Source organism: Bosea sp. (in: a-proteobacteria) (assembly GCA_023910605.1).
In the GTDB taxonomy this organism is placed as follows: domain Bacteria; phylum Pseudomonadota; class Alphaproteobacteria; order Rhizobiales; family Beijerinckiaceae; genus Allobosea.
In genome coordinates this window covers 621,220-676,320 of the sequence record JAAVVV010000001.1, presented here as the reverse complement: position 1 = coordinate 676,320, position 55,101 = coordinate 621,220, and the positions used below count along the sequence as shown (strand labels likewise).

Annotated in this window: 58 protein-coding genes (2 of these 58 cut by a window edge); 19 read left to right on the top strand and 39 right to left on the bottom strand. The window is 67.7% G+C overall.

Translation table 11 applies throughout. From position 1 onward, the window contains the following. The 8 genes from HEQ16_03420 to HEQ16_03385 form a co-directional block, all read right to left on the bottom strand. On the bottom strand, nucleotides 1-230 hold the 5' end (the start) of the coding sequence (locus HEQ16_03420; protein ID MCO4053108.1) for a CoA transferase. The gene continues 943 nt to the left of window position 1, outside the view; the window shows 230 of its 1,173 coding nt (coding positions 1-230); its start codon is at nucleotides 228-230; the stop codon falls past the left edge of the window. Between the two features lie 4 nt (nucleotides 231-234). Then, on the bottom strand, nucleotides 235-1,086 hold the full coding sequence (locus HEQ16_03415; GenBank protein ID MCO4053107.1) for a hypothetical protein: 852 nt from the start codon (nucleotides 1,084-1,086) through the stop codon (nucleotides 235-237). Nucleotides 1,087-1,093: 7 nt separating this feature from the next. Further along, a complete protein-coding gene (dapB, locus tag HEQ16_03410) occupies nucleotides 1,094-1,906 on the bottom strand; it encodes a 4-hydroxy-tetrahydrodipicolinate reductase (GenBank protein ID MCO4053106.1) in 813 nt (270 codons plus the stop codon). A 6-nt stretch (nucleotides 1,907-1,912) separates the two neighbouring features. Next, on the bottom strand, nucleotides 1,913-2,308 hold the full coding sequence (locus HEQ16_03405) for a hypothetical protein (GenBank protein ID MCO4053105.1): 396 nt from the start codon (nucleotides 2,306-2,308) through the stop codon (nucleotides 1,913-1,915). Continuing rightward, nucleotides 2,305-2,811 (bottom strand): GNAT family N-acetyltransferase, encoded by a 507-nt coding sequence (locus tag HEQ16_03400; GenBank protein MCO4053104.1) that lies wholly within the window; start codon nucleotides 2,809-2,811, stop codon nucleotides 2,305-2,307. The genes HEQ16_03405 and HEQ16_03400 overlap by 4 nt, the downstream gene beginning before the upstream one ends. Further along, a complete protein-coding gene (locus HEQ16_03395) occupies nucleotides 2,811-4,025 on the bottom strand; it encodes an acyl-CoA dehydrogenase (protein MCO4053103.1) in 1,215 nt (404 codons plus the stop codon). Before HEQ16_03395 ends, HEQ16_03400 begins: the two co-directional genes overlap by 1 nt. 41 nt (nucleotides 4,026-4,066) lie before the next feature. Then, nucleotides 4,067-5,044 carry a nitronate monooxygenase gene (locus HEQ16_03390; protein MCO4053102.1) on the bottom strand — a complete coding sequence of 326 codons (978 nt, stop codon included), beginning with the start codon at nucleotides 5,042-5,044 and terminating at the stop codon, nucleotides 4,067-4,069. A 99-nt stretch (nucleotides 5,045-5,143) separates the two neighbouring features. Further along, entirely contained in the window at nucleotides 5,144-6,739 is a 1,596-nt protein-coding gene (locus HEQ16_03385) for an aldehyde dehydrogenase family protein (protein ID MCO4053101.1), read from the bottom strand. A gap of 100 nt (nucleotides 6,740-6,839) precedes the next feature. Here HEQ16_03385 and HEQ16_03380 point away from each other — a divergent pair, with 100 nt between their 5' ends. Both HEQ16_03380 and HEQ16_03375 read left to right on the top strand, forming a co-directional pair. Beyond that, nucleotides 6,840-8,060 (top strand): FAD-binding oxidoreductase, encoded by a 1,221-nt coding sequence (locus HEQ16_03380; protein MCO4053100.1) that lies wholly within the window; start codon nucleotides 6,840-6,842, stop codon nucleotides 8,058-8,060. A 12-nt stretch (nucleotides 8,061-8,072) separates the two neighbouring features. Next, nucleotides 8,073-8,585 (top strand): damage-inducible protein DinB, encoded by a 513-nt coding sequence (locus HEQ16_03375; GenBank protein ID MCO4053099.1) that lies wholly within the window; start codon nucleotides 8,073-8,075, stop codon nucleotides 8,583-8,585. An 87-nt stretch (nucleotides 8,586-8,672) separates the two neighbouring features. On the opposite strand, the gene HEQ16_03370 is transcribed toward HEQ16_03375, so the two are convergent. Next, nucleotides 8,673-9,002: a hypothetical protein gene (locus tag HEQ16_03370; GenBank protein MCO4053098.1), complete on the bottom strand. Its 330-nt coding sequence runs from the start codon at nucleotides 9,000-9,002 to the stop codon at nucleotides 8,673-8,675. 75 nt (nucleotides 9,003-9,077) lie between these two features. Beyond that, nucleotides 9,078-10,250: a fumarylacetoacetate hydrolase family protein gene (locus HEQ16_03365; protein ID MCO4053097.1), complete on the bottom strand. Its 1,173-nt coding sequence runs from the start codon at nucleotides 10,248-10,250 to the stop codon at nucleotides 9,078-9,080. 292 nt (nucleotides 10,251-10,542) lie between these two features. Between HEQ16_03365 and ugpB the strand changes: the two genes are divergently transcribed. The 5 genes from ugpB to ugpC all read left to right on the top strand — a co-directional run bounded on the left by ugpB (nucleotide 10,543) and on the right by ugpC (nucleotide 15,780). Continuing rightward, entirely contained in the window at nucleotides 10,543-11,859 is a 1,317-nt protein-coding gene (gene ugpB, locus HEQ16_03360) for a sn-glycerol-3-phosphate ABC transporter substrate-binding protein UgpB (protein ID MCO4053096.1), read from the top strand. A gap of 212 nt (nucleotides 11,860-12,071) precedes the next feature. Next, nucleotides 12,072-12,953 (top strand): sn-glycerol-3-phosphate ABC transporter permease UgpA, encoded by an 882-nt coding sequence (gene ugpA, locus HEQ16_03355; protein ID MCO4053095.1) that lies wholly within the window; start codon nucleotides 12,072-12,074, stop codon nucleotides 12,951-12,953. Beyond that, nucleotides 12,953-13,717, top strand: coding sequence for a creatininase family protein (locus HEQ16_03350; GenBank protein MCO4053094.1), 765 nt, complete (start codon nucleotides 12,953-12,955; stop codon nucleotides 13,715-13,717). The genes ugpA and HEQ16_03350 overlap by 1 nt, the downstream gene beginning before the upstream one ends. Next, nucleotides 13,717-14,565: a sn-glycerol-3-phosphate ABC transporter permease UgpE gene (gene ugpE, locus HEQ16_03345; GenBank protein MCO4053093.1), complete on the top strand. Its 849-nt coding sequence runs from the start codon at nucleotides 13,717-13,719 to the stop codon at nucleotides 14,563-14,565. Before HEQ16_03350 ends, ugpE begins: the two co-directional genes overlap by 1 nt. A 147-nt stretch (nucleotides 14,566-14,712) precedes the next feature. Then, nucleotides 14,713-15,780, top strand: coding sequence for a sn-glycerol-3-phosphate ABC transporter ATP-binding protein UgpC (gene ugpC, locus HEQ16_03340; GenBank protein MCO4053092.1), 1,068 nt, complete (start codon nucleotides 14,713-14,715; stop codon nucleotides 15,778-15,780). Nucleotides 15,781-15,787: 7 nt separating this feature from the next. Here ugpC and HEQ16_03335 read toward each other — a convergent pair whose 3' ends face one another. The 12 genes from HEQ16_03335 to HEQ16_03280 all read right to left on the bottom strand — a co-directional run bounded on the left by HEQ16_03335 (nucleotide 15,788) and on the right by HEQ16_03280 (nucleotide 27,206). Then, nucleotides 15,788-17,041, bottom strand: a complete 1,254-nt coding sequence (locus HEQ16_03335; GenBank protein MCO4053091.1) for a molybdopterin molybdotransferase MoeA — start codon at nucleotides 17,039-17,041, stop codon at nucleotides 15,788-15,790. Then, nucleotides 17,022-17,633 carry a molybdopterin-guanine dinucleotide biosynthesis protein B gene (gene mobB / locus HEQ16_03330; protein MCO4053090.1) on the bottom strand — a complete coding sequence of 204 codons (612 nt, stop codon included), beginning with the start codon at nucleotides 17,631-17,633 and terminating at the stop codon, nucleotides 17,022-17,024. The genes HEQ16_03335 and mobB overlap by 20 nt, the downstream gene beginning before the upstream one ends. 54 nt (nucleotides 17,634-17,687) lie before the next feature. After that, nucleotides 17,688-18,698, bottom strand: coding sequence for a formate dehydrogenase subunit gamma (locus HEQ16_03325; GenBank protein ID MCO4053089.1), 1,011 nt, complete (start codon nucleotides 18,696-18,698; stop codon nucleotides 17,688-17,690). Nucleotides 18,699-18,767: 69 nt separating this feature from the next. Beyond that, complete coding sequence (locus tag HEQ16_03320) at nucleotides 18,768-19,364, bottom strand: 4Fe-4S dicluster domain-containing protein (protein MCO4053088.1); 597 nt, start codon at nucleotides 19,362-19,364, stop codon at nucleotides 18,768-18,770. 15 nt (nucleotides 19,365-19,379) lie between these two features. Next, nucleotides 19,380-22,355 (bottom strand): formate dehydrogenase subunit alpha, encoded by a 2,976-nt coding sequence (locus tag HEQ16_03315; GenBank protein MCO4053087.1) that lies wholly within the window; start codon nucleotides 22,353-22,355, stop codon nucleotides 19,380-19,382. A gap of 11 nt (nucleotides 22,356-22,366) precedes the next feature. Next, entirely contained in the window at nucleotides 22,367-22,570 is a 204-nt protein-coding gene (locus tag HEQ16_03310) for a twin-arginine translocation signal domain-containing protein (GenBank protein MCO4053086.1), read from the bottom strand. Between the two features lie 20 nt (nucleotides 22,571-22,590). Next, a complete protein-coding gene (locus HEQ16_03305; GenBank protein MCO4053085.1) occupies nucleotides 22,591-23,376 on the bottom strand; it encodes a molecular chaperone in 786 nt (261 codons plus the stop codon). A 121-nt stretch (nucleotides 23,377-23,497) separates the two neighbouring features. Continuing rightward, nucleotides 23,498-24,355: a DUF3306 domain-containing protein gene (locus tag HEQ16_03300; GenBank protein MCO4053084.1), complete on the bottom strand. Its 858-nt coding sequence runs from the start codon at nucleotides 24,353-24,355 to the stop codon at nucleotides 23,498-23,500. Nucleotides 24,356-24,358: 3 nt separating this feature from the next. After that, nucleotides 24,359-24,907 (bottom strand): DUF3305 domain-containing protein, encoded by a 549-nt coding sequence (locus HEQ16_03295; protein MCO4053083.1) that lies wholly within the window; start codon nucleotides 24,905-24,907, stop codon nucleotides 24,359-24,361. A 9-nt stretch (nucleotides 24,908-24,916) separates the two neighbouring features. Beyond that, nucleotides 24,917-25,921, bottom strand: coding sequence for a hypothetical protein (locus tag HEQ16_03290; GenBank protein ID MCO4053082.1), 1,005 nt, complete (start codon nucleotides 25,919-25,921; stop codon nucleotides 24,917-24,919). Continuing rightward, entirely contained in the window at nucleotides 25,918-26,478 is a 561-nt protein-coding gene (locus tag HEQ16_03285) for a hypothetical protein (GenBank protein ID MCO4053081.1), read from the bottom strand. Before HEQ16_03285 ends, HEQ16_03290 begins: the two co-directional genes overlap by 4 nt. Next, the gene (locus HEQ16_03280; protein ID MCO4053080.1) at nucleotides 26,475-27,206 is read right to left on the bottom strand and encodes a hypothetical protein; all 732 of its coding nucleotides are present in this window, start codon (nucleotides 27,204-27,206) and stop codon (nucleotides 26,475-26,477) included. The genes HEQ16_03285 and HEQ16_03280 overlap by 4 nt, the downstream gene beginning before the upstream one ends. Nucleotides 27,207-27,419: 213 nt before the next feature. Between HEQ16_03280 and HEQ16_03275 the strand changes: the two genes are divergently transcribed. Beyond that, on the top strand, nucleotides 27,420-29,462 hold the full coding sequence (locus HEQ16_03275) for a 4Fe-4S binding protein (GenBank protein ID MCO4053079.1): 2,043 nt from the start codon (nucleotides 27,420-27,422) through the stop codon (nucleotides 29,460-29,462). Nucleotides 29,463-29,465: 3 nt separating this feature from the next. Here HEQ16_03275 and HEQ16_03270 read toward each other — a convergent pair whose 3' ends face one another. Next, nucleotides 29,466-30,749 carry a c-type cytochrome gene (locus tag HEQ16_03270; GenBank protein MCO4053078.1) on the bottom strand — a complete coding sequence of 428 codons (1,284 nt, stop codon included), beginning with the start codon at nucleotides 30,747-30,749 and terminating at the stop codon, nucleotides 29,466-29,468. A 61-nt stretch (nucleotides 30,750-30,810) separates the two neighbouring features. Continuing rightward, nucleotides 30,811-31,203, bottom strand: a complete 393-nt coding sequence (gene apaG, locus HEQ16_03265; protein MCO4053077.1) for a Co2+/Mg2+ efflux protein ApaG — start codon at nucleotides 31,201-31,203, stop codon at nucleotides 30,811-30,813. A 138-nt stretch (nucleotides 31,204-31,341) separates the two neighbouring features. Between apaG and HEQ16_03260 the strand changes: the two genes are divergently transcribed. Beyond that, the gene (locus HEQ16_03260) at nucleotides 31,342-31,950 is read left to right on the top strand and encodes a CDP-alcohol phosphatidyltransferase family protein (protein MCO4053076.1); all 609 of its coding nucleotides are present in this window, start codon (nucleotides 31,342-31,344) and stop codon (nucleotides 31,948-31,950) included. A 108-nt stretch (nucleotides 31,951-32,058) separates the two neighbouring features. Further along, nucleotides 32,059-33,147 carry a 2'-deoxycytidine 5'-triphosphate deaminase gene (locus tag HEQ16_03255; GenBank protein ID MCO4053075.1) on the top strand — a complete coding sequence of 363 codons (1,089 nt, stop codon included), beginning with the start codon at nucleotides 32,059-32,061 and terminating at the stop codon, nucleotides 33,145-33,147. 22 nt (nucleotides 33,148-33,169) lie between these two features. Here HEQ16_03255 and HEQ16_03250 read toward each other — a convergent pair whose 3' ends face one another. Continuing rightward, nucleotides 33,170-34,180, bottom strand: a complete 1,011-nt coding sequence (locus tag HEQ16_03250; GenBank protein ID MCO4053074.1) for a hypothetical protein — start codon at nucleotides 34,178-34,180, stop codon at nucleotides 33,170-33,172. Between the two features lie 33 nt (nucleotides 34,181-34,213). Between HEQ16_03250 and infA the strand changes: the two genes are divergently transcribed. Continuing rightward, a complete protein-coding gene (gene infA, locus HEQ16_03245; protein MCO4053073.1) occupies nucleotides 34,214-34,489 on the top strand; it encodes a translation initiation factor IF-1 in 276 nt (91 codons plus the stop codon). Between the two features lie 60 nt (nucleotides 34,490-34,549). On the opposite strand, the gene HEQ16_03240 is transcribed toward infA, so the two are convergent. The 3 genes from HEQ16_03240 to genX are packed head-to-tail and all read right to left on the bottom strand — an operon-like array spanning nucleotide 34,550 to nucleotide 37,997. Then, complete coding sequence (locus HEQ16_03240; protein MCO4053072.1) at nucleotides 34,550-35,746, bottom strand: TIGR03862 family flavoprotein; 1,197 nt, start codon at nucleotides 35,744-35,746, stop codon at nucleotides 34,550-34,552. A gap of 44 nt (nucleotides 35,747-35,790) precedes the next feature. Continuing rightward, nucleotides 35,791-36,909 carry a lysine-2,3-aminomutase-like protein gene (locus HEQ16_03235; GenBank protein MCO4053071.1) on the bottom strand — a complete coding sequence of 373 codons (1,119 nt, stop codon included), beginning with the start codon at nucleotides 36,907-36,909 and terminating at the stop codon, nucleotides 35,791-35,793. A 14-nt stretch (nucleotides 36,910-36,923) separates the two neighbouring features. Next, nucleotides 36,924-37,997 (bottom strand): EF-P lysine aminoacylase GenX, encoded by a 1,074-nt coding sequence (gene genX, locus HEQ16_03230; GenBank protein ID MCO4053070.1) that lies wholly within the window; start codon nucleotides 37,995-37,997, stop codon nucleotides 36,924-36,926. A gap of 93 nt (nucleotides 37,998-38,090) precedes the next feature. Between genX and efp the strand changes: the two genes are divergently transcribed. Beyond that, nucleotides 38,091-38,660 (top strand): elongation factor P, encoded by a 570-nt coding sequence (gene efp / locus HEQ16_03225; GenBank protein ID MCO4053069.1) that lies wholly within the window; start codon nucleotides 38,091-38,093, stop codon nucleotides 38,658-38,660. An 18-nt stretch (nucleotides 38,661-38,678) separates the two neighbouring features. Here efp and HEQ16_03220 read toward each other — a convergent pair whose 3' ends face one another. The 11 genes from HEQ16_03220 to HEQ16_03170 all read right to left on the bottom strand — a co-directional run bounded on the left by HEQ16_03220 (nucleotide 38,679) and on the right by HEQ16_03170 (nucleotide 50,140). Next, complete coding sequence (locus tag HEQ16_03220; GenBank protein ID MCO4053068.1) at nucleotides 38,679-39,785, bottom strand: NAD(P)/FAD-dependent oxidoreductase; 1,107 nt, start codon at nucleotides 39,783-39,785, stop codon at nucleotides 38,679-38,681. A gap of 8 nt (nucleotides 39,786-39,793) precedes the next feature. Beyond that, on the bottom strand, nucleotides 39,794-40,972 hold the full coding sequence (locus HEQ16_03215) for an amidohydrolase (protein ID MCO4053067.1): 1,179 nt from the start codon (nucleotides 40,970-40,972) through the stop codon (nucleotides 39,794-39,796). Between the two features lie 108 nt (nucleotides 40,973-41,080). Continuing rightward, nucleotides 41,081-42,025 (bottom strand): glyoxylate/hydroxypyruvate reductase A, encoded by a 945-nt coding sequence (locus tag HEQ16_03210; protein MCO4053066.1) that lies wholly within the window; start codon nucleotides 42,023-42,025, stop codon nucleotides 41,081-41,083. Then, nucleotides 42,022-43,341 carry a thymidine phosphorylase gene (deoA, locus tag HEQ16_03205; protein ID MCO4053065.1) on the bottom strand — a complete coding sequence of 440 codons (1,320 nt, stop codon included), beginning with the start codon at nucleotides 43,339-43,341 and terminating at the stop codon, nucleotides 42,022-42,024. Before deoA ends, HEQ16_03210 begins: the two co-directional genes overlap by 4 nt. Further along, nucleotides 43,341-44,117, bottom strand: a complete 777-nt coding sequence (gene deoC, locus HEQ16_03200) for a deoxyribose-phosphate aldolase (protein MCO4053064.1) — start codon at nucleotides 44,115-44,117, stop codon at nucleotides 43,341-43,343. Before deoC ends, deoA begins: the two co-directional genes overlap by 1 nt. Further along, nucleotides 44,110-44,940, bottom strand: coding sequence for a purine-nucleoside phosphorylase (locus HEQ16_03195; GenBank protein MCO4053063.1), 831 nt, complete (start codon nucleotides 44,938-44,940; stop codon nucleotides 44,110-44,112). The genes deoC and HEQ16_03195 overlap by 8 nt, the downstream gene beginning before the upstream one ends. Nucleotides 44,941-44,949: 9 nt before the next feature. Continuing rightward, on the bottom strand, nucleotides 44,950-45,354 hold the full coding sequence (locus HEQ16_03190) for a cytidine deaminase (protein ID MCO4053062.1): 405 nt from the start codon (nucleotides 45,352-45,354) through the stop codon (nucleotides 44,950-44,952). Then, entirely contained in the window at nucleotides 45,351-46,319 is a 969-nt protein-coding gene (locus HEQ16_03185) for an ABC transporter permease (protein ID MCO4053061.1), read from the bottom strand. Before HEQ16_03185 ends, HEQ16_03190 begins: the two co-directional genes overlap by 4 nt. Beyond that, on the bottom strand, nucleotides 46,316-47,422 hold the full coding sequence (locus HEQ16_03180; protein MCO4053060.1) for an ABC transporter permease: 1,107 nt from the start codon (nucleotides 47,420-47,422) through the stop codon (nucleotides 46,316-46,318). Before HEQ16_03180 ends, HEQ16_03185 begins: the two co-directional genes overlap by 4 nt. Nucleotides 47,423-47,432: 10 nt before the next feature. Then, on the bottom strand, nucleotides 47,433-48,977 hold the full coding sequence (locus HEQ16_03175; protein MCO4053059.1) for an ABC transporter ATP-binding protein: 1,545 nt from the start codon (nucleotides 48,975-48,977) through the stop codon (nucleotides 47,433-47,435). A 158-nt stretch (nucleotides 48,978-49,135) separates the two neighbouring features. Then, on the bottom strand, nucleotides 49,136-50,140 hold the full coding sequence (locus HEQ16_03170; protein ID MCO4053058.1) for a BMP family ABC transporter substrate-binding protein: 1,005 nt from the start codon (nucleotides 50,138-50,140) through the stop codon (nucleotides 49,136-49,138). Nucleotides 50,141-50,389: 249 nt separating this feature from the next. Here HEQ16_03170 and moeB point away from each other — a divergent pair, with 249 nt between their 5' ends. From moeB to HEQ16_03135, 7 genes are all read left to right on the top strand, one after another. Next, complete coding sequence (gene moeB, locus HEQ16_03165) at nucleotides 50,390-51,127, top strand: molybdopterin-synthase adenylyltransferase MoeB (GenBank protein ID MCO4053057.1); 738 nt, start codon at nucleotides 50,390-50,392, stop codon at nucleotides 51,125-51,127. A gap of 121 nt (nucleotides 51,128-51,248) precedes the next feature. After that, nucleotides 51,249-51,467 (top strand): hypothetical protein, encoded by a 219-nt coding sequence (locus tag HEQ16_03160; GenBank protein ID MCO4053056.1) that lies wholly within the window; start codon nucleotides 51,249-51,251, stop codon nucleotides 51,465-51,467. A gap of 245 nt (nucleotides 51,468-51,712) precedes the next feature. Next, entirely contained in the window at nucleotides 51,713-52,573 is an 861-nt protein-coding gene (locus HEQ16_03155) for a hypothetical protein (protein ID MCO4053055.1), read from the top strand. Nucleotides 52,574-52,848: 275 nt separating this feature from the next. Beyond that, entirely contained in the window at nucleotides 52,849-53,121 is a 273-nt protein-coding gene (locus HEQ16_03150) for a type II toxin-antitoxin system ParD family antitoxin (protein MCO4053054.1), read from the top strand. Then, nucleotides 53,111-53,425, top strand: a complete 315-nt coding sequence (locus HEQ16_03145; protein ID MCO4053053.1) for a type II toxin-antitoxin system RelE/ParE family toxin — start codon at nucleotides 53,111-53,113, stop codon at nucleotides 53,423-53,425. The genes HEQ16_03150 and HEQ16_03145 overlap by 11 nt, the downstream gene beginning before the upstream one ends. Nucleotides 53,426-53,464: 39 nt before the next feature. After that, nucleotides 53,465-54,421 carry a DUF262 domain-containing protein gene (locus HEQ16_03140; GenBank protein ID MCO4053052.1) on the top strand — a complete coding sequence of 319 codons (957 nt, stop codon included), beginning with the start codon at nucleotides 53,465-53,467 and terminating at the stop codon, nucleotides 54,419-54,421. 12 nt (nucleotides 54,422-54,433) lie between these two features. Then, nucleotides 54,434-55,101: the 5' portion of an IS5 family transposase gene (locus HEQ16_03135; protein ID MCO4053051.1), read on the top strand. The gene runs 157 nt beyond the window's last position; 668 of the gene's 825 nt are visible here — the first part of the coding sequence; it begins with the start codon at nucleotides 54,434-54,436; the stop codon falls past the right edge of the window.

Genomic DNA, 55,101 nt, shown 5'->3' with positions numbered 1-55,101 from the left:
AAATCGGCAGCGATGGAGCGCTTGCCCCGGTTGCAGGAGTGGAAATAGGCGGCCGAGAGGTGCCCCTCGACGCCCTCCACGAAGGGGGGGCCCCAACTGCGCGTGTCGTCGCCCTCGGGCGCCTCGACCTTGACCACGTCCGCGCCGAGATCGGCCATCAACTGCCCGATCCAGGGCCCGGCAAGAATGCGCGCCAGCTCCAGAACCCTGACCCCTTCAAGCGGCCTCATCGCCTCAATCCTCTTGTGTCTCGTCGCCGGAATCCGGCTCCACTCCGAGCGCCGTGCCCAGCGCCATCAATCCAAGAATCTGCGCGATGTAAATCTCCAGCGAACGCCGGCCGCAGAACCGCAGCATGTCCGCGAGCGCGGCAGGTGGCTGCCAGCCGAGGTCGACGCGCCGGAAGCGCAGCAGCAGCGCGCTCGCCGCAATGATCGAGCCGGCTGCGACGAAGGCGTCGACGGTCGCGAATTCGTAGTCGTGGATCTCGTTGGCGACGAAGAACAGCGTCGCGATGGCGCCGATCAGGCGCCGGCCGAGCCAGGCCGGGTCGCGGGCTTTGTCGGGGCCGCTCTCCAGCGCAAGGCGATGGGCGCGGCCGACAAGCGCGAGGAGCCAGCCCGACGAGCCGTAATCGATCACCATGTCCGCGACATGGGACAGGCCGAGCAGCAGCGCGACCAGCAGCGCCGTGCGCCAATGCCGGGCCTTGACGCCCGCGCCCATGACATGACGCTCCACGAGAGGCATCGCCCAGCGGATGACGGCGAAGCTCAGCAGGATGTTGAACGTGACATCGTCAATGTCGCGGCCCATGCGCAGCCAGTCGAGCGCGGTCAGCAGCACGCCGGCGGCCAGCCAGAACCATGGCACGCGCTCCGTCCTCGCAAAGCCGATCAGGAAAAAGAAGATCGGCAGGGCGCCGCGCCCGAGCGCATGCATCCAGTCCTGCTCCGGCGCGACGTAATGGGCCCAGTGGTCGAACAGCATGAGCAGCAGGGCGAGCGCCTTCAGCGCATCGGTGCTGGTAACGGCACGCGGCGAGAGCGCGGGCCGCTTGTCGGCGGGCCTTTCGGTCAGCGCCACGAAACGATCATGTCAGCACATGGTCGAGGCCACGGCGCACGCCGATGAAGCCCGAAACCTTGCGCGCGGCCAGGAGCGTGCCCGCCACATAAGGAGCCGCCGAGGAGCCGGCATCGTGGCGGATCACCAGCCGCTCGTCAGGCGCGCCGAAGATCGCCTCGCAGGAGAGCACGAAGGACGGCATCCTGACCGAATGCACCTGCACGGGAATGGGCCTGCCCAGCGCCGCGCCCCGCGTCCCGCGGGCGCCGCCGAGCTGGTCCACGGGCCTGGAGGTGCCGGCCAAGCGCACCTGCGCCATCAGTTCGGCCAGCTCGCGCCCCGTGCCGGAGGGCGTGTCCGGCTTCTTGGCCGAGGCATAGTCGATGATCTCGACATCGGGCACGTGCTTCGCCGCCTCGAGCGCGAAGCGTCGCAGCAGCGTGGCGGTGATGGAGAAGTTGCCGGCTGCGAGCACGCCCTTGCCCGCCTGGCGCGCGGCGACGTCGATCTTGTCGTAATCCTCGGCCGTCAGGCCGGAGGTGCCGACCACGACGTGGCGCCCCTTGGCGAGCGCCGCCAGCGCATGATGCTTCACCGCATCGGGCTTGGTGTAGTCGATGACGACGTCGGAGGGCGTGGCCAGCGCCTCGCCGATGCTGGCGTGGATGGGAACGCCGATGGGGCCGAGCCCGGCCACCTCGCCGGCATCGCGCCCGGCGGCGTTGCGGGAGACGGCGCCCACGAGCCTGAGGTCCCCCGCGGCCTGGATCGCGGCGACAAGCGCCTTGCCGACCCAGCCGGAGACGCCGGCGATCACGATGCGGACGGGTTCGGTCATGTCAGGTCACTTGCGCAGGAGCTGGAGCAGGGGAAACAGGGCGAAAGCGATTTGCGGAGACAATTCTAGCACACCCTTCGCCGTCGCATAGGCCGCGAAATGCGCTGCCAGCGTGCGGCCGAAGCCCAACACCGCGACAAGCGCCTCACCGGTCAGGAGGAGCAGAAGCGCCAGCGCGCCCATCGCAAGCCGGCTGCCAAGCCTTGCCGGAGCGCCGAGGCGGCGGATGATCCACCAGCACAGCAGCCAGGCCGCCATGAGGATGAGGGGCCCCTCGACCAGAACCACCGCATCGCGGCCGAACAGCGGCGCAAGCCAGAGCTCGCGCGCCGTGCCGAGGATGAAGCCGAGCGCGAAGATGAGGAGGCCGTAGAGCAGGCCGGCGGGAACGGCGCTGCTCACAGCGCCAGCGCCATGTAGCGGATGCGCTTGCCGGCGGCGACGTCGCGCTGTCCGATTTCGGCGAAGCCAATGCTCTCGTGAAGCCTGTCGGATGCAAGGTTGGGCGGATCAAGGTTGATTTCGCAGCCGATGAGCCTGCGCTCTTCCAAAATGGCCCTTGCAAGAAGGGCGCGATAGAGCGCGCGCGCCAGCCCTCGCCCGCGCGCCGCCTCCGCAACGATGATGCGGTCCACATAAAGAAACCGATCATGACGCGCGCGAAACCAGGCGAGGTTCTCGTTGGGATGATCCGAGCGCTCGTCGAAGGCGATCAGGAATGCGTCCGGGCTCGTGCCGATACAGATGGCAACGCTCGATGTCGCCAGAAGGCATTCGTAGCTGTCAGGATCGAGACGCGAGGTCTCGATCTCGTGGGCGTTGTTGAGCGCGATGACAGCTGCCGCGGGGACATCACGAAGTTCAGTCAGCCCGTACAGCGGGTCCTCGCCAGCCAGTCCAAGCATCAGAAGAAGGCCTGAAGCCCCGTGATCGCGCGACCGAGGATCAGCGCGTGGACGTCATGCGTGCCCTCGTAAGTGTTCACGGTCTCGAGGTTCGCCGCGTGGCGCATCACCTGATACTCGATCTGGATGCCGTTGCCGCCGTGCATGTCGCGGGCCTGGCGGGCGATGTCGAGCGCCTTGCCGCAATTGTTGCGCTTGACGATCGAGATGACCTCGGGCGGCAGCTTGCCCTCGTCGAAGAGGCGGCCGACGCGCAAGGAGCCCTGCAGGCCCAGCGCGATCTCGGTCTGCATGTCGGCCAGCTTCTTCTGGAAGAGCTGGGTCTGCGCCAGCGGCTTGCCGAACTGGTGACGATCAAGCCCATAGGACCGCGCCTGCGCCATGCAGGCCTCGGCCGCGCCCATCACGCCCCAGGAAATGCCGTAGCGAGCGCGGTTTAGGCAGCCGAACGGCCCTTTCAGCCCCGCGACATTGGGCAGGAGCTGGGATTCGGGCACGAACACATTGTCCATCACGATCTCGCCCGTGGTGGAGGCGCGAAGCGAGAGCTTGCCGCCGATCTTGGGCGCCGACAGGCCCTTCATGCCCTTCTCGAGGATGAAGCCCTTGATCTCGCCGCCATGGGCGTCGGACTTGGCCCAGACCACGAAGACATCGGCGAAAGGCGAGTTGGAGATCCACATCTTGGAGCCGTGCAGCACGAAGCCGCCATCGACCTTGGTGGCCCTGGTCTTCATGCCGCCGGGATCGGAGCCGGCATCAGGCTCGGTCAGGCCGAAACAGCCGATGAACTCGCCGGATGCGAGCCGGGGCAGGTACTTCCTGCGCTGGGTCTCGTCGCCATAGGCATAGATCGGGTACATCACCAGCGAGGACTGCACGCTCATCATCGAGCGGTAGCCGGAGTCCACGCGCTCGACCTCGCGGGCCACCAGCCCGTAGGCGACATAGGATGCGCCGACGCCGCCATATTCCTCGGGCACGGTGACGCCCAGCAGGCCGACCTCGCCCATCAGGCGGAACAGCTCGGGATCGGCCTTTTCCTCCATATAGGCCTCGGCCACGCGGGGGGCCAGCACGTCCTGCGAGAAGGCGCGCGCCGTGTCGCGGATCAAGCGCTCTTCCTCGGTGAGCTGGCTCTCGAGGTCGAACGGGTCTTCCCAGTTGTAGACGGCCCTGGCGGCCTTGGCCTTCATCTCCGGAACAGCGCTCATGGGGCGGCCTTTCTCGCGAATGATCCTGTGTGACGATCCTTCTAGACCCTCGCGCGCAGCGTTCCAAGCCGCGCGATGATCGCTTCGGCCTCGGAGACGGTGCGTTCGATGATCGCAGCGGCGGGCGCGATGTCATGGATGAGGCCGGTCGCCTCTCCCACCCAGACCCCGACCTCGTCGGGATCTCCGGCCGCTACGCCGGCCTGATAGGCGGCGCGCAAACCCTCGGCGGCAGCGCGGTGCGCATCGGGACGCGGCTCCCATTCCTGCACGAACCGATTGTTCAGCACGCGCGCCGTGAACGCGCGCGGCCAGTCATGGCCGCGCGCGATGTCGGTGGCGCGCTGGCGGATGGTGCCGTCGCCATTGGCCGCAAGCGCCGCGCCCTGATGATGCGGGTGGGTCAGAGCCTCGCTCGCGGCCCAGAAGCGCGAGCCCATCAACACGCCATCGGCGCCGAGGGCGAGGGCGGCTGCGAGCCCGCGCCCATCCGCGATGCCGCCTGCCGCGACGAGCAGCGTCTGCGGCGCCTCGCAGGCCAGCAGGTCCGCGATCTCGGGCACCAGCGTCATGGTGGCGCGATCGGCGCCATGACCGCCGGCCTCCGTGCCCTGCGCCACGATGATGGCCGCGCCCGCCTCGGTCGCCTCGCGGGCATGGGCGAGGCTCTGCACCTGGCAGATGAGCGCGCTGCCGGCCGCGGCGATCTCGGCCGCGAAGGGTCTGGGATCGCCGAAGGAGAGCATCAGCGCCGCCGGCGCGTGGCTGAGAGCCTGCGTGAGCAGGGCGCGGTCCTTCGCCATCGACCAGGTGATGAAGCCTGCGCCGACACGCGCATTGCCTGCCGCAGCGAATTCGCGCTTCAGCCAATCCGAATCGCCATAGCCGCCGCCGATCAGGCCAAGGCCCCCCGCATGGGTGACGGCCGCAGCCAGCGCCCCTCCCGCTGCAAAGGCCATGGGAGCGCTGATGATCGGGTGGCGGATGTCCAGCCGTTCGGTGAGGCGGGTGGAGAGCATCAGGTCATTCCGTCAGGGCGAGCAGAAGCAAGCCGTCCCGATCGCGGCCAGAGGCTGCGTGGCTTCCGCTTCGCCTCGCAAAGACGGCGGGCGCCAGCCTCACCCCTCCACATCGAAGACCACGCCCTGGGCGAGCGGCAGCGTGCGGCCGAAATTCACCGTGTTGGTGGCGCGGCGCATGTAGGCCTTCCAGGAATCGGAGCCGGCCTCGCGGCCGCCGCCCGTCTCCTTCTCGCCGCCGAAGGCCCCGCCGATCTCTGCGCCGGAGGGGCCGATGTTGACATTGGCGATGCCGCAATCGGAGCCGGCGGCCGACATGAAGGCTTCCGCCTCGCGCATGTCGAGCGTGAAGATCGAGGAGGAGAGACCCGCGCCAACCGCGTTCTGCAGGGCGATGGCCTGCTCCAGCGTGCTGTAGCGCGTGACATAGAGGATCGGCGCGAAGGTCTCGTGCAGCATCGGCCCGGCCTGCGCCGGCATCTCGACCAGCGCGGGGGCGGCATAGAACGCGCCCTCGCCCATGCCGTCGATGCGCCCTCCGCCATGGACGGCGCCGCCGGCGGCGCGGGCCGCGTCCAGTGCCTTCTCCATGGCGCGGAAGGCCGTCTCGTCGATCAGCGGGCCGACGAGCGTGCCGGCCTCGCGCGGATCGCCGATGCGGACCGAAGCGTAGACCTTGGCGAGGCGCGGCACGAGGGCGTCATGGATGCTGTCATGAACGAAGAGGCGGCGCAGCGTGGTGCAGCGCTGGCCGGCCGTGCCCATGGCCGCGAAGGCGATGCCGCGCAGGGCAAGGTCGAGATCGGCGCTGGGAGCCACGATGGCGGCGTTGTTGCCGCCAAGCTCGAGAATGGCGCGGGCGAAGCGCCTCGCGAGTTTGGGGCCGACCTCGCGGCCCATGCGGGTGGAGCCGGTGGCCGACAGCACCGCGACACGCGGATCATCGACCAGCGCCTCGCCGATCTCGCGCCCGCCCATCAGCAGCGCGCACAGGCCCGGCGGCGCATCGGAGCCAAAGCGCTTGAGCGCACGCTCGACGATGGCGTGGGTGGCGAGTGCGGTGAGAGGCGTCTTCTCGGACGGCTTCCAGACCACCGGATCGCCGCAGACGAGCGCGAGCGCCGCGTTCCAGGACCAGACCGCCACAGGGAAATTGAAGGCCGATATCACGCCGCACACGCCGAGCGGGTGCCAGGTCTCCATCATGCGGTGGGATGGGCGCTCGGTGGCGATGGTGAGGCCATAGAGCTGGCGCGACAGGCCGACCGCGAAATCGCAGATGTCGATCATCTCCTGCACCTCGCCAAGGCCCTCGGAGGCGATCTTGCCGGCTTCCAGCGTGACGAGCAGGCCCAGATCATCCTTGGCGGCGCGCAGTTCCTCGCCGAGCAGGCGCACCAGCTCGCCCCGGCGCGGCGCAGGCACGAGCCGCCAGGCGAGGAAGGCCTCCTGCGCCTGCGCGATGATGGCGCTGGCCTCGGCGGCGGAATGGGCGCGGACCGTCGCCACTTTCTCGCCGGTGACGGGAGAGCGCGCCTCGAGCCCGGCGGAGGCGAAGGCGCTCCCGGGCACGCCGAGGCGGTCGAGCAAAGGCAGCGCCTGGTCGCGCACGGATTGGGGCATGGTCGTTCTCCGATCGAAGCAGGCGGCAAGATGCGCTGGCCCACTTCGCGGCGCAATCGCCAAGATGCGCATGCCGACGCAGGCGAAGGGCGCATAGCGCATGGGCGGCCTGCAGCGTCGCGCGCGGCTCCGGGCTTGCCAAGCCGCCCGCCCGCTGGCCATGCTCCGCCGCATGTCGAACCTCAGCTCAAGCCATGATGTCGTGATCGTCGGCGGCGCCGCGATCGGTTCATCCACCGCCTATCACCTGATGGCGCAGCCCGGCTTCCGTGGGCGCGTCCTCGTGATCGAGAAGGACCCGAGCTACAAGCTGTCGGCCTCGGCGCTGTCGGCCGCCTCGATCCGGCAGCAATTCTCGAGCCTCGTGAACATCCGCATCTCGCTGCACGGCATCGCCTTCCTGCGCGATGTCGCGACGCATCTCGCCACCGGGGACGACATCCCCGACATCGGCCTGCGCGAAGGCGGTTATCTGTATCTCGGCGACTCCAGCGGTGTGGCGGGGCTGCGCAAGGTGAACGCGCTGCAACGCTCGGAAGGCGCCGACATCGCCCATCTCGACAGGGCGGCGCTGGCGGCGCGCTTTCCGTGGCTCAACCTCGATGACATCGAAGGCGGCAATCTCGGCCTTTCGGGCGAGGGCTGGTTCGATGGCTGGGGCCTGCTGCAGGCCTTCCGGCGCAAGGCAAGGGCGCTGGGCGCCAGCTTCCTGACAGGTCAGGCGGCCAGCTATGAGCGCGAGGGCGGCCGCATCGTGGCCGTGCGCCTCGAGGACGGCACGCGCATCGCCTGCGGCCATGTGGTGAACGCGGCCGGATCACAGGGCGCGCGGCTGGCCGCCACCGCCGGCGTCACCATCCCCGTGCAGCCGAAGAAGCGTTTTGTCTTCACCTTCCAGTGCAAGGGCGACGTGCCCAATTGCCCGCTGCTGATCGACACGAGCGGCGTCTATTGCCGGCCCGAAGGGCATCGCACGGCGGAGGGGCAGATGTTCATCTGCGGCGCCTCGCCGCCGGCCGACGCGGACCCCGACTGGGACGAGAGCGCCCCTGACGTCGCGGATGTCGACTGGTCCTTCTTCGAGGAGACGGTCTGGCCTGCGCTGGCGGCGCGGGTGCCCGCCTTCGAGGCGATTCGGCCGGGGCAGGCCTGGGCGGGGCCCTACGACATGAACCTGCTCGACGCGAACGCCATCGTGGGACCAGCGGCGGGCCTGCCCAACCTGCTGCTCGCCAACGGCTTTTCGGGCCACGGTCTACAGCAGGCGCCGGCGGTTGGCCGCGCGCTTGGCGAACTCGTCGCGCATGGGCGCTATGTGACGCTAGATCTGGGCGACCTCGGCCATGAGCGCATTGTGGCGGGCCGGCCGCTGCTCGAGAGCAACGTGATCTGAAGGAGCTGGCCGATGATCGGCGTCCAACATGTGCGGACACTGGCGCGCTACAACGCCTGGCAGAATCGCAGCCTCTATCGCGAGGCTTCAGCGCTGGGCGAGCAAGCGCGGCGTCAGGATCGCGGCGCCTTCTTCTCCAGCATCCATGGCACTTTGAGCCATCTGCTCTGGGGCGACCAGGTCTGGATGCACCGGTTCGCGGGCACACCGAAGCCGGTCGGAGGCATCGCCGAATCCGCCGCCTTCATCGGGGCGTGGAATGATCTCGCCGAGGCCCGCGCTGCCTCCGACGCCAAGATCACGCAGTGGGCAGATGGGCTGGAGCAGGGCTGGCTTGACGGGCCGATGACCTGGTTCTCGCGTGTGCAGGGGCGGGAACTGTCGAAGCCCAGATGGCTTCTGGTGACGCATTTCTTCAACCACCAGACCCATCACCGCGGCCAGGTCCACGCAATGCTGACCGCAGCCGGAGGCCAGCCCGACGACACCGACCTCGCCTTCATGCCGGATGCCGCCGCAGGCTGAAGCGGCCGCCCGTAGCCTCAAGATTCAGAGGTGCAGGTCCGCCAGCCTTGGCGGATCACAGCCTTGGCGGATCACAGCCTTGGCGGATCACAGCGCGCGCGTGCAGGTCAGAGCCGCCACGCGGGAGGCGAAGGCCAGCCAGCGCGTCAGGGCTTGCGCATCCGGCTCAGGCCCGGGCGCGCCCAGCGCGCCCTCGCCTTCCCCGGCGGGCTGCAAGATGGCGAGCGGCATGGGCGCCGGGCTGTCGCCCAGCAGGGACAGGTCGGCGCCCTCATGCGCGAGCAACTCGCGAAAGCGACGGCCCAGCGCATCGGAGGACAGCGTCGAGGCATAGGCAGGGACGAGGCATAGGCAGGGACGAGGCCCAGCCGCGCCAGCGCCAGGGCCGTATTGAAGCCAGAGCCGCCGGGCACGCAATCATGGCGCAGCGGCCGACGGCAGGAAATCGGCGATGGCCTCGCCGATCACGAGCACCCGGGCCATCGTCGGCGCCTAGATCAGTCCACGGCAGGCCAGATGGCGCATGAGGTGGCTGGCGCCGTAGGTCCAGGGTTCGCATTCGGTGGAATGGCGCATGCGGTTGACCAGCGCGCCGAGGCAGGGCGCGCTGATGGTGACGATGTCGCCGAGCTTGTGGGTGAAGCCCGCGCCGGGCTCGCCGCGATCCTTCACGGGGGCGAACATGGTGCCGAGATAGAGCGCGGCGCCATCCGGATACTGGTGGTGCGGGCCGATCATCTGCTTCACCAGATCGGCGGGGTCGCGGCTGATCTTCGCCAGCGAGGACGAGCCTTCGAGGGTGAAGCCATCCTCGCCCACCACCGAAAGCGAAACCACAGTCGAGCGCACGTCGTCGAGCCCGAAGCTGTCGTCGAACAGGCGCAGGAACGGGCCTACGGCGGCGCTGGCGTTGTTGTCCTTGGCCTTGCCCAGCAGCAGCGCGGAGCGGCCCTCGACATCGCGCAGGTTGACGTCATTGCCCAGCGTCGCGCCCACGATGCGCCCGTCCGAGGCGACGACGAGGACCACCTCGGGCTCGGGATTGTTCCAGGTGGAGACGGGGTGCAACCCGGCATCCATGCCGGTGCCGACCGCCGCCATTGGCGGGGCCTTGGTGAAGATCTCGGCATCGGGGCCGATGCCGACCTCAAGATACTGGCTCCAGGCATTCTGGGCGACGAGGACCTTCTTCAGCTCAAGCGCCTCCGGCGAGCCGGGGCGCAGCCTCGACAGATCATCGCCGATGAGGCTGCTGATGCCGGCCCGGATCGCCGCGGCGGCCGCAGCGTCGCCGCGCGCCTTCTCCTCGATGACGCGCTCGAGCATCGACACCGCGAAGGTCACGCCCGCCGCCTTGACAGCCTGCAGGTCGATCGGCGCCAGCAGCCAGGGCCGGGCAGGATCACGCCGGGCTGGCGGCGTGTTGTCCAGGATCTGCGCGAGGCCGGCGATCACCGGGCCTTGCGCCTGCCTCAGCGCAAGGGCGGGCTGGGGCAGCTCCGCGAGGTCCCGCACTGTGGGAAAGGTTCCGGTGACGTCGACCACGCCCTCCTCCCGCAGCGCGACCACCGAGGGGCCGCCCAGATCGGGGCGCCAGACCCGCCCTGCAAGCGCGCCGGCATAACCATCCCCGGGAAGAGCCTCCTTGACGGTGAGGGTCAGCATCGCAAAACTCCATGAGCCCGAAGATGGCGCCTCTCCTCGAGGCCAGCGCCGCGGAAGGCGGAGCCTCAGATTGAGGAGGCTATCCGCAAAAGCAAGCGCTTGAAAGCAGCGGATCGGCATCGGGGACGCCGCAGGCTCCGGATGAAAGCGCCATGACGACCAGCGTCCGGGAACCTCCGGCGCACAGGCAAAGTTGTCATCATTCTGTCATTGGAATTTGAGCCCGGTTTCGTGCTAGCGTCGAAACAACCAACAACGAAGCGCTCATCGGGAGCGCGTCTTGGGAGGCATCATGCGTCATTATCGTTTTCTCGCGGCCAGCGCCGCCATCGCCCTCTCGGGCGCTGCGGCCCAGGCCCAGACCGAGCTGCAATGGTGGCATGCCATGACCGGCGCCAACAACGACGTGATCGTCAAGCTGGCCGAGGAATTCAACGCCGCGCAGAAGGATTACAAGGTCGTGCCGGCCTACAAGGGCTCCTATGCCGACACGCTGAATGCCGGCATCGCCGCCTTCCGCGCCGGTCAGGCGCCGCACATCATGCAGGTCTTCGAGGTCGGCACCGCGACCATGATGGGCGCCAAGGGCGCCGTGAAGCCGGTGCAGGACCTCATGAAGGAAGCCGGCGAAGCATTCGATCCGAAATCCTACCTTCCCGCCATCACCGGCTATTATTCGACCGTGAAGGGCGAAATGCTCTCCTTCCCGTTCAACTCCTCATCGGCCGTGATGTGGTACAACAAGGACGCCTTCCGCAAGGCCGGGCTCAACCCCGACGCCCCGCCCAAGACCTGGCCCGAGGTGTTCGACGCCGCCCGCAAGCTCAAGGCCGCCGGCTGGGACAAGTGCGGCTTCTCGACCGCCTGGATCACCTGGCTCAACGTCGAGCAGCTCGGCGCCTGGCACAACACGCCGGTCGGCACCAAGGCCAACGGCTTTGACGGCTTCGACACGGTCTTCCAGATCAACAGCCCGCTCTACGTGAAGCATCTCACCAACCTGGTGGACCTGCAGAAGGAAGGCGTATTCTCCTATTCGGGCCGCACCAACACGGGCGAAGGGCGCTTCACCTCGGGTGAATGCCCGATCTTCCTGACCTCGTCGGCCTTCTTCGGCAACGTCCGCGCCAATGCGAAGTTCGACTGGGGCAACACCGTGATGCCCTACTATCCGGATGTGGCGGGCGCTCCGCAGAACTCGATCATCGGCGGGGCTTCGCTCTGGGTGATGGGCGGCAAGACGGCGGCCGAATACAAGGGCGTGGCGCGCTTCTTCACCTTCCTGTCCGATGTGGACCGCCAGGTGAAGCTGCACACGGAGTCGGGCTACCTGCCGATCACCAGGGCCGCCTACCAGAAGGTCAAGGATGCGGGCTTCTACAAGGACCGCCCCTTCCTCGAGACGCCGCTGCTCCAGCTCAACAACAAGGAGCCGACAGACAATTCCCGCGGTGTGCGCTTCGGCAACCTTGTCCAGATCCGCGACATCTGGTCCGAGGAGATCGAGGCCGCGCTCAATGGCCAGAAGGCGCCGAAGGCAGCGCTTGACGCCGCAACCGAGCGCGGCAACGCCGTGCTGCGCCAGTTCGAGCGGACAGTGAGCCGCTGAGGCCGCGCCTGCCACGACGATGCCGGGATCCGGCTTTTGCCGGGTCCCGCCTGACATCTTCCGGGCCTGCCGCGCCGCCTGATCCGCGAGGGCAGGGCCGCAACCCGCCAGCCGGGCCGCCTCGGGTGGGTTGACCAGCCCCTGCCCCGCCGCGCACCATGCGACGCCCGTGTTTTGCGCCCATCGCCGGCCTCCTGGCGACGAATGCCACCATGAACAAGACCGCCACCTTCAAGGGCTACCTCGTACCGTTCCTGCTGCTCGCGCCGCAGCTTGCGATCACGATCGTGTTCTTCTACTGGCCGGCCAGCCAGGCGGTGTGGCAGTCCTTCCTGGTGCAGGACGCCTTCGGCATCTCCACCGAATTCGTCTGGTTCGAGAACTACAAGGAGCTGTTCTCCAAGCCCGACTACTACAAGGCGCTGTGGAACACGCTGGTGTTCTCGACGCTGGTGACGGGCTTCTCGCTCTCGATCGCGCTCCTTCTGGCTGCGATGGCCGACCGGCAGATCAGGGGTCATCAGGTCTACACCACGCTGCTGATCTGGCCCTATGCCGTGGCGCCGGCCATCGCCGGCGTGCTCTGGATGTTCATGTTCAACCCGTCGCTCGGCATGATGGCGCGGGGGCTCAAAAATCTGGGCTATGACTGGAACCCGCTGCTCAATGGCAACCAGGCCATGGCGCTGGTGGTGATGGCCGCGGTCTGGAAGCAGATCAGCTACAATTTCCTGTTCTTCCTCGCAGGGCTGCAGGCGATCCCCAAGAGCGTGATCGAGGCGGCAGCGATCGACGGAGCCTCGCCGATGCGGCGTTTCTGGACCATCATCTTCCCGCTTCTGTCGCCCACCACTTTCTTCCTGCTCGTCGTGAACGTGGTCTACGTTTTCTTCGACACGTTCGGGATCATCGACACCATCACCGGCGGCGGCCCCTCCAAGGCGACCGAGACGCTGGTTTACAAGGTGTATTCCGACGGCAAGGGCGGCGCCGATCTCGGGGGCTCGGCCGCGCAATCGGTGATCCTGCTGATGATCGTGGTGGCGCTTACGGCCGTCCAGTTCAAGTATATCGAGCGCAAGGTGACCTACTGATGGCTGGCGTGATGTGGAAGGAGCTGACCGCGCAGGAGATCGGCGCGCTCGCGGCCCGCGACGCGGTGGTGGTGCTCCCCGTCGCCTCGATGGAGCAGCACGGGCCGCATCTGCCGGTCGGCGTCGACACCATCCTGTGCGAGGGCGTGTGCCGCGCCGGCGCGGAGATCGCCTCGGCCACCCGGCCGGTGATCGTGGCGCCGACGCTGTGGTGCGGCATGGCCGAGCATCACATGGCGTTCGGCGGCACGTTCACCTTCGACATTCCCACCTACCGCGCGGTTCTTATTGCCTTCCTCGGCAGCATCAGGCGGGCGGGCTTCCGCAATGTGGCCATCGTCAACGGCCACGGCGGCAACATGAGCGCGCTGAACGCCTTCCTGCCCGATTTCCAGCGCGAGCTTGGCCTGCGCCTCTACGCCACCACCTATTTCATGCTGGCTGCGGACGATCTCGCGCAATTCCTCGACCGGCAGAAGATGGTGATGCATGCCTGCGAGGTGGAGACCTCGATGATGCTGGCGATGGCGCCCGAAACGGTCAGGCAAGAGCGCTTCGCGGAGGCGCACGGTCCGATCTTCGACGATCCGCGCGCCGTGCTGGCCCCTGCCTGGCAGAGCTTCCGCCCGTTCAAGGACCTCTCGCCCTCCGGGGTGATCGGCGACGCGCGCACCGCCAGCCGCGAGAAAGGCGAGAAGATCATCGCCGCCTGCGCCAAGGGCCTTGCCGCCAGGCTCACCGACGCCGGATTGTGGAGCGCCTGATGGTCGAGGACCGCACCTTTGGCGATCGGCTCGCCTACTTCATCCTCACGCTCGGCGTGCTGATCCTGGCATTTCCGGTCTATCTGACCTTCGTGGCCTCGAGCTGGGACGCGAGCACCATCATCAACGGGCAGATGCCGCTGTATCCCGGGCCGCTGCTGCTCGAAAACTACTACCGCACCCTGTTCGTGGGCACCGCGGGCACCACGCGCGAGCCGGTGGTCAACATGCTGTTCAACTCTTTCGTGATGGCCATGGCCATCGCGGTGGGCAAGATCCTGATCTCGGTGCTCTCGGCCTATGCGGTGGTCTATTACCGCTTCCCATTCCGGATGACGGCCTTCTGGCTGATCTTCGTGACGCTGATGCTCCCGGTCGAGGTCCGCATCTTCCCGACATTCAAGGTGGTTGCAGATGTCGGTTTTCTTGACACCTATCAGGGCCTCGCCGTGCCGCTGATCGCTTCGGCGACGGGGACGCTGCTGTTCCGCCAGTTCTTCATGACCATTCCGGACGAGCTGCTGGAAGCCTCCAAGATCGATGGGGCCGGCGCGTTCCGCTTCTTCAAGGACACGGTGCTGCCGCTCTCGGCCACCACCGTCGCGGCGCTGTTCGTGATCCAGTTCATCTATGGCTGGAACCAGTATCTGTGGCCGCTGCTGATAACGACCAAGGATTCGATGCAGACCATCGTCATCGGCATCCGCAAGATGATCGTCACCGCCGACGCGCTCACCGAATGGCAGCTCGCCATGGCGACCGCGATGCTGGCCATGATCCCGCCGGTGGCGGTCGTGATCCTGATGCAGAGGCTCTTCGTCAAGGGTCTCGTGGACCAGGAGAAGTAATGAACCGGCAATCAGCAGCCGGCAGTCGGATGGCTGTGGGCTCTCGTCGTCTGGCGTGCATCCTCGCGATGCCGCGATGCGTTCCGCCTGCATAACTGCCGATTGCCGATTGCGGACTGCCCACTGCCTTATGTCTGGAATTCATCAATGGCCGAAGTCAGCATCACCAACGTCCGCAAGATCTATCCGGGCAATGTCGAAGCCGTGAAGGGCGTGTCGATCGACATTCCCGATGGCGGCTTCTGCGTGCTGGTGGGCCCGTCCGGCTGCGGCAAGTCCACCCTGCTGCGCATGGTGGCCGGGCTTGAGACCATCAGCTCCGGCGAATGCCGCATCGGCCAGCGCGTGGTCAACGATGTCGGGCCAGCAGACCGCGACATCGCCATGGTCTTCCAGAATTATGCGCTCTATCCCCACATGAGCGTCTACGACAACATGGCCTATGGCCTGCGCAACCGCGGCACGCCCCGGGACGAGATCGAGCGACGGGTCAACGAGGCCGCGAAGATCCTGAGCATCGAGGCGTTCCTGCAGCGCCGGCCGCGCCAGCTCTCGGGCGGCCAGCGCCAGCGCGTGGCCATGGGCCGGGCCATCGTGCGCAAGCCCCAGGTGTTCCTCTTCGACGAACCCCTCTCCAACCTCGACGCCAAGCTGCGCGTGCAGATGCGCGTCGAGATCAAGAAGCTGCAGCGCGCGCTGGGCGTGACCTCGATCTACGTCACCCATGATCAGGTCGAGGCCATGACGCTGTCCGACAAGCTCGTGGTGATGAGCGCGGGCCGCGTCGAGCAGATGGGGCTTCCCAACGAGGTCTACCGCAAGCCTGCGTCGAAGTTCGTGGCGACCTTCATCGGCTCGCCGCCGATGAACATCGCCCACGGCGTGGTGCGCGGCCCCGGCGCGGTGGCGATCGGGGATGTGGTGCTGCCTGTCACCGACATGGCCGCCGATCTTGCCGCCGGCTCCGCCATCGAGGTCGGGCTCAGGCCCGAGGATCTGGCGGCGACCCCGGACGGCACGCTCACCATGCAGGTTGACTTCATAGAGGAGCTGGGCGCGACGCAGCTCTTCCACGGCGCCCTGGGCGGCGCCACACTGGTGATCCAGGCCGCGTCAGGGGCCGTGCCGGCCGATTCGAAATCGCTCAGGCTATCGATCGATCCAGCCAGGGTGCATCTGTTCGATCCCGAAACGGGCTTGCGCCGCGGCCGGTGATGGCCGCTCAGCCCAGTTCGGCATAGGCGATGAAGGGCGCGCTGTCGCCCGGCTTCAGGCCGGTGAGATCGTCGGCAAGCTCGATCAGCCCATCGGTCTGGGTCAGCGATGACAGCATGCCCGCCCCTTCGCGCGGATGGCGCACGGCGTCGAAGCCGCCATCGGCGCGCCGTGTCAGGCTCACGCGCACGAATTCCCGGCGGCCCGTCTTCTTGCGATATCCGAAGCGCGCCGTCACCATGATGCGGCGCGGCTCCTGCCACAGCGCGCCGGCGAGCCGTGCGAGCAGCGGGCGCAGGATGAAGGCGAAGGTGACGTATACCGCGACCGGATTTCCCGGCAGGCCAACGAAGGCAGCGCCGTCTATCACGCCCATGGCCACGGGGCGGCCGGGCTTGATCGCCACGCGCCAGAGCACAAGAGAGCCCACGCTTTCGACGGCGGGGCGAACATGGTCCTCTTCGCCAGTGGATACGCCTCCAGAGGTGACGATGAGATCGCAGCAGGCCGCCGCTTCCTTCAATCGCGCTGCAAGCTCCGCGCGCCTGTCGCGCACGATTCCCAGATCAACCGGCTCGGCGCCCGCAGCGGCCACCAGCGCGAGCAGCATGCTGCGGTTGGAATCGTAGATGCCCGCCTCGGGCAAGGGCTGTCCGCCTTCGGTGAGCTCATCGCCGGTCGAGAACACGCCGACCCGGAGGCGGCGGCAGACGGCAAGATGCGTGTGGCCCAGGGCCGCGGCCATGGCAATGTCCTGCGGGCGCAGCCTTTGGCCCGCCGGCAACGCAAGCTCGCCCAGCGCGATGTCCTCACCCGCCGGCCGCGTGTTCGCGCCTGAGGCGAGACCGGCCGGCAGCCGGACGGCCCCCTCGGCGACCGTCACATCCTCCTGCATGAAGACCGTATCGGCATCCGGCGGCATCGGCGCGCCGGTGAAGACCCGGATGGCCGCGCCTTGCGCCGTGATGCCCTTGCCTGATCCGCCCGCAGCGATGCGCGCCCCGATCGGCAAAGTCGTCGGCCCGTCGGGCGCCAGATCGGCATGGCGCACCGCATAGCCATCGACGGCAGAATTGCGGAAGGGCGGCAGCGGCAGCGGCGCGATCAGGTCCGCGGCAAGATGGCGGCCGAGCGCCCCATGGAGCGGCACCGTCTCGACATCGCCGATCGGGGTGACCCGGCCCGCGATCAGCCGGCCGGCCTCCTCGATGCGGAGAAGCGGCCCGCCAAAGGCGAAGCAATCATCGGTGAGCTGGGCCATGGGCTTCGGCGCTGTGGTTGAGCCTCGCCAGAACCTCATCGATCGGCTCGGCGAAGGCAAGGGCCATAGCAGCGATGGCCTCGATGTCGTCGAGCCCGACCACGGGGCGGCCGGCGGCCGGAAAGGGCGCATCCGAGGCGATGGCCACGATGCCCGGATTATCCGGGTGCAGCGGCGGCTTTCCATTCGCGGTCCTGTGAACCTCGAACATGCGGTGGCGTTCGCGCTTGAAGCCCTCGACGATCACCAGATCGACCGGGCTCAACCGGGGCAGAAGTTCGACAAGCCTCGCCTCGGGCTCGTCGCGGAGCTCGTGCATGAGGGCCCAGCGCCGGCCTGACGAGACCAGCACTTCCGAAGCGCCTGCCAGGCGGTGGTCATGCGAGTCCTTGCCCGGATGATCGACATCGAAGGCATGGTGGGCGTGCTTGAGCGTGGACACCTTGAGCCCGCGCGCCACGAGATGGGGGATGAGCCGGCCAAGCAGCGTGGTCTTGCCCGCGCCGCTCCAGCCCGCGAGCCCGATGATGCGTGTCGTCACGTGTTTGCCCTTGCGCCTTGCAGCGCCGGCCGGGAATGAAACGGCCGGCATGACAAAACGGGCGCCTGAGCGCCCGTTTCAACCCGTCATCGGGGAAGGTTCAGATCACTCGGCGGCCTGAAGACGGCCAGGAATCGTGCCCTTGCTCATCTCTTCCTCGACCCAGAGGCCGTGATGCTCCCTGGCCCAGTTGAGGTCCACCTCGCCCGAGCCCATGGCGTCGAAGGCGCCTTCCATACCGACCGAGCCGATATAGGCATGAGCGAGCATGGCGCCGATCAGGACCATGCTCACCACGCCGTGGACCACGTTCCAGAACTGGAGGTTGAGGACGCCGCCGGCGGTGTAGGGGAAGAGGAGATACCAGCCCGACAGCGACAGCGCCGCGCCGCCGAGGATCACTGACCAGAACACCATCTTCTGGCCGCCGTTGAAGCGCCTGGCCTTGGGGTGGCCCTTGCCGATCAGGCCCCCGCCCTGGAGGAACCACTGCACATCGAGGGCGGTCGGGATGTTGTCCTTCACCCAGATCAGGAACATCAGCACGAGGCCGATCATGAACGGGAAGGCGAGATAGTTGTGCGCATACTTGCCGAGCTGCGCCGCAGCCGCGAAGGCGGACTCGCCGAAGACCGGAATCAGCAGCGCCTTGCCGAAGGTGATGTTGAGGCCGGTGAGGGCAAGAACGATGAAGCAGCCCGCCGTCGTCCAGTGGACGAAACGGTCCACCGCGCCGAAGCGCAGGATGGTCTGGCCCGAGGGGCCGCCGGCGATCATGATCTTGCCGCGCGTGAACCAGAACGCCGCGAGCACGGCGATCATGCCCAGGATGGCGATGGCGCCGACCAGATGCATCGTGCCCTGATGGAACTCGCGCCAGTCGCGCCCGGCGGGGCGGATCAGCGTCGAGGACTTGGCATCGGGAATGGAGACGCGGCCGCCGATCTCGGCATTCGCGCCGGGACGCAGCGCATTGAGAAGCTGCTCCTCGGTCACCGCCCTGGCAGTCGGATTGATCGGCGCGCCCTGCTGGGCAGAGGCCGGGGCGGAAAGGCCAAGGCCGACAGCCAGGGCCGCCATGCCAAGAAAAGAAAGAATGGACCGCGTCAGACGCATGTTGTCCCTCCGGAAACTGTGAATTGAGAAGGCGGACAGCCGCCGGCAGCGCCGGCGGCCTTCCGTGCGTCAGATGGCGACGGTTTCCTTGTAGGCCGTCTTCCAGCCCCAGGCGCCGGAGCCGTAGCCGCGCTTGACCACGCGCTCCTTGTAGATCTTGGCGATGATGTCGCCATCGCCGGCCAGGAGCGACTTGGTCGAGCACATCTCGGCGCAGAGCGGCAGCTTGCCCTCCGCCAGACGGTTGGAGCCATACTTCTGGAACTCGGCAGGGCTGAGATCGGCCTCGGGGCCGCCGGCGCAGAAGGTGCACTTGTCCATCTTGCCGCGCGAGCCGAAGTTGCCGACCTTCGGATACTGCGGCGCGCCGAAGGGGCAGGCGTAGAAGCAGTAGCCGCAGCCGATGCACAGATCCTTGGAGTGCAGCACCACCTTGTCGACCGTCACGTAGAAGCAGTCGACCGGGCACACAGCGGCGCAGGGCGCATCTGTGCAGTGCATGCAGGCCATGGAGATGGAGCGTTCGCCGGGCTTGCCGTCATTAATGGTGACGACACGGCGGCGGTTGATGCCCCATGGCACCTCGTTCTCGTTCTTGCAGGCGGTGACGCAGGCGTTGCATTCGATGCAGCGGTCCGCGTCGCAGAGAAATTTCATGCGAGCCATAATTCAGATCCTCCCTCAGGCCGCTGCAATCTGGACGAGCGTGACCTTGCCTTCGTGCATGCCGGTCACCGGGTCATAGCCGTAGGTCGTGACCGTGTTCACGCTCTCGCCGAGCACGATCGGGTCCGTTCCCTTCGGATAGTTTCCACGCTGATCGCGGCCCTGGTAGAAGCCGCCGAAGTGGAAGGGCATGAAGGCCACGCCCTTGCCGACACGCTCGGTCACCAGCGCCTTGACGCGGGCCTTGCTGTTGCTCTCCGGACCGGAGACCCAGACGAACTGGCCATCGCGGATGCCGCGGGGACCTGCGTCCTCGGGATTGATCTCGACGAACATGTCCTGCTGAAGCTCGGCCAGCCATTTGTTGGAGCGGGTTTCCTCGCCGCCGCCCTCATATTCGACCAGGCGGCCGGAGGTGAGGATGATCGGGAACGCCTTGGCAACCCCCTTCTCGATCGCAGCCTTCTGGAAGGTGGTGTGCAGGTTCGGGATGCGCAGGGTGCGCTCATCCGGACGTGCAGGCCACTTGGCCACAAGATCGACGCGCGGGGTGTAGATAGGCTCGCGATGGACCGGGATCGGGTCGGGCAGGTTCCACGCATTGGCGCGGGCCTTGCCGTTGCCGAAAGGCACGCAGCCATGCTGGAGGGCGACGCGCTGGATGCCGCCCGACAGGTCGTTGGCCCAGCTCACGGAATCGACCGCATTGCCGCCGATCCAGGCGATGGTCGCCGCCTCGGACGGGGTGAGGTCCTTGTCCCAGCCCAGCCGCTTGAGCATCCCGAAGGTGAATTCGGGGTAGCCGTCGCGGATTTCCGAACCCTTGGGCCAGGAGCCTTCCGCCAGCAGCGTGACGTTGACCTTGGAGCCGTCGGGACGGGTCTCCTCGCGGGTGAGGCCGAAGCGGGGACGGAATGCGCCGCCGCCGTTGATGGGCTCCAGCGAGGTGTCATACAGGATGTGCGTGCCCGGGTGCTTGAACTCGGGCGTGCCCCAGCACGGCCATGGCAGGCCGTAATAGTCGTTTTCGACCGGCGAGCCCTTGGCGCCGCGCAGCGTCACCAGATCGAACTTGTCCTGGTTAGCCATATGCAGCTTGAGGCGCTCGGGCGACTGGCCAGTGTAGCCCGTGGACCAGCCGCCGCGGTTGATCTCGCGCAGGATGGATTCGGCCTCCGGCTCATCGCCGAACTTGCCCTTCACCAGCTTGATGTTCTTGAACATGTCGGCAGCGAAGCCAAGCTTCTGGGCGAGCTTGTACATGATCCAGTAGTCGTTGGCCGATTCGAAGATCGGCTCGACCACCTTGTCGCCCCACTGGATCGACCGGTTCGAGCAGGTGCGCGTGCCGCTGCACTCGAACTGGGTGCAGACCGGCAACAGGTAGGTGTTGTCCTTGCGCTGCGCCAGGGAGATGAAGTTGGTGGGATGGGGGTCGGCCACGACCAGAAGATCCAGCTTTTCCAGCGCCTTCACCGAGTCCGGAATGCGCGGGATGGTGTTGCCGCCATGGCCGAAGACGATCATCGCCTTCAGGTTGTCCTTCTGGTCCACCTGCTCGGCCGGCAACGACGCCGCGTCGAACCAGCGGGTCGAGGTGTGGCCAGACGTCTCCATGTTGGCCTTGCGGTTGCGTGCAGGGCGGCCGCCCTTGGCCGGAACCTCGTCGAAGCGGCTCTGGAGATAATCATAGGAGACATCCCAGACGCGGCCCCAATGGCGCCAGGCGCCCTCGACCAGACCATAGTAGAGCGGCAGGTTGCCGACATCGAGGCCCATGTCAGTCGCGCCCTGCACATTGCAGTGGCCGCGGAAGATGTTGGCGCCATTGCCCATGCCGCCAACATTGCCGGTGGCGAGGAGCAGATTGCAGATGGCGCGGACGTTGGCGGTGCCGACGCTGTGCTGCGTCACGCCCATGCACCAGATGAAGGTGGCAGGCTTGACCTTGGCGAAGGTCTCGGCGGCGCGCTTGAGCTGCGCCTCGGGAACGCCGGTGATGTCCTCGACCGTCTTCGGATCGTATTTCTCGACCTCCTTGCGGACGTCATCCAAGCCGTAGACGCGCTGGGAGATGAATTCCTTGTCTTCCCAGCCGTTCCTGAAGATGTGCCACATCATGCCCCAGATCACGGCGATGTCGGTGCCGGAACGGATGCGGACATACTCGGTGGCGTGGGCGGCCGTGCGGGTCATGCGCGGGTCGAACACGATGACGTTGGCGCGGTTGATCTCCTTGCCGGCCAGGACATGCTGCATGGAGACAGGATGCGCCTCGGCCGCATTGGAGCCCATGAAGATCACGGTCTTGGCATTGCGAATGTCATTGTATGAGTTGGTCTGCGCGCCATAGCCCCAGGTGTTGGCGACGCCCGCCACCGTGGTGGAGTGGCAGATGCGGGCCTGGTGGTCGACGTTGTTGGTGCCCCAGAAGGCCGCAAACTTGCGGAAAAGATAGGCGCCTTCATTGGAGAACTTGGCCGAGCCAAGCAGATATGCCGAGTCGGCGCCTGACTGGGCGCGGATCTCGAGCATCTTGTCGCCGATTTCGTTGATGGCCTGCTCCCAGGAAATCCGGGTCCACTGGCCGCCGACGAGCTTCATCGGATACTTGATGCGGCGGTCGCCGTGCACCAGCTCGCGCACCGAAGCGCCCTTGGCGCAATGCGTGCCGCGGTTGATGGGGCTTTCCCAGGCCGGCTCCTGGCCGACCCATACGCCATTGGACACTTCGGCCTTGACCGTGCAGCCCACCGAGCAGTGGGTGCAGATGTTCTTGACCACACTGGTGCCGGTCGCGGGGCCAAGGCCGGCGGCCTCGGCCTTGCGGACGGCGCCGATCTGGATTGTCCCGGCCACGGCGAGGCCGCCGGCCACGAGGCCAGAGCGGCGCAGGAAGCTGCGGCGGTCCATGACACCGGCGGACAGGCCGCCCAGCGCGGCCTGCAGGCGGCCGCGCGATGCGTCTGCGCTCTTGCGTTTGATCAGCATGTGCGTTCCCCTCAGTATCCGTTGGTGCGGTAGAAGGCCTTGACGTGATCGGTCTCCCGATAGCGGCCCTTGGTTTCTTCCTTGCCGGGATCGTAGGCCTCGGCCGGCGTGACCAGCCCGGGCGCGACCGAGGCCGCAGCCGCAGCGCTGCCCAAGCTGACCACCTTCATGAAACCGCGGCGGTCGAGCGCCTGCTTGGCTTTCTTCTCAGACATCACACTGTCCTCCCGTTCGATCACGCGGCCAGCTCCATGGCGCCGGCCTCGACTTCCAGAAACACGCGGCCCACGGCCCCGACGACGCGATAGAAGGCCGAGGTCTGGGTCATCTCCAGATCCACGAACATCCGCGCCGCCCAGGGCTTGAGGTGCCGTTCGAAAAAGATGCGGTCATCAAGGCCATCGGCCCCGAACTCGCCCATGATGAGGCCGCGCATGACGTCGAAAAGCATCGCCGCATGGTCCTCGGGCTCGCCGACGCGGACTTCACGGGCGAGGCCGAGAGCCTCCATGTCCCGCCGCACATCGGCCAGCGGCCGCTCGTGCAGGAAGCCGGTGCGGTAGAAAGAGGCGTAGGGGAGGATTTCCCCGCGGCCGACGCCCACGAACAGATCGAAATACTCGCGCTGGAGGGCTGCGGGGTCGACGGCGCGCGCAGCATCGGCAAGCATATGGTGCGCTGCGCCAAGCTCCGATGCATCGCCGCGCAGGCCGGCCAGCTGGCCCAGCAGCTGGGCGGTGGGCGCGCGCCAGATCAGCGCGCCGAGAAGGGCATATTCCTCGGCCCTCGCCATATCCTCGGGCGCGATGTCCGGCGAAGCCTGCTGCGGCGCGGCGCCCGCGAAAAGATCAGGGCGCAATTCGGCACGGGGAATGCCCGTCGCGGCCTCGACGGCAACGAGCCGATCGGAGGGAATGCGCTTCCAGGAGGAGATGGCCGGCTGGGAAATGCCCAGGGCGCGGGCAAGCGCACGCACGCCGCCGGCAGCCTCGATTGCCCTGTCCAGAGCCATATCCCTCATAAGGGTGTTTCCCCAATTCCTTTGGCGTCAGCCCGTCTTGCTCGCAGGTTCAGCCGTCCGAACTGATAATGAGCGGTTATCACGGAAATTTGCAACCATTCCAAAGTCGGCAATAACCGATTTAAATTGGGGTGGCGCCGCCTCCACGGCGCCTTGGCAGGCCCATTGCACCGGGTTTTTCAGTGATTTGAGCCTTATCCTCAGGCCCGACCATGTTGCGGTGCATCGCAACGGAACCGGCCGCAAGCGTGGCTGATGGCGTATTCTGACGTATTTCGGGTGAACTTCCCCCGCATTCCGAAATGTCACCCTCATGGGCCTCAAGCGAATCATGTTGCGCCGCAGCATCGGTTAGCCGGAGCGCATTCGGAGGCTCCACCTCACCCCCCTGCGACTCATTGTCACGATTCGTGCCAGGCCCCGCGAATTCGTCCGGAATTGCAGCCTCGCCGCCGACCGCGGCCTCCGACACGGGCGAATCCGGCCTGGAAGCGGGCTTGCTGAACACCTCGCCGAGGAAGGCGCGCGCCTGCTCGATGTCTGACTCGCTCAAGGGGCCATAGCCCGGCGCCCCGCCAGGGCTGTTGTAGTCATAGGCATAATCGAGCGCCGGGCTGACATAGTCGCGGATGGCGGGGTCCGCCATCCAGAGGGTGCGCAGCGCTTGCCGGCGCAGCGCTTCGGGCACGCCGCGCCGCATGAAGGGCGACAAATCCGCGCCCGGGCCCAGCGACGCCACATCGGGCAGCGTCTTGAGCCATTCCTCATCGATCAACTCGCCCGTTTCCGGATCACGCGGGCGCGTGTCTTCGTCGGGCGCGGCGGCCGGAGGCGTCGCAGCCTCAAGGGTTGGCGCCGGAGCGGCTGGCTGCCCCGGTTCGCGCTTGCGGCGCGACCAGCGCGCGAGGAAGCCTTCCTCGCCCCCGGACGAGGCGAGCCCCTGCATGGCGCCCTGGCCAGGATCGTCCTTCGCGCTCATCGCTCAATCATCCCCATCATCGGGCTGGCCGATCGGGCGGCCGCCTTCGGTGAGCGGCGCACGGGTCTGCTGCGTTCCGGGCGTGAAGGCGTTGCGGCCGGCCTTGTCGCGCTTGCGCTTGACGAAGGGGCGCTCGACATGGTGCGCGTGGTAGAAATCCAGCACATGCTCCGCGATGCCGTCGGGCATCGGAACGGCCTCGACCACGTCGCCCATGCCCTCGAGAAAACCCTCGCCCTCGCTGGGGTCGGCCGTGACGCCGACCAGTTCGAGCGGCGGCTCGATGCCGGTGGGCCGCACGCTCACCCAGAGCTTGCCCGCGCCGGGAACGAAGTTCTCGATGAGGTGGCCCGTGTCAGACGAGTAAAGGCTCAGCGCGGCCGGGCCGAGATAGAAGCGCTCGACCCCGCCCTCGCGCCCGAGCGAGGTCCATGGCGGAACGTCCGGCGCATCGGGCAACACCGCGACCGGCGCCCAGACATGGTCCACCCAGGGGTTGTCGATGCTGCGGCGCTCGACCACCACGCCGACCATCTTGTGCGAGACAGCCATGACCCCTCCTCAATTGCCCGAAAGCAGCGGCAGGCCGGTGACGAGATTGTGCGGCTTGAGCCTGAGATGCCGGTCCTCGGTCATGGCCATGATGAGATAGACAGGCTTGTCGCGCGCCACCTCGGTGACGCGGGAGTTCTCAACGAAGCGCAGGCGGAACAGGCCGACGACGCGCGCCTGCAACTCGGGCGGCACGGCCTTGCCGGCCCACAGGGCGTTGCCGATCCGGGTTGCGTCCGAATCGAGCCCCACGAACCAGCGCCAGTCGCCATCCTCGATGCGATCGAGCGGCTCCACGGTGACCGTGACGCCATGCAGATGACGGATCCAGATGGCGAGCGCGCGCGCCATGGCGGCGCGGCCGGACGGCTCGCCGCCCAGGTCGAGCACCATGTCGAAGGCATCCGAGCGCTGCCAGTAGCCCTCGGCATTGGCGGGCTTGAGCACATCGAGCTTCCTGGAGGCGGCCTCGCCCATCATGGACAGGAGCGGCGAGGCATGCCGCTCCTCCTCGTGCAGTTCGACGATGTCGGAATCGGCGAGAAGGATGGTGCCATCCTGAACGGTGACGCGCTGGGAGCGATAAAAGCACTCCGCCGCGCGGACCACGAAGGGATCGTCGCAATCATCGAGCGCGTTGCGCAGGATGACATGGGCGATCTGCAGCATGAAGAGCGGTGGAACGCCCTTCCAGCCATCGCGCGTCAGGGCGACATAGGCCGCCTCAAGCGTGGGCGCGGCCCTGAGGCGGTCGCGGAAGGCGAGCATGAAACCCCAGTTCTCGCGCGCGTCGGCGTCTTCGATGGCTGCGATCTCGGCGGCCGTGACCGCGGCGCGCGGGTCGTCGAGCAGCCGCGCGTGGAGCGCCCGCTCGGCGGCGCAGGCATCCTCGGGGGGGATCAGCTCCTTGCGGGCGAGATAGGCCTTCAGATACTCGTCCGTGACGAGCAGGCCGCCCGAGGCGTCATGTTCGAGCAGGACATGGCCGGACGAGGCCCAGAAATGCTTGCTCATCGGGCCTTGTCCTTCATCATCGCCAGAAGGTCGACATGTTCGGTGACCTCATCCGCGTCCCCCTCGACCTCGAAGAAATCGAAGGCGCGGAAGCCGCCCTTCGGCGCACCGGCGCCAAGGGCCTCGGCGCGGGGGGTCAGGGTGCGGAAGCGCTCGCGCGGTTCGCCATCCTCGATCGAACGATGGACGGCGACCAGCGTCTGCTCGGGATGGTCGCACAGCGCGGCCGAGAAGGCGATCTCCTCCTCGGCGGCGGCGCGGGCCGTGTCGATGTCAGGCGCGCCAAGCTCACGCATGAAGGCGGCGGCGAGCGCGGTCACCAGCGCCTCGCGCTCGTCAGGCCTGATCGGACTGACGACGGCGAGCGTCGACCATCCGAACGAGGCGGCGCCCAGAAACCCCGAGCGGAAGGCGGCGCGCTCCTTGGGGCCCAGCGCCTCGATGTCGGCATCGATGAACATGAAGGAGCCCGGCACGGCCCATTCGCCCGGCTCGGCGGCCTTGGCGAAGACGAAGGTGTCGGAAGGGTCCAGCCGGATGGTGCGCAGCAGCTTCACAGCTTGGGCTCCCCGCGCCCGGGGTCGAACCAGTCGGCCCGCGCCAGCGCCTGCTCAAGGCTGCGCCGCTCCTCGCCGCCCTGGCTCTTCACCACGAGGTCGCCATCGGGCTCGATGCCGTGACGCAGACCCTGTTCGCGGCCGAGCCGGTCGAGGAAGCGCTTGACCACCGCCTTCGGCCCGCGCGTGAGCCATTCATCAGAGCCGAGCATCAGGTGGCGGCAGAAGCTCTCCACCAGATCGACCGGCGTGACGCCCTCGAAGCCGAGTTCGTCCATGGCGATGCCGGCGCCGGGCGCGGCAGAGCGCAGGCCTGAATCCATGTCCACCAGCGAAGCGGCGCGCAACATGGCGCCGAACACGACCCAGCGCGGGGTCTCGTGCTCGGCGCAATCCGCCGGCCAGGCGGTGCGCCCGCCACCGATCAGCCCATGGTCGACCAGGAGCGCATCCGGCCAGGCGAAGATCATCGGCCGCTCCGCCGGGCCATGCACGGCCACGGCGTCGGCGAGCGCATTCATGCCCATGTAATGCGCGAGCCGCGCGGTGCGCAGCGGCGCCTCGGGCTCCAGCACCACCGCGAACTCGACCAGATCATAGCGGCGCACGAAGACCAGCGAGGCCGCCCCCAGCTCGTCGGCATGAGCCACGGCATGGGCGAAGGCATCGCCTGACTCGCGCAAGGGGGCGCAGGTGAAGCCAGGCGGCAGCAGCGGGTCGCGCCGCATGGACGCCTGCCGGGATGACGCGCTCGCTGACATCTATGCGATCCTCGGATTGTCATGCCCAAACCAGTCGGCCCGGCTTTTTGCGGCGACGCCGGCTGTTTTGAATTCGTTCAGTTCCATATAAGACGCCCTCAGCGCAAGTGCAGGGGCCGGGATCGACGTGCCGGCCCGGCAGCGCGGCGCCAGCGAAAAGAACCGGACCAGGAGGATTTCATGGCCGAACCCACGCGCATCGTCGCCGTCTGCAGTTGCGAGGACACGATGCCGCTCGACGTGGCGGCCATTGCCAAAGGCTGCGGGGATGCCTCGCTCAAGACGGCTCGCCATCTGTGCCGCAGCCAGGTCGACAGCTTCAAGGCCATGCTGTCGTCCGGCGCCTCGGAAATCACGGTCGCCTGCACGCAGGAAGCGCCGCTCCTCGCAGAGATCGCCGAGGACCTCGCCTTTCCGGGCGAGGTGCGTTTCACCAATATCCGCGAGTTGGCCGGCTGGTCCGACCAGGCCCGCGATGCCGGGCCGAAGATGGCGGCCCTGCTCGCCGCCTCGGCCGAGCCGATGGCGCCGACGCGCTTCGCCACCCTGTCGAGCGCCGGCGTTGCGCTGATCTACGGGAGCGACGACACCGCCATCGAGGTAGCGCGGCGGCTGTCCGACAGCCTCGACGTGACGGTGATCCTGACGCGGCCGGGCGACATCACGCCGCCGCGCGTGGCGGATTTCCCCGTGTTCCGCGGCACGGTGGCTGGCGCGACGGGCTGGCTCGGCGCCTTCGAGCTGACCATCGACGATTTTGCCGCCGCCGCGCCATCCTCGCGCGCCCGGCTGGCATTCGGCGAGACGCGAAACGGCGCCAAATCCTCCTGCGACCTCGTGATCGACGTTTCCGGCGGCCGGCCGCTGTTCACCGGGGATCACCTGCGCGAGGGCTATCTCCGCGCCGACCCGCGCGACCGGGCAGCCATCGAGGCGCTGACAGCCCGCGCCGCGACGCTTGTCGGCGAGTTCGACAAGCCGGCCTATGTGAACCTCGAACAGGGGCTGTGCGCCCATTCACGCTCGCGCAAGACCGGCTGCACGCGCTGCCTCGAATTGTGCCCCGCCGGCGCCATCACCTCGATGGGCGATCATGTCGCCGTCTCCGCCGAGATCTGCGCTGGCTGCGGGGCCTGCGCCTCGGTGTGCCCCACTGGCGCGATCACCTATGCGCTGCCCCCGTCCGACGTGGTGCTGCGCAAGCTGCGCACGCTCATCACCACCCATGTCGAGGCCGGCGGACGCCCGCCCGTGCTGCTCGTCCATGACGGCGACCATGGCGAGCCGCTGATCGAGGCGCTGGCGCGCTTCGGGCGCGGGCTGCCCGCGCATGTGCTGCCGCTCAGGCTCAACGAGGTGACGCAGGCGGGGCTGGAGCTCAGCGCCGCGGCGCTCGCCTTCGGCGCCGCGGCCGTGCGCTTCCTCGTCAGGGGCAAGGCGAAGCACGACCTCTCGGGCCTCGCCCGCAACATCGACTACGCCAACACGCTCGGCGCCGCGCTGGGCTATGGCGAAGGCCGCGCCGGGCTGATCGAGACCGATGATCCCGATGCGCTGCGGCAGGCGCTCGACCTGCCAAGCCCCGGCATGCCGAGCCCGAACCCGGCGCGCTTCCGGCCCATGGGCCAGGGCCGCCAGCTGCTCAAGACCACGATCGGCGAGCTGCACCGCGCCGCGCCCGCGCCGGTCGAGGCCGTGGCGATGCCGGCGCGCGCGCCCTTCGGCGGGCTCGAGATCAATGTCGATGGCTGCACGCTGTGCCTGGCCTGCGTCTCCGCCTGCCCGGTTCAGGCCCTGCAGGACGACAAGGACAAGCCGACGCTGAAATTCCAGGAGGACCTGTGCGTGCAGTGCGGGCTGTGCGCCGCCACCTGCCCCGAGAAGGTCATCACGCTGGAGCCGCGCATAGACTTCAAGGCCTGGGCGGAACCGGCGCGGGTGGTGAAGCAGGAGGAGCCGGCCCACTGCATCCAGTGCGGCAAGGGCTTCGGCGTGCAGTCCACCATCAACCGCATCGTGGCCAAGCTCGAGAACAAGCACTGGATGTTCGCCGGCGACATGGCCAGGCGCGCCTCGCTGATCCGCATGTGCGAGGATTGCCGCGTCGAGGTCGTCGTCAACGAGAGCTTCGATCCGCACGAGAACCGGCCGCGCCCGAGCCCGCGCACGACGGAGGACTACCTGCGCGAACGGCGGGAGCGCGGGGAGGACCCGCTCGGCTGAGCCTCAGCGCGTCACCTTCTCCAGCCAGTCCACCAGCGCCTTGCGGTCCTCGGCGGAGATGATGACCTGCTCGGGCATCTTGGTGCCGGGCGTCATGGCGTTGGGCCCGATCTCGAACAGGCGCGCGATGGTCTCGCGGCTCCAGATGATGTCCATCTGCTGCAACGCAGGCGAGAAGGCGTAGCCCGGCGCTGTACCGATGCGGCGGCCCATGACACCGTGCAGGGTGGGCCCGGCCCGCGCGCCGTCATCGGGCGTCAGGGTGTGGCAGGCGGCGCAGGCGCGAAACACCTGCGCGCCGCGCTCGCCCCGGAAAGCCTCGAGCGGATCGGCGCCAGCGCGCGGCACCACCGCGCCGATATGCTCGCCGGTGCTCGCGTTCCAGCGGCGCACAAGCCGGTCGGCCCCGCCCGAGAGCACCTCCGCGCCATCCGGCGTGAAGGCGAGCGACCAGACCGGCAGCCCCGGCCCGACCAGATTGGCGCGCACCGTCTTCGAGCGGCGATCGATGATGGAGACATTGCCCCTGATGCCGCCGGTGGCCAGGGCTGAGCCGTCGCGCGTGATGGACAGCGCCACGAGCGGGGTCTCGGCGATGGCGAGTTCGGCGCCGGCCGCGCCATCGGCGCCGACGAAGCGCAGGCGGCCATCGGCGCCCGCCACCGCAGCCTCGCCATCGGGCGCGGCGACAACGCTGTTGAGCACGGCTGGCAAGGTGACGATGCGCGCCGGCGCGCCATCGGCGGTCCAGAAGCGCAGCGTCGCGTCATAGCCCGCCGTGACGACGCCGCCGCCCGGCAGGAAGGCGATGCCGTTGACCTGGCCGCGATGCCCCTCAAGCACCCGCGCCTCGCCGCCGCCAAGCGGGGTGAGCCGCGCCGTGCCGTCCCAGGAGGCGGAGCCGATGACGCCGCCATCCGGGGAAAGGGCAAGCGCCGCGACAGGCGCGGAATGGCCGGTGACGATGCGATCCGGCGCGGCCTGGCCGACGCGCCAGATGGCGATGCGCCCATCCTCCCCGGCGCTGGCGAAGCGGCCGTCGGCCAGCGCAAGGGCGGCGTTCACCGAGCCCTCGTGGAACCGCAGCACCGCCTCGGCCACGCCCGCCCGCAGCCGCCACAGGATCACGGACTGGTCGAACGAGCCCGTGATGGCGAACGCGCCATCGGGCGAGACGGCCACGGCCCTGACAGGACCGCCATGGCCACGCAGCTCCTGCGCGCTCATCGGGAGGGGCCAGGCGGCGGAGACGGCGAGGGCGAGAGCAGCGGCGAGCAGACGAGGCATGGATGGCAGCATAGACCGCTTCACGGCTGATTTGCGACGGGGAAGCCCATGCATCCGAGCCTCAGTGCAGCGTGACGCGGGCGTGCGGGCTCTGCAGCGGGAATGGCGGGATCACGGCATCGAAGCGGCCGCCATCCTCCATCAGCATCTCGAAGGTGCCGGTCATCGAGCCATGCGGCGTGGCCAGCGGACAGCCGGAGGTGTAGCGGAAGCGCTCGCCCGCGCGCAGCACAGGCTGCTCCCCGACCACGCCCGGCCCCTTCACCTCGTGAAGCTGGCCGTTGCCATCGGTGATGCGCCAGTGCCGCGAGACGAGCTGCACCGTTTCGGCGGCGTTGTTCACGATCTCGATGGTGTAGGCCCAGAAAAAGCGCTGATCGGCCGGGGACGATTCCGTCTCCATGAATTCGGGCGTCACAGAGATGTGAACGCCCCGCGTCGTGGCGTTGTACATGATGGCACCTTTCGAGGCTGCACAAGGCTTGACCATATCGTATCTGGCGGCAAAGGCGGTGTCATGCCCGCTCTGGCCGTCAGGGCCTGCGACACGCGAGCCCGCCCGGCCGCCCAGGCCCGCCACCGAGGAGGACCGATGCTCGACGGCATCATGCGGCGCATCATCGATCCTCCGCTTCTTGAGATGGGACGCGCGCTGGCGCGGCGCGGCGTCACCGCCGATGCCGTGACGCTTCTGGGCCTCGCCTGCGGGGTGGGCTGCGCGGCGGCGATCTGGCTGCGGCTCGACCTTCTGGCGCTGGTTCTGCTCGGGCTCGGCCGCTTCTGCGACGGGCTGGACGGAGCCATCGCCGAGGCGCGCCGCCGCACCGATCGGGGCGGCTTCCTCGACATCGTCTGCGACTTCGCCTTCTACGGTGCGGTGCCGCTGGCCTTCGCGCTGCGGGACCCGGCCCTCAACGCCCTGCCGGCGGCGGTGCTGCTCGCCAGCTTCTACCTCAACGGCGCGACATTCCTCGCCTATGCGGCGCTTGCCGCGAAGCGCGGCCTCGAGACGACGAGCCGCGGGCACAAGAGCCTGTATTTTACCGCCGGCCTGGCGGAGGGATCGGAGACCATCCTCGTCTTCGTCGCCATGCTGCTCGCGCCTGACTGGTTCTGCGTGCTGGCCTATGCCTTTGCCCCGCTGGTGCTCGCCACAGCGATCAGCCGCAGCCTGATCGCCTGGGCGACGTTCCGCGATTGACGGCTTTCCCCGGCTTTTGCATCGATGCCTGTTGCGATTTCGGGCGTGAGGCGTAAGAAGCGTTGATCCTGACCTCGCCTTCACGCTCACGCCATGAACCCCAGCCCGATGACGCCGATCCTGCCCGGCATCCAGTCCGACGAGACGATCGCGGCCATGATCGCCTCGGGCGTGGTCCGCACCGGCGTGCCGCCCGTGGAAGGGCAGATCCAGCCCTCCAGCCTCGAACTGAGGCTGGGCCGCCGCGCCTGGCGGGTGCGGGCCAGCTTCCTGCCCGGCCGTGAACGGCTGCTGCGCCAGCGCCTCGACCAGTTGGCGCTGCACGAGATCGACCTCACCGCCGGGGCCGTGCTCGAGACCGGCTGCGTCTACATCGCCGAACTGCTCGAAAGCCTCGCGCTGCCGGCAGGGCTTGCGGCCTCGGCCAATCCGAAAAGCTCGACCGGCCGCCTTGATGTGTTCACGCGCGTCATCACCGACCGCTCGCGCGAGTTCGACGTGGTCGAGGAAGGCTATCACGGGCCGCTCTACATCGAGATCAGCCCGCGCACCTTCCCCATCCTGGCGCGCACCGGCTCGCGGCTGAGCCAGATCCGCTTCAGGGCAGGGGGCGCGCGGCTTGACGACGCGGAGCTGGCCGAACTGCACGGCCGCGAGACGCTTGTGGCCTCGGCCGAGCCCAACATCCAGGGCGGCGTGGCGGTCAGCGTGGACCTGTCCGGCTTCGACGGCGTGATCGGCTACCGCGCCAGGCGCCATACGGGGCTGATCGATGTCGACCGGGTCGGCGCCTATCGCGTGGCCGAGTTCTGGGACAGGCTCGATGCCGACGGCTCGGGCTCGCTGATCCTCGATCCGGGCCAGTTCTACATCCTGGCCTCGAAGGAGGCGGTGCATGTGCCGCCCGACTATGCCTGCGAGATGATGCCGTTCGACGCGCTGGTGGGCGAGTTCCGCGTGCACTATGCCGGTTTCTTCGATCCGGGCTTCGGCCATGCCGGCGCGGGCGGGGCCGGGGCGCGGGCGGTGCTGGAAGTGCGCTCGCGCGATGTGCCGTTCATCCTCGAGGACGGGCAGGTGGTGGGCCGGCTGGTCTATGAGCGCATGGCGCGCCGGCCAAGGGCGCTGTACGGCGCGGACCTCAAGTCGAACTATCAGGGCCAGTCGCTCAAGCTCTCCAAGCATTTCAGCGGCTGAGGCGGGCTCAGGCCTGTCTTGGTCAGGCCTCCGTGGCGCCGATCGTCATCCAGCCGGACAGGGCCTCTCCGGGCGCCAGCGAAGCCAGCGGCGTGACGGCGCGCGCAGCCGCTTCGCTCGGCGCGCCGATGCCATGGCTCTGGGGCTCGAAGCAGACGAAATCCGCACCGGGAGGGCTCCACAGCACCGGGTGGCGCAGGCTGTGGTCGGCCGCGATGACGATCGAGAGGCCTGAAGCGCGCGAGGTGAAAAGCGCCTCCCCCGTCCAGTCAATGAGGCTCTGCGCCACCTCCTCGCCCACAGGCAGGCTCGCGCCCGCGCCAAAGCGCCCGCCGCCGGGCAGATCCACCACGCCGGTCGCGCGATAGCCAGGGCCGAGGGCGAGCGCCTGGCGCGCGCGGATGGTCAGGATCGTATCCGGCGCGCGCGGCAGCCAGGGATGAAAGCCGATGCCGAAGGGCAAGGCCTCATCGCCCGTGTTGGTGACGGCCAGGAGGAGCCGCGCGCCGCCGGCCTGAAGGCCGATGTCGAGCGTCGCCGCATAGGCATAGGGCGCTGCGGCATCCGCCGCCCGCTCATGGCGCAGCCTGGCGCTGTCACGGCCTTGCGCAACCACCTGCCAGGGCGATTGCCAGCCGAAGCCATGAATGGCCGAGCCAGTGGCCGGATCGTTTAACGGGAGCTGGATGCGGCGTTGGCCATCATCCACGATGCCGCCGAAGGCGCGATTGGCGAAGGGCACCATCGGCCAGAGCCCGAAACGGTTGGGCTGGGCAGTCTGCGGGTTCAGCCCGGCCGGGCTGAACAGCAGATCGTGAACGGCGCCCGAGGGCGCGCGCCAGCGAAGCTGCGTGACGACGGCTCCGCAGGCCGGGCCGATCATGGCCTCGAAGCCATGGGCCGCCAGCGCGATCATCGGGCGCCCGCCCACGGGCGCAGCCCCCGGCATGGGCAGGACGGCGGCATTGCGTGCATCATGCTTTTCCTTTTCGACGCGAAGCGCTATGAGCAGCGCACGGAAGCGGGCCGACATGGCCTCGACACGCAAAAACCGGATGGAGTCTGGATGGCAAAGGAAGAGCTGCTCGAGTTTGATGGAACTGTCGCTGAAGTGCTGCCGGACGGCCATTTCCGCGTCAAGCTGGACAATGACCACATCGTGCTGGCCTATGCCGCCGGCAAGATGAAGAAGAACCGCATCCGCACCATTGCGGGGGATCGCGTCGTCGTGGAAATGTCGCCCTACGATCTCGATCGCGGCCGGATCAACTTCCGGCAGAAGACCGCAGCTGTGGGCGCGCCCGCTGGCGGCAATCGGCGGCCTCCGCCGCGCCGGCGCTGAGATCGGCGCTGAGATCGGCGCTGACATCGGCTCGGTCCGGCATGCGGACCGGACCCACCCTCACGCTTCGAGCGGCCTGCCAAGCCAGGCCAGCGCCCCATGCGCGGCGGCGACGCCGCTGGCGAAGCTGGCCTGAAGCAGATAGCCCCCCGTCGGGGCTTCCCAGTCCAGCATCTCGCCGGCGGCGAAGATGCCGGGCCTGGCTCTCAGCATCAGGCGTTCATCGAGTTCCGCGCGGCTGACGCCCCCGGCCGACGAGATCGCACGATCGAAGGCGGACAAGCCGGTTACCGCAAAGGCGGCGGCCTTGATGCGCCGCGCCAGCGCGCTGGGCCCGGCGGGCAAGGGTCCCGCCTCCCGCACGAGGCCTGCCGCCACGGGCGACAGGCCGGCGCGCTTGCGCAGGATCGTCGCCATCGAGGCCCCGCCGCGCGGGCCATCAAGCCTGAGCGCCAGCGCATCGAGCGCGATGTCGGGCCTCAGATCGATGGTGAGCGTCGTGGTGGGGGCGCCGTCAAGCGCCGCGCGGATGGCCGCCCCGAGCGCATAGACCACACCGCCCTCGAGCCCGTCCCGCGTCAGCACCGCCTCGCCGCGCAGCGTGCGGCCTTGATGGGTGAGCGCGATGCGCTTGAGCGGCTCGCCGTGGAACCGCTCGCGCAGCACGGACGACCAGCCGATCCTGACACCGACATTGGCAGGCCTGAGCGGGACGACCGCAATGCCCTGCTCGCTCAGCAGCGGCGCCCAGGCGCCATTGGAGCCCAGCCGTGGCCAGCTCGCACCGCCCATGGCCAGGATCACGACATCCGGACGCGCCTGCGTCTCGCCTTCGGGGCCGGCGAGGCGCAGCGCGCCGGCAGCGGTCCAGCCACGCCATTCCGAGCGGGTCACGATACGCACGCCGAGCGCGTCGAGCCGCGACAGCCAGGCGCGCAGCAGGGGCGAGGTCTTGAAGCCCTGCGGAAAGACGCGCCCCGATGAGCCGACGAAGGTGGGTTGGCCCAGCCCCTCCGACCACGCGATGAGCGCGGCCGGGGGATATCCGGCGAGCAGCGGGGCGACCCAGTCCGCCGCCTCGCCATAACGGCCGGCAAATCTTTCCATCGGCTCGGAATGGGTGAGGTTGAGGCCGCCGCGCCCGGCCATCAGGAACTTGCGGGCGACCGAGGGCATGCGCTCATGCACGGTGACGGAGAGGCCCGCGCGCGCCAGCGTCTCGGCCGCGATGAGGCCGGCAGGGCCGGCGCCGATGATGGCAGCGCTGTGCGGCGATGCGGCGGACTGCGAGGCGGGGGCGGTCAAGCGAGCGGCTCCGAAAGAGCGCCGGAGGGAGGCGGATAGGCATGCGCCACGCCGTGCCTGTCCGTGACGCGCCAGCTCCCGTCCGGCTGGGGGGCAAGATAATCGGGGCCGATGGGCGCCTTGCCGTGGCCGCCGGGGATGTCGAGCACATAGAGTGGCTGGGCGAGACCCGAGAGATGACCCCGCAGCGCCCGCATGATCGCCTGCCCTTCGGCGATCGAAAGGCGGAAATGCGCAGTGCCAGGGGCGAGATCCGGGTGGTGCAGATAATAGGGCGTCACCCGGTTCTCGACGAAGGCGCGCATCAGCGCCGCCAGCGTCCCGGGGTCTGCATTGACGCCGCGAAGCAGCACGGACTGGCTCACGAGCGCGATGCCGGCATCGGCAAGCCGCGCCAGCGCCTGCCGGGCGGCGGGCGTGAATTCGCGCGGATGATTGGCATGGACGCCGACATAGACCGCCTTGCCGCCCAGCTTTAGCGCGCGCACCAAGGCGTGCGTGATCCGGCCCGGATCGACCAGCGGAACGCGGCTGTGCCACCTGACGACCCGCACATGCGCCATGCCGGCCAGGGCCTGCATCAGCGCCTCGACGCGGCGCGCCGAGAGCATGAGCGGGTCACCGCCCGTCACGATCACCTCCCAGATATCCGGGCGGGAGGCGAGGTAGGCCATGGCGCGGTCGAAGGCGGCTCCGGTCAGAGCGTCGCCGCCCGGGCCCACCATCTCGCGCCGGAAGCAGAAGCGGCAATAGACCGGGCAGGCATGGAGCATCTTGACCAGAGCGCGGTCAGGGTAGCGATGGACGATGCCCTCCACCGGCGAATGGGCCGCGTCGCCGATCGGATCAGGCCTCTCCTCCGGCTCGTTCCGGGCCTCCCTGAGATCGGGAATGAACTGCCGGGCCAGGGGATCATCCGGATGGGCGCCGATGAGCGCCGCCATCTCGGGCGTGACGGCGATGGCGTAGCGCTGCGCCAGCGCCGCGATGGCCGGGGCGTCGGAGGCCGCGATCAGGCCGGCGCGCGCCAGATCGTCGGCGCTGCGCAGCGCGGCCGGGCGGGGCTCAAGGTCAGGCACGGACGGGACAAGGCTCACGGACGGGACAAGGCTCATGGACGGGACAAGGCTCATGCCCGCGTCATGGCCGGTTCCGCCACCGGCGTCCAGATGACATCGGCGACACAGTTCGCGCCGACCGCCATCATCACCAGCCGGTCGAGGCCCAGTGCGACGCCGGCGGTCGGCTGCATCAGCGCCAGCGCCGCCAGCAAATCCTCGTCGATTGGGTAGCGCTCGCCATAGATGGCCTGCTTGAGGTCCATGTCCGCCTCGAAGCGACGGCGCTGCTCGGCCGGATCGGTCAGTTCGGCGAAGGCGTTGGCCAGCTCCACCCCGCAGGCATAAAGCTCGAAGCGCTCCGCAAGGCGAGGATCTCCCGGCTTGGGGCGGGCCAGCGCCGCTTCGCTGATGGGATACTCGCACAGGATGGCGGCGCGTCCGACGCCCAGCTGGGGCTCGACCCGGTCCGAGAGGATGCGGCTGTAGACATCGCTCCAGCTGTCGTCATCGGCGGTGCGCAGGCCGATCGCGTGCGCCTGCCTGACCAGCGCGGCCACGTCGCCCAAGCCGGCGGAATCGAGCGTCGCCATGAGGTCCACACCGGCATGGCGTCGGAAAGCCTCGGCCACGGTGAGGCGCTCGGGCGGGGCGAACGGGTCCATGACGGCGCCGCGATGGCTGAAGCGCTCCGCCCCGGCCGTGCGCGCCGCCAGCGCCAAGAGCTCGGCGGCATCATCCATGAGCTGCTCGTAGGGCTCGCCTGCGCGATACCATTCGAGCATGGTGAACTCGGGATGGTGCAGGGCGCTGCGCTCGCGGTTGCGGAAGACGCGGGCGAAATCGACGATGCGCGTCTCGCCGGCGGCAAGCAGCTTCTTGGCGGCGAATTCGGGCGAGGTGTGCAGATAAAGCCGACGCGACGCGCCATCGAGGCCGACCTCGTCGGTGGCGAAGGCATGAAGATGCGTCTCGTTGCCGGGAGAGACCTGAAGCGCGGCGCCCTCGACCGTGACGAAGCCGCGCGCGGCGAACCAGGCCCGCAGCGAGTCCACGATGCGGTTGCGCCCCAGGAGGAAGGGCCGCCGGCGCTGGTGCTCGTCGCGGCTCCACCAGGTGCGGCCCTTGCCGGATGCAGGCTGCATGGGGCTTTCCTTCAAACACAAAATCTGTCAGTGACGCGGCCGAAATCACCGTTTCGGGCGCGCTCGCGCCAGACTTATTCCCAAGGACATCACGTGACCAGAGTCATCGCCAGCTCCGTGCGCAAGGGCAACATTCTCGAGGTCGAAGGCAGGCTTTACGCCGTCCTCTCCGCCGAGAGCTTCTTCCCCGGCAAGGGCACGCCCACCACGCAGATCGACATGCGCCGGCTTTCGGACGGCGTGAAGACATCGCACCGCTACAAGACCACCGAGCAGGTGGAGCGGGCCTTCGTGGAGGATCGGGAATTCTCCTTCCTCTACCAGGACGGAGAAAATTTCGTCTTCATGAACCCGGAGAACTACGAGCAGCTGACCGTGATGGCCGACGTCGTGGGGGATTACGCGCCCTACCTGCAGGAAGGCATGGTCTGCCAGCTCTCGATCTTCGAGGAGAATGCGGTCGGCATCCAGCTTCCAGCCCGCATCGTGCTCGAAGTCGTGGAGACAGAGCCGGCCATCAAGAACCAGACCGCCTCCTCCTCCTACAAGCCCGCCATCATGAACAATGGCGTCAGGGTCATGGTGCCGCCCCACATCGCCGTCGGCACCCGCATCGTGGTGCAGACCGAGGATGGCACCTATGTGGAACGCGCCAAGGACTGAGGCCGGCCCCACCCCGGCCTAGGCCGCAAGGAGCGCAGCCACCTCATCGCCGATCGCGAGGCTGGCCGTGAGGCCAGGGCTTTCGATGCCGAAGAGCGTCGCGAAGCCTGGCACGCCATGCGCCGCCGGGCCCTCGATCCGGAAATCGGGCATCGGCTCGCCCGGGCCATGCAGCTTGGGCCGGATGCCGGCATAGTCGGGCGCGAGCGCGCCGTCCGGCAGCGCCGGCCAATAGCTCCTGATCGAGGCGTAGAAGCGCCCGGCGCGTGCCGGATCGACCATCAGGTCCTGATCGTGCTCGACCCACTCGACATCTGGCCCGAAGCGCACGCGGCCGCCAAGGTCGAGCGTGGCGTGAACGCCGAGCCCCGCCGCCTCCGGCACGGGATAGACCAGCCGGCGGAATGGCTGGCGACCTGACAACGCGAAGTAATTGCCCTTGGCATAGGCCTGCCGCGGCAGGCGCGCGCGCGGATAAACCTCAAGCAGCGCGGCAAGCGCCGGAGCGCCATGGCCAGCCGCATTGACGAGGCAGCGCGCGCGGATCGAAGCGGGGTCGGGGCCGCCCACCGACACCACGAAGGCGCCCTCCTCGCGGCGCAGCGCCGCGATGGGCGCATGGAAGGCCAGGACGCCGCCGGCATTCTCGATGTCGCCCTGCAGGGACAGCATGAAGGCGTGGGAATCGACGATGCCGGTCGAGGGCGACCACAAGGCGGCGAGCGCCTCGACCTCGGGCTCCATGGCCTTCACCTGCGCGCGGCCGATGATCGAGAGATCGTCCACCCCAGCGGCCTCGCCATGGGCGCGGATCGCGGCGAGCCTCGCGATCTGGCCCTCGGCCGTCGCCACGATGAGCTTGCCGCAGCAGGCATGGCCGATGCCGCGCGCGGAGAGGTAGCGATAGAGCGCCAGCTTGCCTGCGACGCAGAGCCGGGCCTTCAGCGAGCCTTCAGGATAATACAGGCCGGCATGGATGACCTCGCTGTTGCGGGCCGAGGTCTGGGTGCCGATGCCCTCGCGCGCCTCGAGCACCAGCACCTCGCGACCGGCCAGCGCCAGCGCGCGGGCGATGGCGAGGCCGACGACGCCGGCCCCCGCCACGATGCAGTCGACATCCGCCATTGCGCCGATCAGACCGGCATGGCGCTTTCGGCGATCTTCACCCAGTAGGCCACGCCCACGGGAATGGCCTTGTCGTTGAAGTCATAGGCGGGGTGATGCAGCCCGGCGCTGTCGCCATTGCCCATGAAGATGTAGGAGCCCGGCCGCTCCTCCAGCATGAAGGAGAAGTCCTCCGAGCCCATGGTGGGCGGCACGGTCAGGTCGACATTGGCCTCCCCCACGACAGCGCCAGCCGCCTTCGCCGCGAAGTGCGTCTGTTCGGCATGGTTGAAGGTGACAGGATAGCCGCGCTCATACTCGATCGCACAGGTGCAGCCCATGGCGCCGGCAACGCCGGTGACGATGGCGCGCAGGCGCTCCTCGGCGAGATCGTGCATCTCGGCTGTGAGCGTGCGCACCGTGCCCTTGAGCTCAGCGGTCTGCGGAATGACGTTGAAGGCTTCGCCCGCCTTCACGGCCGTGACGGAGATCACCAGCGATTCCAGCGGATTGGCGTTGCGCGAGACCACGCTCTGGAGCGCCATGATGATCTGCGCGCTGGCGACGACCGGATCGATGGACTCGTGCGGCTTGGCCGCATGGCCGCCCCTGCCCTCAAGCTTGATGTGGAAGCGGTCCGCCGCAGCCATCATAGGGCCGGGGCGCACGGCGAAGGCGCCGATGGGCAGTCCGGGCATGTTGTGCAGGCCATAGACCTCCTGAATGCCGAAGCGCGCCATCATGCCGTCCGCGACCATCTCGCGACCGCCGCCGCCGCCCTCTTCCGCCGGCTGGAAGATCATCACGGCCGTCCCGTCGAAATCGCGCGTCTCGGCAAGATACTTCGCGGCGCCCAGCAGCATCGCGGTGTGGCCGTCATGGCCGCAGGCGTGCATCTTGCCCGGCGTGCCGGAGCGATAGGGCAGGTTGGTTTCCTCCTCGATCGGCAGCGCGTCCATGTCGGCGCGCAGGCCGATGACCTTGCCCGAAGCAGGGCCGGCGCCCTTGCCGCGGCCCTTGATCACAGCCACCACGCCGGTGCGGCCGATGCCGGTCACCACCTCGTCGCAGCCGAAGGATTTGAGCTTGTCCGCCACGACCTGCGCGGTTCGATGCACATCGAACAGCAGTTCGGGGTTGCGGTGAAAATCGCGGCGCCACTCGGCGATCTCGCTGGCCATGGCTTCGATGCGGGGATGAATGGTCATGGAGGTTCCGTTCTGGAAGGCTGAAGCGTCAAGGTTAGCAGAGCCGGGCGCGCTGAACAGGGGCATGGATGCGCCGGCGCGCATGTGCCTGCCGCAATACGCGCAAGGTCAGTAGCCGCGCCGGGCGTCGACCCGGTGCTGCAGCGGCTCGCCGCGCTCGAGCCGCGCGATCTGCGCGGCGATGAGCCCGCAAATGGCGTCGGGCTCGCTCATCGCGGCATTGTGGGGCGTGACCGTCACCTTCGGATGGCGCCAGAAGGACGAGGCATCGGGCAGCGGCTCGATGCTGAAGACATCGAGCGTGGCATGGCCAAGCGTGCCATCGTCGAGACAGGCGAGGATGTCATCCTCGGCTTGCGTCGCGCCGCGCCCGGCGTTGATGATCATCGGCGCGCCGAGCCGGCCATCGCGGGCAAGGCCGGCGAAGAGCCGGCGGTTGAGGAAGCCGCGCGTGTCCGGCGTCGAGGGCAGAAGGTTCACGAGGATGTCGGTGCGCGCCAGGAAGGGCGCGAGCTGCTCTGTCCCGGCGAAGCTCGCGAGGCCGGCAAGGGCCTTGGGCGAGCGGCTCCAGCCGGCCACATCGAAGCCCATGGCAGCAAGCCTGGCGGCGGCATCCTGCCCGAGCACGCCGAGCCCAAGGATTCCGACCCGGACATGGCGGGCAGCCGGCTGCTCGCGGTCATCGAGCCACTGCGCCGCCACCTGCTGGCGATCATAGCGGCGCTGCTGGCGCAGCAGCATCAGGCAATGCATCACGACGTATTCGCTCATGCGCGCGGTGAGGTCAGGATCGACAACACGGGCGATGGGCACGTCGGGCAGGCGCGCATCGGTGAGAAGATGATCGACGCCGGCACCCAGCGAAAAGATCGCTTCCAGGACGGGCAGGCCTGCAAGGGTGCCTTCGGGATGCTTCCAGCTGGCCGCAAAACGAACCGAGCGGCGGTCGAAGGGCTCGCCCGGCGCCACGATGTCCATGCCCGGCAGATGCCTCCGGAAGCGAGCGCGCCAGCTTTCGAGGTCCCAGCCGGAGAGGGCAAGCAGAAGGGTCATGCGGTGATGCGCTCCAGCACGGCTGCGGAGCGCGCGACGGGCTGCTCCGCGATGCGATAGGCACGGGCGAGGCCCTGCGCCGCGCGCGACAGGCTGGCCTCGTCGCGCGCATGGATGATGGCCAGCGGCCGGCCCGGGCCGACCTCGTCGCCCTTGCCGGCAAGGTCGGTGAAGCCCACGGCATGGTCGATCACATCCTCGGCGCGCGAGCGCCCCCCGCCGAGCTCCACCACGGCGATGCCCACGGCGCGGGTGTCGATGGCCTCGATGAAGCCGGAGCGCGGGGCTTCCAGCGCGCGCGCCAGGGGCGCGGCCCTGAGATGCGCGTCGGGCTTCGCGACCAGATCGGCGGGCCCGCCCAGCGCGCGCACCATGCGCTGGAAGGCTTCGGCCGCAGCGCCGGACGCGATGGCGCGCTCCATGCGCTGGCGGCCGTCGAGAAGGCTGGTGGCGAGATTGCCCAGCACGAGCATCTCCGCCCCCAGCGCGAGCGTGATCTCGTGCATGCGCGGCTGGCGGCGGGCGCCGGTCAGGTAATCGATGGCATAGCGCACCTCGAGCGCATTGCCGGCGGCATCGGCCAGCGGCTCGTCCATGTCGGTGATGAGCGCGGTGGTGGCGAGGCCAGCGCCATTGGCCACCGCCACAAGCGAGCGGGCCAGTTCGCGCGAACGATCAAGCGTGGGCATGAAGGCGCCCGAGCCGGTCTTGACGTCGAGGCTGAGGCCCTGAAGCCCGGCCGACAGCTTCTTGGACAGGATCGAGGCCGTGATCAGCGGCACGGATTCGACCGTCGCCGTCACGTCGCGGATCGCGTAGAGCCGCTTGTCGGCCGGCGCCAGATCCGCAGTCTGGCCGATGATCGCGCAGCCTGCCTCGCGCACCACCTGGCGGAACAGCGCATTGTCAGGCTGCGTCGTGTAGCCGGGGATGCTGTCGAGCTTGTCGAGGGTGCCGCCCGTATGCCCGAGCCCGCGCCCCGAAATCATCGGCACGAAGCCGCCGCAAGCCGCGACGGCAGGCCCCAGCATCAGCGAGACCGTATCGCCCACGCCGCCGGTGGAGTGCTTGTCGAGCGCCGGGCCGGGCAGGTCGCTCCAGTCGAGAACCGCGCCTGAATCGCGCATCGCTTCGGTCAGCGCGACACGTTCCGAGGTGGACATGTCCTGAAAATACACCGCCATGGCGAAGGCGGCGGCCTGGCTGTCGGTCACGGCGCCGCTGGTCAGCCCCGCGATCATCCGCGCTATCTCATCTGAAGCGAGCTCCGCCCCGTCGCGCTTGCGGCGGATGATCTCCTGCGGAAGAAAGCTCATCAGTATGCTCCATCGCCGGGCTCGGCGCCGCCGCCGCCCGCCAGCACATCCACCAGCACCTGATGCAGCCCGCTCGCCCCGAAGCGGAAGGTGCGCGGGCCGGCCCAGCCGGGGCCCATCACCTCGTCCGCCAGATCAAGATAGAGCCTGGCATCGGCCAGGGTGCGGATGCCGCCTGAGGGTTTTATCCCGACGGGGCGGCCGCTTGCCCTGATGGCGCCCAGCATGGTGCGCACCGCCTCGGGCGTCGCCGAGGTGGCGATCTTGCCCGTGGAGGTCTTGATGAAATCGGCCCCTGCGCGGATGGCGAGGTCGCTCGCGGCGCGGACGGCTCCCGGATCAGGCATCGCGCCGGTTTCAAGGATGACTTTCAGCAATGTGCCTTCGCAGATGGCCTTGATCTCCGCGATCATGTCCTCCGCCAGCTCCGGCGAGCCCTGAAGGAAAGCCTTGTAGGGCATCACGAGGTCGATCTCGTCCGCGCCGTCGCCTATGGCCTCCACAGTGTCGCCCGAGATGCGCCCGACATTGGTGCCGCCAGCCGGAAAATTGACGACGGTCGCGACGCGCACCGCGCTGCCCTGAAGCGTGCGCCGCGCCAGGCTCACGAATTGCGGCCAGATGCAGATGGCGGCCACAGGGCCGGGCTGCGCCACGGCCCGCGCGCAGAGTTGCAGCGTGCCGGCCTCGGTGGCCTGCTCGCCCAGGTCGGTCAGGTCCAGCAGGCGAAGCGCCCGCCGCGCCGTCTCGCGCTCCGTTTCGGTGCGGTCACTCATCCGCAATCTCCTTGAGAAACGCCCTCACCAGCGCCTTGAGGCGCGGCGCGGCGCTGTCAGCCACGTGCTTGGTCTCGCCGTGATTCGGCGCGACCACCTGCATGCCGGTCCCATAATTGGTGACGATCGACAAGGCAGCGGCCTCGAGGCCGAGGCGACGGGCCATGATGATCTCCGGCACGGTGGACATGCCGACGAGATCCGCGCCGACCCGCTGCGCCAGCCTGATCTCGGCGGGCGTCTCGAAGCTCGGGCCGCTCCACCACATGTAGACGCCTTCCGAAAGGTTCATGCCGGCCCGGCCGGCCGCGCGCGACAGCGCGGCGCGCATGGCGGGGCTGTAGGCGTCCGCCATGGGCACGAAGCGGCGCTCATCTGCGTCCCCGATCAGCGGATTGGGCGAGCCAAGGCTGATGTGGTCGGCAATCGCCACAACATCGCCGGGCGCAAGAGCGGGATTGACCGAGCCGGCTGCGTTGGTGGCGAGCAGGCGGGGCGAACCCAGCCGCGTGAGCAGGCCGAGCGGCACCTTCATCGCAGCTGCATCGCCGCCCTCGTAGTAATGCGAACGGCCGGCGAAGACGAGGACGCGGCGACCTTCGAGCCGGCCCGACACCAGCGCCTTGGCATGGCCGGAGACCTGGCCACGGGGGAAGCCGGGGATTTCCGCATAGGGCACGCTGACCGCATCCTCGACCTCGCCGGCAAGTGAGCCGAGGCCAGAGCCCAGGATGATGGCGAGATCAGGCGCCGCGACACCGCGCAAGGCGAGGAAGGCCGCCGCCTCGTCGAAAAGGGTTTCGGGATGGTCGCTCCAGGCCATGGCCACCGCTCAGCTCGCGAGGTTCTCGGGGCCGAAGGAGGCTGGCAGCAACTCCTCCACCGTGAAGCTCCGGCGCAGGCCCTCGGCACCGGCTACATGCACCTTCGCCGTGAGGGGGGCAAACTCGCGCAGGCGCTGGCGGCAACCGCCGCAGGGCGTGCACAGCCCCGCCCCGTCGCCGATCACCAGCGCCTCGGCGATGCGGGTTTCGCCAGCGAGGATCATGGCGGCGATGGCGCTGGCCTCGGCGCAGTTACCCACAGGGTAAGCCGCATTCTCGACATTGCAGCCGGCATAGATGGCGCCTGACGCACCGCGCAGGGCCGCACCCACGCGAAAGCGCGAATAGGGAACATAGGCACGCTTCTGGGCGGCGCTCGCCGCATTGAACAGCGCCTCGATCTCGGCGTTCATGAACGATCCTTGAGATAGGGCACGCCGACCGCGCGCGGAGGCGTCGCCTTTCCGATGAATCCGGCCAGCAAAATCACTGTCAAGAGATAAGGCAGGGCCTGGATGGCCTGCACCGGCACCTGGCCGATGCCGGGCAGGCTGACGCCCTGGATGCGCAGCGCGACTGCATCGAGCAGGCCGAAGAGGAAGCAGGCCCCCAGCGCAGGCAGGGGCCGCCATTTGGCGAAGATCAGCGCCGCCAGCGCAATGAAGCCCTTGCCGGCGGTCATGTCCGTGATGAAGCCAGCCGATTGGGCGATGGCGAGATAGGCGCCGCCGAAGCCGCACAGGATGCCGGCCGTGATGACGGCGGAATAGCGCAGCCGCGTCACCGAGAGCCCGGCCGTGTCCACGGCCGCGGGATTCTCGCCCACGGCGCGCAGCCTGAGGCCCCAGCGCGTGCGATACAGCGCGAACCAGGTGAGCGGCACCAGCGCCAGCGCGGCATAGACCAGCACGGAATGGCCCGACACGACCTCGGCATAGAAGGGGCCGATCACGGGAATGCTTCTCGCGCTCTCGGCGAATGGCAGCGTCAATTCCCCAAATCGCGCGGAGGGCGGCAGCTGCGGCGTGCGCCCGCCCTGATTGAACCAGGCATTGCCGAGGATGGCGGTGAGGCCCGAGGCCAGCACATTGATCGCGACGCCCGAGACGATCTGGTTGCCGCGCTGTGTGATCGAGGCGAAGCCGTGGACCAGGGAAAACAGCACCGAAGCCATGACGGCGGCGAGAAGGCCCATCCACGGGTTGGGCACCACCGCAGCGACAGCCCCCGCAGCGAAGGCGCCGATCAGCATCTTGCCCTCGAGGCCTATGTCCACGACGCCGGCCCGCTCGGAATACAGGCCGGCCAGACACGCGAAGAGCAGCGGCACCGACAGGCGCGTGGCGGAATCAAGCGCGAGCAGGATCGTCTCGATCATGCCGCGACCTCCCGGCCCGTGACGCGGCCATAAAGAGCGGCGATCCTGTCCGCGAACATCATCTCCAGCGCGCCGGCGAACAGGATGACGAAGCCCTGGATGACGATGATCATCTCGCGCGTGATCTTGGGCTTGTCGAAGGCGAGTTCGGCGCCGCCCTGATAGAGCACGCCGAAAAGCAGCGCAGCCAGCACGATGCCGAATGGATGGCCGCGGCCCATCAGCGCCACCGCGATGCCGACGAAGCCAGCGCCGGCTGTGAACTCGTTGATGAGGCGGCCCTGCACGCCCAGGATCTCGTTGGTGGCCATGAGCCCGGCGAGCGCGCCCGAGATCAGCAGCGCGATCACCGTGACGCGCGCCGGGGAAATGCCGGCATAGACCGCCGCATCCGGATTGGCGCCTACCGTACGGATGGCATAGCCCAGCCGCGTGCGCCAGATCAGCACCCAGACCGCCACGGCCGCCAGAATGGCGAAGAGAAAGGACAGGTTGAGCGGGGTCCTCGTCAGGCTGACGCCGAACCATGCGGCCATCTGGTTCATCAGCGGCAAGGTCGCACCGGGCGCGAACTTCGCCGTCTCGGGGGCCATGGAGCCCGCCATCTTCATGGGGCCGACCAAGAGATACACCAGCAGCGTGGCCGCCAGGAAGTTGAACATGATGGTGGTGATGACGATGTGGCTCCCGCGATAGGCCTGCAACCAGGCGGGGATCAGCACCCAGGCCGCGCCGGCGGCGGCGGCCCCCAGCACGCAGAGCGGCAGCAGCAAGGGCCATGGAAGGAAGGGAAGGGACAGCGCCACCAGCGCAGCGCCCAGCCCGCCCATCAGGGCCTGACCCTCGCCGCCGATGTTGAATTGGCCGGCATGGAAGGCCACCGCGACCGCAAGCCCCGTGAAGGTGAAGCTCGTGGCGTAGTAGAGGGTGTAGCCCAGCCCGTATTGCGAGCCGAGCGCGCCGCGCAGCATGATGGACAGCGCCTCAAGCGGGTTCTCGCCGATGATGGCGACCACCACGCCGGCAGCGAGGAAGGCCACCGCGACATTGACCAGCGGCACGACGCCGGCGGTCAGCCAGAGCGGAACGGGACGCGCGCTCATCGGAACAGCCTCATGCCGCTTCCCGCGGATTGTCGGGGCCGACTCCCGCCATCAGCAGGCCCATATCCTGCTCGTTGGTGTCCTCCGGGCGGCGCTCGCCGGCGATACGGCCGCCGCACATCACGAGCACCCGGTCGGACAGGGCCAGCACCTCGTCAAGCTCGGTCGAGACGAGCAGGATGGCCTTGCCGGCATCACGCAGGGCAATGATGCGCTTGTGGATGAACTCGATGGCGCCGATGTCCACGCCGCGCGTGGGCTGGCCGATCAGCAGCACCCTCGGATCGCGCTCGATCTCGCGGGCGAGGACGATCTTCTGCTGGTTCCCGCCCGAGAACAGCGCCGTGCGCAGGGTGGGGTTGGCGGGGCGCACGTCGAAGGCCTGCATCTTGCGGGCGCAGTCGGCCAGCACGGCGGCACGGTCGAGCAGGAAGCCGCGGCCAAAGCCCGGCTCGTCGGCACAGCCGAGGATGGCGCTTTCGGCCGCGTCGAAGGGTTTGACCAGCCCCATGCGGTGCCGGTCCTCGGGCACGTGGCGAAGGCCCTTGGCCCGCAGCGTGCGCGGGTCGTCGGCGCCGCCCGGATCGAGCGCATGCCCGTCGAGCATCACCGTCCCGCCGGCCGGGCGGCGGATTCCGGCGATGGCTTCGAGCAGTTCGGACTGACCGTTGCCCGAGACGCCGGCCACGCCCACGATCTCGCCGGCCCGCACATCAAGGCTGACATGGTCGAGCCTCGCGACGCCGCGGGCGTCGCGCACGCTGAGGTCGCGCACCGAGATCTCGACCGGGCCGGGATTGGCCTTGCCCTTCTCCACCGTGAGCACGACCCGCCGGCCGACCATCATTTCCGCCAGATCGGCGGGGGTGGTCGCGGCGGTCCTGACAGTGCCGACCATCGCGCCGCGACGCATGACCGAGACATTGTCGGTCACGGCCATGATCTCCTTCAGCTTGTGGGTGACGATGATGATCGTCTTGCCCTCGCCCGCCAGCCGCCTGAGCAGCACGAAGAGCTTGTCCACCTCGCTGGGCGTCAGCACGGCGGTCGGCTCGTCGAGGATGAGGATGTCGGCTCCCTTGACCAGAGCCTTGAGGATCTCGACGCGCTGGAGTTCGCCCACCGCAAGGTCCGAGACCAGCGCATCGGGGTTCACGTCCATCCCATAGGAACAGGACAGCGCCTGCAGCCTGGCGCGGACGGCGGAGGCGCCCCTGGCCGTCAGCACGCCGCCCTCGGCGCCGAGCATCACGTTCTCGACCACGGTGAAGGTCTCGACCAGCATGAAGTGCTGGTGGACCATGCCGATGCCGGAGCCGATCGCATCGGCCGGGGTGCGGATCAGGCTGGGCTTGCCGTTGATGGCGATCGCGCCCGCATCGGCGTGATAGAAGCCATACAGGATCGACATCAGCGTGGACTTGCCCGCGCCGTTCTCGCCGATCAGGCCATGGACCGTGCCCTTCTCGACCGTCATGTCAACGGCGCGGTTGGCATGGACCGCCCCGAAGCGCTTGTCGATGCCGGTCATCTGTATGGCGGGCGGAAGGGTCAAGCGGGCAACCTGGATATCTGGGACGCGCAAGCTCGGCCTCGACCGCTGGCGGCGGCTCCTGCCAAGCCCATCAAACGAGATGGCCGCCACGAGGGCGGCCATGACACTACGAGAAAAGCGCCGTCATGCAACGTGCAGCGGTGGGCGTCGACATGGGCTCACTGCACCGGGCAGGCGCTGTTCGACATGAAGTCGTGCACGGCGACGCGGCCGGCCTTGATGTCGTCGGCGGCCTTGCTGACGGCGGCCCGCATCTCGGCGGTGATCAGCGGCGCGTTGTTGGCGTCGTCGGCCCAGTCCACGCCGCCCTCGGCGAGGCCGAGAACGGTGGTGCCGGGCTTCCAGTTGCCGGCGCGGGCGGCCGTGAACGAGCCATGCACCGCGACATCGACGCGCTTGAGCATCGAGGTCAGCACCTTGCCGGGATGAAGCGCATTCTGGTTGGAGTCGACGCCGATGCCAAGCGCGCCGCCATCGGCCGCAGCCTGGAGCACGCCGATGCCAGTGGCGCCCGAGGCGTGATAGATCACGTCCGCGCCCTGGCTGATCTGCCCGCGGGCCAGTTCGCCGCCGCGCACCGGATCGCGGAAGGCGGCGCCGGTGGTGCCGGTCATGTTCTGGATCACGGTCGCGCCGGACCTCGCGGCCTTCACGCCCTGCACATAGCCGCAGGCGAAGCGGCGGATCAGCGGGATGTCCATGCCGCCGACGAAGCCGACCGTGTTCTTCTTGGTCGCCATTCCGGCGAGCACGCCGACGAGATAGGAGCCCTCATGCTCCTTGAAGACGATGGACTGCACGTTGGGCAGGTTCACCACCGAGTCGATGATCGAGAAGCGGGTGTTGGGGAATTCCGCCGCCACCTTCTCGAGCGCCGCGCGGAAGGAGAAGCCGACCGCGACGATCGGGTTCTGGCCGCGCTGGGCGAAATTGCGCAGGGCCTGCTCGCGCTGGGCGTCGTTCTGGATCTCGAAATCGCGATACTCGACATTGGTCTCGCGCTTGAAGCGCTCGGCGCCGGTGTAGGCGGCCTCGTTGAAGGACTTGTCGAACTTGCCGCCCAGATCATAGACCACAGCGGGCGTGACGGCCTGTTGGGCGAAGGCCGCGACGGCCGACATGGCGACGCCGGCGAGCGCCAGCCCCAGTGATTTCAAACGCATGGAAAACCTCCCCATTGACGACGGAACACGCTAGGCCGCCGCGACCGGGACCTAGGATGGCACGGCACATAGGCTTTCGCCAAGCGCCGGCAAGGGATGGAAAAGCCCCGGCATGTGGAAAGAAGGGGCGAAACGGCCACAAACAAGGCCGTTCTGGCCCTCAGCCGGCAAAGCAGCGTCCCGTCACGCTCCCGGCAACGCCTGTTCCCGCCATTGCAGCGCGTGGCGGAGGGCGCTAACCCTTAAGCCATGAGCCTCAGCGACGACGAGATCGAACGCTATGCCCGCCACCTCGTGCTGCCGGAGATCGGCGGGCCGGGCCAGGCGCGGCTGGCCGCGGCGCGTGTGCTCGTCATCGGCGCGGGCGGGCTGGGCGCGCCACTTCTGATGTATCTCGCCGCGGCCGGCATCGGCGCCATCGGCATCGTGGATGACGACACGGTTTCGCTTTCCAACCTGCAGCGGCAGGTGATGCACGGCACGGGCGACATCGGCCGGCCCAAGGTCTCCAGCGCCGCCGAGGCGATCGCGCGGCTCAACCCGGGGGTGATCGTCGAGCCCCATGCCCACCGCATCGAGGCGCGCAACGCACGCGCGCTCATCGCCAACTACGACGTCGTGGCCGATGGCTGCGACAATTTCGCGACGCGCTATGTCGTGGCGGATGCCTGCGAGGCGGAGGCCAAGACGCTTGTGACCGCCGCGCTCGGCCGCTTCGACGCGACGCTGACCACGCTGAAGCCGCACGCGGCGCGGGATGACGGCGCGCGCTATCCCTCCTATCGCGACCTGTTTCCCGTGCCGCCCGCGCCGGGCGTGGTGCCCTCCTGCGCCGAGGCCGGCGTGCTTGGCGCGCTTGCAGGCATGATGGGCGCGATGATGGCGCTTGAAGTGATCCGCGAGATCACAGGCTTCGGCACAGGGCTGGCCGGACGGCTGATGATGGTGGACGCCATGGGGATGCGCTTCGAAGAGGTCGGGTATTGAACCGCCCGTCAATCCTGCCGATAGTCGGCGGCAAAATCGGGGGAATGGCCATGAGATCCCAAGAACGCCACGGCGGGACGCCGACACCGGCGCGGGCCAGATCGTCAGGGGCCAGATCGTCATGGGCCAGATCGTCAGGGGCCAGTGCACGCTTGAGGAGCAATCGGCGGCGCCGAGCGCAGGCGATGTCTACGCGCCGCTCGACCAGCCGCTGGCGGGGCTTGTCACGGTGCTGCTCGAGCCCGAAAGCACCGCCGGCTTCGTCGCCAACCGCGTCATCGCCGCCAGCGAAGGCGCCCTGCTGCCCTTCGCCCGCCTGAGCGTCGCGCCGGGGCCGTGAGCGAGGGTGGAGGAATAGCCGGCTGGAGCGGCGAACGCCGTGGGGATGCGGTTTGAGGCGGTTGGATGTTGGCGTGAGGGTCACATCCTGCATGGCCTCGCGCCGCCGGATAGCAAGGGCGTCATGAATGCGTGAGTGGCTGCGAGGGGGCCGGAAGCAGATCTCCAGGCCGTCCACCCCATCAAGAATTTTGAAAGCGCGGGTAGGTCCTCTAGGATTGGATTTCGGAAGTTTCCGAGGAGTTCATGTCGACAGATCCATCAACTGACCTGAAAAGTCTCTTCGACCGCGCAATGATCGGCCTGGACGAAGAGGTCGAGGCATCCGAGGCCAACCCGACCGGTTGGGCGGCAGTTGCCGCTCTACAGCGATCAGGCAGCCGCGAAGTGCTCGACGCCGCGCTCGCCGCGTGCACGGATTGTGATGCGCTCAGGCGCCGTGTCGGCGCGTCTGTCCTGGGCCAGCTCGGGCACGTTTTGCCCGATTTCCAGCCGGTCTTTGAGGAAGAGCGGCACCAGGGCCTGGCGGGCCTTCTCGCGGCCGAACGCGAGGGGCCGGGTGATCCTGACGTGCTCGCGGATGTGTGCGCAGCTCTAGGACATCTGCACGACCCGCGAGCCATACCCGCCCTTCTTGATCTGCGCGCGCATCCAGAGACGCGCGTCCGTCGCGGCGTCGTGTCTGGGCTGACCGGTCACGCCGCACAGGAGGCCATCGACGGGCTGATCGAACTCTCGGCCGATGCGGACGAGGATGTGCGCGACTGGGCGACCTTTGGCCTCGGCCAGATGATCGAGGCGAATACGCCCGACATTCGGGCCGCGCTGCACGCGCGCCTTGACGATCCTTGCGACGCCGTTCGAGGCGAGGCGATCGAGGGCCTTGCGACGCGTGGCGACCGTTCCTTGCTGCCGTTTTTGATCCGGGAACTGTCGGAAGGCGTGTCGGCACCTCTGCTCAACGCGGCGACTGCGCTCGCGACGCCAGACTTATGTGAGGCCTTGGCCGCCGCGCGAGATGGCGGCCTCGTCGTGCAAACCACTCAGCCGCAGGGCTTCGATCTCACGGAACTCTGGCAAGAAGCACGCCGTGCTTGCGGCTGCTAAGGATCGGTAGCAGACCGGCAGGACCGGGTTGGGAAACGGACTGGCAGGTTTTGGGCTGCCGCATCAGGAAAGCCGCCTTTTATCTGGTCTATGGGCTTCGGCGGCAGAACACCTGAATTTGCGACCGCGAGGCGAGCCGCCCAGCAGCCACACCAGATGACCGATAATCCGTTAGGTGATGCACTTCAGATTTGAGACCGCCAAATATGTCAGGAAATTGCTATCTATTGACATCATAAGAGCGTGCCCACATCATGAATGAAAGGAGCACGCCCATGCCAAATGTCAGCCTTGGTGACCATTTTGAGGAGTTCGTCAGCCGCCAGGTGGCCGATGGACGGTTTCAGAACGCCAGCGAGGTGGTGCGCGCTGGCTTGCGGATGCTGGAAGATTTTGAGCTGAGCCGCGCCGAGCGCGCCGCCCGACTGGCCCGTGAGATCAACGACGCCTTTGACGATCCCGCGCCCGACGTGCCTGCCGAAAAGGTCTTCGCCAAGCTTGAACAGCAGTTCAGCGCTGACAAGGCCGCCCGTTCGCATGGCGCGTAGGGTTTTCTTTCGCCCTGCCGCCGAGCGCGACCTTGCCGCCCTCTACGCCTACATCAGGGACGCCAACGGCGGCCCCGAGGTCGCAATTGGCTATGTGCGCCGCATCCGCAGCTTTTGCGAGGGGCTGGAGCCTTTCCCCGAGCGGGGCGTGGCGCGTGATGACATTCGCCCAGGGTTGAGGCTTGCGCACTTCGAGCGGCGCGTGGTGGTGGCCTTCACGATCAGCCCCGACCAGGTACGGATTGGACGGATATTCTATGGCGGACGAGACTATGCGGCCTTGCTTACCGAAGACCCTGAATAGCCACGGGACAAAAAGAACCTCAAAAGACGGGAACCGCCAATGACTACGTTTATGCAAACATCCCACGAATTCGTTGGCGATCTCCTTTCTCGGCAGTTGCACTACATCGTCCCTGAGCACCAAAGAGATTTTGCGTGGACAGATGACGAAGTCTCTCAGTTTTGGGACGATATCACTTTTGGAATGCAAAATGACACTGAGCATTTTCTAGGCCCAATAGTCGTCAGGCAGGTAGAAGAAGGCCGCCTCTATGAAGTTATCGACGGTCAACAACGGCTCACTACATCGCTGATACTTTTAGCGGCTATGCGAAATTTCTATCATGAAAACAACGATACCCTCGCACAGACACTACAATCTACATACTTTGGTTACGTTGATAGAAGGACACGAGAAACACATCCAAAATTCTCGATGAACACTACTAATAATGAAACTTTCAAATCGTTTATAACATCTATAAAACCTCAATCAGCTATCGATGTTGAGTTGGCAAACAGACGCCTAAAGCTCAGCAATGGAAAAATTTTGCATTGCTATCTCAATCTTAAGGAAAAAATAAATAAACTCTGCACAATAGATGGTCGTATTACGCTTTCGCCGCTTGCAGATATTGAAGAATACATCAAGGAAAAACTCTCGATTATTCAGATTATTGTTTCCGACGAAGCAGATGCCTATACGCTCTTTGAAACCCTCAATGAGCGGGGTATCGAGCTGTCCATCCTCGACCTCTTGAAGAACCATCTATTCAAGGTGGCAGGGGCGGGAGCAAGTCGAGAGGCTATGAAGCAAAAGTGGTTTGAGACGCTTTCAAACCTGGATGACTCGCAAGGTTCGAAGTTCATCAGGCATTATTGGGTTTCGAAACACGGGCGCGTTCAGGCTGGAGCACTGTACCGTGCCATACGTGATTCAGCGCGCACAAAAGCTGCCGTAGCTCAGAGACTGTTTGGAAAGTCGGCGATTGGTGTTTCGGTGGGCTGGCGAATGTGATTCACATTACGGATGTGGACACATGAGAACCGGGGCCGGATGGCCAAGATCGCCAAGAAGACGAAGCGCTATCCCTGCGACCTGACGGACGAGGAGTGGGCCCGGATCGCGCCCTTGATGCCCAAACCCGGACGGACGGGACGGCCTCGGGAGACGGACTTCCGCGAGGTGATCAACGCCGTGCGCTATCTGGTGCGCTCGGGCTGCGGCTGGCGGATGCTGCCTCATCATTTCGGCCATTGGCGAACGGTTTACGGCTGGTTCCGCGAACTGGCGCGGCGCTTCCTGTTCCAGACCATCCACGATGTCGAGCTGATGCTCGACCGGGAGCGGGTTGGTCGCGAGGCAAGCCCCACGGCGGCGGTGATCGACAGCCAGTCGGTCAAGGCTCCGCAAGCCAAAACAAGGGGTTACGACGCCAACAAGAAGATACGCGGCCGCAAGCGACATATCGCGGTCGATACCGACGGACGGCTCTTGATGGTCAATCTGACGACCGCCGACATCTCCGACAGCGCCGGTGCGCAAGCCATCCTCGATGCCATCCGCAAGCGCTGGCCCTGGGTGAAGCATCTCTTCGCCGACGCCGCCTACGACCGCCTGACCTTGATGGACAAGGCCGCCTATCTCAACTTCGTCATCGAGATCATCCGGCGCTCCGAGCAGCAGAAGGGCTTCCA

Coding starts and splice junctions, on each gene's coding strand:
- HEQ16_03145 (MCO4053053.1), top strand. CDS start 53,111: ATGGCGCGTAGGGTTTTCTTTCGCCCTGCCGCCGAGCGCGACCTTGCC.
- HEQ16_03280 (MCO4053080.1), bottom strand. CDS start 27,206: ATGCGGCGCGACCCGCTGCTGCCGCCTGGCTTCACCTGCGCCCCCTTG.
- HEQ16_03220 (MCO4053068.1), bottom strand. CDS start 39,785: ATGGCGGATGTCGACTGCATCGTGGCGGGGGCCGGCGTCGTCGGCCTC.
- HEQ16_03380 (MCO4053100.1), top strand. CDS start 6,840: ATGTCGAACCTCAGCTCAAGCCATGATGTCGTGATCGTCGGCGGCGCC.
- HEQ16_03315 (MCO4053087.1), bottom strand. CDS start 22,355: ATGCTGATCAAACGCAAGAGCGCAGACGCATCGCGCGGCCGCCTGCAG.
- HEQ16_03270 (MCO4053078.1), bottom strand. CDS start 30,749: ATGCCTCGTCTGCTCGCCGCTGCTCTCGCCCTCGCCGTCTCCGCCGCC.
- HEQ16_03195 (MCO4053063.1), bottom strand. CDS start 44,940: ATGGCCTGGAGCGACCATCCCGAAACCCTTTTCGACGAGGCGGCGGCC.
- ugpC (MCO4053092.1), top strand. CDS start 14,713: ATGGCCGAAGTCAGCATCACCAACGTCCGCAAGATCTATCCGGGCAAT.
- ugpE (MCO4053093.1), top strand. CDS start 13,717: ATGGTCGAGGACCGCACCTTTGGCGATCGGCTCGCCTACTTCATCCTC.
- HEQ16_03180 (MCO4053060.1), bottom strand. CDS start 47,422: ATGAGCGCGCGTCCCGTTCCGCTCTGGCTGACCGCCGGCGTCGTGCCG.
- HEQ16_03160 (MCO4053056.1), top strand. CDS start 51,249: ATGGGCCAGATCGTCAGGGGCCAGTGCACGCTTGAGGAGCAATCGGCG.
- HEQ16_03190 (MCO4053062.1), bottom strand. CDS start 45,354: ATGAACGCCGAGATCGAGGCGCTGTTCAATGCGGCGAGCGCCGCCCAG.
- HEQ16_03325 (MCO4053089.1), bottom strand. CDS start 18,698: ATGCGTCTGACGCGGTCCATTCTTTCTTTTCTTGGCATGGCGGCCCTG.
- HEQ16_03260 (MCO4053076.1), top strand. CDS start 31,342: ATGCTCGACGGCATCATGCGGCGCATCATCGATCCTCCGCTTCTTGAG.
- HEQ16_03215 (MCO4053067.1), bottom strand. CDS start 40,972: ATGACCATTCATCCCCGCATCGAAGCCATGGCCAGCGAGATCGCCGAG.
- ugpB (MCO4053096.1), top strand. CDS start 10,543: ATGCGTCATTATCGTTTTCTCGCGGCCAGCGCCGCCATCGCCCTCTCG.
- ugpA (MCO4053095.1), top strand. CDS start 12,072: ATGAACAAGACCGCCACCTTCAAGGGCTACCTCGTACCGTTCCTGCTG.
- HEQ16_03350 (MCO4053094.1), top strand. CDS start 12,953: ATGGCTGGCGTGATGTGGAAGGAGCTGACCGCGCAGGAGATCGGCGCG.
- HEQ16_03290 (MCO4053082.1), bottom strand. CDS start 25,921: ATGAGCAAGCATTTCTGGGCCTCGTCCGGCCATGTCCTGCTCGAACAT.
- HEQ16_03300 (MCO4053084.1), bottom strand. CDS start 24,355: ATGAGCGCGAAGGACGATCCTGGCCAGGGCGCCATGCAGGGGCTCGCC.
- genX (MCO4053070.1), bottom strand. CDS start 37,997: ATGCAGCCTGCATCCGGCAAGGGCCGCACCTGGTGGAGCCGCGACGAG.
- apaG (MCO4053077.1), bottom strand. CDS start 31,203: ATGTACAACGCCACGACGCGGGGCGTTCACATCTCTGTGACGCCCGAA.
- HEQ16_03385 (MCO4053101.1), bottom strand. CDS start 6,739: ATGCGCATCTTGGCGATTGCGCCGCGAAGTGGGCCAGCGCATCTTGCC.
- HEQ16_03170 (MCO4053058.1), bottom strand. CDS start 50,140: ATGCGTTTGAAATCACTGGGGCTGGCGCTCGCCGGCGTCGCCATGTCG.
- HEQ16_03295 (MCO4053083.1), bottom strand. CDS start 24,907: ATGGCTGTCTCGCACAAGATGGTCGGCGTGGTGGTCGAGCGCCGCAGC.
- HEQ16_03275 (MCO4053079.1), top strand. CDS start 27,420: ATGGCCGAACCCACGCGCATCGTCGCCGTCTGCAGTTGCGAGGACACG.
- HEQ16_03400 (MCO4053104.1), bottom strand. CDS start 2,811: ATGCTTGGACTGGCTGGCGAGGACCCGCTGTACGGGCTGACTGAACTT.
- HEQ16_03150 (MCO4053054.1), top strand. CDS start 52,849: ATGCCAAATGTCAGCCTTGGTGACCATTTTGAGGAGTTCGTCAGCCGC.
- mobB (MCO4053090.1), bottom strand. CDS start 17,633: ATGCCGGCCGTTTCATTCCCGGCCGGCGCTGCAAGGCGCAAGGGCAAA.
- HEQ16_03185 (MCO4053061.1), bottom strand. CDS start 46,319: ATGATCGAGACGATCCTGCTCGCGCTTGATTCCGCCACGCGCCTGTCG.
- HEQ16_03250 (MCO4053074.1), bottom strand. CDS start 34,180: ATGTCGGCCCGCTTCCGTGCGCTGCTCATAGCGCTTCGCGTCGAAAAG.
- HEQ16_03140 (MCO4053052.1), top strand. CDS start 53,465: ATGACTACGTTTATGCAAACATCCCACGAATTCGTTGGCGATCTCCTT.
- dapB (MCO4053106.1), bottom strand. CDS start 1,906: ATGACCGAACCCGTCCGCATCGTGATCGCCGGCGTCTCCGGCTGGGTC.
- HEQ16_03155 (MCO4053055.1), top strand. CDS start 51,713: ATGTCGACAGATCCATCAACTGACCTGAAAAGTCTCTTCGACCGCGCA.
- moeB (MCO4053057.1), top strand. CDS start 50,390: ATGAGCCTCAGCGACGACGAGATCGAACGCTATGCCCGCCACCTCGTG.
- HEQ16_03365 (MCO4053097.1), bottom strand. CDS start 10,250: ATGCTGACCCTCACCGTCAAGGAGGCTCTTCCCGGGGATGGTTATGCC.
- HEQ16_03395 (MCO4053103.1), bottom strand. CDS start 4,025: ATGAGCGCTGTTCCGGAGATGAAGGCCAAGGCCGCCAGGGCCGTCTAC.
- HEQ16_03310 (MCO4053086.1), bottom strand. CDS start 22,570: ATGTCTGAGAAGAAAGCCAAGCAGGCGCTCGACCGCCGCGGTTTCATG.
- HEQ16_03335 (MCO4053091.1), bottom strand. CDS start 17,041: ATGGCCCAGCTCACCGATGATTGCTTCGCCTTTGGCGGGCCGCTTCTC.
- HEQ16_03210 (MCO4053066.1), bottom strand. CDS start 42,025: ATGACCCTTCTGCTTGCCCTCTCCGGCTGGGACCTCGAAAGCTGGCGC.
- HEQ16_03305 (MCO4053085.1), bottom strand. CDS start 23,376: ATGAGGGATATGGCTCTGGACAGGGCAATCGAGGCTGCCGGCGGCGTG.
- HEQ16_03320 (MCO4053088.1), bottom strand. CDS start 19,364: ATGGCTCGCATGAAATTTCTCTGCGACGCGGACCGCTGCATCGAATGC.
- HEQ16_03255 (MCO4053075.1), top strand. CDS start 32,059: ATGACGCCGATCCTGCCCGGCATCCAGTCCGACGAGACGATCGCGGCC.
- HEQ16_03375 (MCO4053099.1), top strand. CDS start 8,073: ATGATCGGCGTCCAACATGTGCGGACACTGGCGCGCTACAACGCCTGG.
- deoA (MCO4053065.1), bottom strand. CDS start 43,341: ATGAGCTTTCTTCCGCAGGAGATCATCCGCCGCAAGCGCGACGGGGCG.
- infA (MCO4053073.1), top strand. CDS start 34,214: ATGGCAAAGGAAGAGCTGCTCGAGTTTGATGGAACTGTCGCTGAAGTG.
- deoC (MCO4053064.1), bottom strand. CDS start 44,117: ATGAGTGACCGCACCGAAACGGAGCGCGAGACGGCGCGGCGGGCGCTT.
- HEQ16_03390 (MCO4053102.1), bottom strand. CDS start 5,044: ATGCTCTCCACCCGCCTCACCGAACGGCTGGACATCCGCCACCCGATC.
- HEQ16_03235 (MCO4053071.1), bottom strand. CDS start 36,909: ATGAGCCTTGTCCCGTCCGTGAGCCTTGTCCCGTCCGTGCCTGACCTT.